Source organism: Pontibacter silvestris (assembly GCF_020907275.1).
GTDB classification, from domain to species: domain Bacteria; phylum Bacteroidota; class Bacteroidia; order Cytophagales; family Hymenobacteraceae; genus Pontibacter; species Pontibacter silvestris.
Map to the genome: position 1 here is coordinate 1 of NZ_JAJJWI010000011.1, position 57,671 is coordinate 57,671.

Annotated in this window: 49 protein-coding genes (1 of these 49 running past the window's edge); 18 read left to right on the plus strand and 31 right to left on the minus strand. The window is 42.6% G+C overall.

The genetic code is table 11. From position 1 onward, the window contains the following. The 15 genes from LN995_RS11350 to LN995_RS11420 form a co-directional block, all read right to left on the minus strand. A partial coding sequence (locus LN995_RS11350; RefSeq protein ID WP_229961189.1) for a hypothetical protein occupies positions 1–512 on the minus strand: 512 nt, incomplete at its 3' end. 1,234 nt (positions 513–1,746) lie between these two features. Next, entirely contained in the window at positions 1,747–2,286 is a 540-nt protein-coding gene (locus LN995_RS11355) for a GNAT family N-acetyltransferase (RefSeq protein ID WP_229961190.1), read from the minus strand. Positions 2,287–2,409: 123 nt separating this feature from the next. Then, positions 2,410–4,071, minus strand: a complete 1,662-nt coding sequence (locus tag LN995_RS11360) for a M28 family metallopeptidase (RefSeq protein ID WP_229961191.1) — start codon at positions 4,069–4,071, stop codon at positions 2,410–2,412. Between the two features lie 80 nt (positions 4,072–4,151). Next, entirely contained in the window at positions 4,152–4,583 is a 432-nt protein-coding gene (locus tag LN995_RS11365; RefSeq protein WP_229961192.1) for a DUF1569 domain-containing protein, read from the minus strand. A gap of 188 nt (positions 4,584–4,771) precedes the next feature. Next, positions 4,772–6,799 carry an excinuclease ABC subunit UvrB gene (gene uvrB, locus LN995_RS11370; RefSeq protein ID WP_229961193.1) on the minus strand — a complete coding sequence of 676 codons (2,028 nt, stop codon included), beginning with the start codon at positions 6,797–6,799 and terminating at the stop codon, positions 4,772–4,774. Between the two features lie 173 nt (positions 6,800–6,972). Beyond that, positions 6,973–7,353 carry a hypothetical protein gene (locus LN995_RS11375; protein ID WP_229961194.1) on the minus strand — a complete coding sequence of 127 codons (381 nt, stop codon included), beginning with the start codon at positions 7,351–7,353 and terminating at the stop codon, positions 6,973–6,975. Between the two features lie 503 nt (positions 7,354–7,856). Then, entirely contained in the window at positions 7,857–9,596 is a 1,740-nt protein-coding gene (locus LN995_RS11380; RefSeq protein WP_229961195.1) for a PorT family protein, read from the minus strand. Next, complete coding sequence (locus LN995_RS11385) at positions 9,580–10,158, minus strand: RNA polymerase sigma factor (protein WP_229961196.1); 579 nt, start codon at positions 10,156–10,158, stop codon at positions 9,580–9,582. Before LN995_RS11385 ends, LN995_RS11380 begins: the two co-directional genes overlap by 17 nt. A gap of 370 nt (positions 10,159–10,528) precedes the next feature. Further along, complete coding sequence (locus tag LN995_RS11390) at positions 10,529–10,930, minus strand: YkvA family protein (RefSeq protein ID WP_229961197.1); 402 nt, start codon at positions 10,928–10,930, stop codon at positions 10,529–10,531. A gap of 155 nt (positions 10,931–11,085) precedes the next feature. Next, positions 11,086–11,844, minus strand: a complete 759-nt coding sequence (locus LN995_RS11395; protein WP_229961198.1) for a shikimate dehydrogenase family protein — start codon at positions 11,842–11,844, stop codon at positions 11,086–11,088. A gap of 102 nt (positions 11,845–11,946) precedes the next feature. Next, a complete protein-coding gene (locus LN995_RS11400) occupies positions 11,947–12,891 on the minus strand; it encodes a DUF368 domain-containing protein (protein ID WP_229961199.1) in 945 nt (314 codons plus the stop codon). A 118-nt stretch (positions 12,892–13,009) separates the two neighbouring features. Continuing rightward, complete coding sequence (locus LN995_RS11405) at positions 13,010–13,783, minus strand: phosphosulfolactate synthase (RefSeq protein WP_229961200.1); 774 nt, start codon at positions 13,781–13,783, stop codon at positions 13,010–13,012. Positions 13,784–13,789: 6 nt separating this feature from the next. Continuing rightward, complete coding sequence (locus tag LN995_RS11410; protein WP_229961201.1) at positions 13,790–15,187, minus strand: tetratricopeptide repeat protein; 1,398 nt, start codon at positions 15,185–15,187, stop codon at positions 13,790–13,792. Between the two features lie 78 nt (positions 15,188–15,265). Further along, positions 15,266–16,255, minus strand: coding sequence for an NAD-dependent epimerase/dehydratase family protein (locus tag LN995_RS11415; protein ID WP_229961202.1), 990 nt, complete (start codon positions 16,253–16,255; stop codon positions 15,266–15,268). A gap of 31 nt (positions 16,256–16,286) precedes the next feature. Continuing rightward, complete coding sequence (locus tag LN995_RS11420; protein WP_229961203.1) at positions 16,287–17,033, minus strand: tyrosine-protein phosphatase; 747 nt, start codon at positions 17,031–17,033, stop codon at positions 16,287–16,289. 276 nt (positions 17,034–17,309) lie between these two features. On the opposite strand from LN995_RS11420, the gene LN995_RS11425 reads away from it, so the two are divergent. The 4 genes from LN995_RS11425 to hpf all read left to right on the plus strand — a co-directional run bounded on the left by LN995_RS11425 (position 17,310) and on the right by hpf (position 20,077). Continuing rightward, complete coding sequence (locus tag LN995_RS11425; protein WP_229961204.1) at positions 17,310–18,449, plus strand: acyl-CoA dehydrogenase family protein; 1,140 nt, start codon at positions 17,310–17,312, stop codon at positions 18,447–18,449. A 160-nt stretch (positions 18,450–18,609) separates the two neighbouring features. Further along, positions 18,610–18,804, plus strand: coding sequence for a 30S ribosomal protein S21 (gene rpsU / locus LN995_RS11430; protein ID WP_229961205.1), 195 nt, complete (start codon positions 18,610–18,612; stop codon positions 18,802–18,804). A gap of 70 nt (positions 18,805–18,874) precedes the next feature. Continuing rightward, on the plus strand, positions 18,875–19,753 hold the full coding sequence (locus tag LN995_RS11435; protein ID WP_229961206.1) for a tyrosine-type recombinase/integrase: 879 nt from the start codon (positions 18,875–18,877) through the stop codon (positions 19,751–19,753). Positions 19,754–19,777: 24 nt separating this feature from the next. Continuing rightward, a complete protein-coding gene (gene hpf, locus LN995_RS11440; RefSeq protein ID WP_229961207.1) occupies positions 19,778–20,077 on the plus strand; it encodes a ribosome hibernation-promoting factor, HPF/YfiA family in 300 nt (99 codons plus the stop codon). Between the two features lie 96 nt (positions 20,078–20,173). On the opposite strand, the gene metK is transcribed toward hpf, so the two are convergent. Beyond that, a complete protein-coding gene (gene metK, locus LN995_RS11445; RefSeq protein WP_229961208.1) occupies positions 20,174–21,478 on the minus strand; it encodes a methionine adenosyltransferase in 1,305 nt (434 codons plus the stop codon). A gap of 289 nt (positions 21,479–21,767) precedes the next feature. Between metK and LN995_RS11450 the strand changes: the two genes are divergently transcribed. After that, positions 21,768–22,571, plus strand: a complete 804-nt coding sequence (locus LN995_RS11450) for a phosphatase PAP2 family protein (RefSeq protein WP_229961209.1) — start codon at positions 21,768–21,770, stop codon at positions 22,569–22,571. Positions 22,572–22,576: 5 nt separating this feature from the next. Further along, on the plus strand, positions 22,577–23,380 hold the full coding sequence (locus LN995_RS11455) for a phosphatase PAP2 family protein (RefSeq protein WP_229961210.1): 804 nt from the start codon (positions 22,577–22,579) through the stop codon (positions 23,378–23,380). Positions 23,381–23,441: 61 nt separating this feature from the next. Here the strand turns inward: LN995_RS11455 and LN995_RS11460 are convergent, their stop codons facing one another. The 6 genes from LN995_RS11460 to LN995_RS11485 all read right to left on the minus strand — a co-directional run bounded on the left by LN995_RS11460 (position 23,442) and on the right by LN995_RS11485 (position 34,498). Then, on the minus strand, positions 23,442–25,841 hold the full coding sequence (locus LN995_RS11460; RefSeq protein ID WP_229961211.1) for a prolyl oligopeptidase family serine peptidase: 2,400 nt from the start codon (positions 25,839–25,841) through the stop codon (positions 23,442–23,444). A 119-nt stretch (positions 25,842–25,960) separates the two neighbouring features. Then, positions 25,961–27,634, minus strand: a complete 1,674-nt coding sequence (locus LN995_RS11465; protein ID WP_229961212.1) for an amidase — start codon at positions 27,632–27,634, stop codon at positions 25,961–25,963. Between the two features lie 217 nt (positions 27,635–27,851). Then, complete coding sequence (locus tag LN995_RS11470) at positions 27,852–28,391, minus strand: hypothetical protein (RefSeq protein WP_229961213.1); 540 nt, start codon at positions 28,389–28,391, stop codon at positions 27,852–27,854. Positions 28,392–28,415: 24 nt separating this feature from the next. Then, a complete protein-coding gene (locus LN995_RS11475; RefSeq protein ID WP_229961214.1) occupies positions 28,416–29,885 on the minus strand; it encodes a SusD/RagB family nutrient-binding outer membrane lipoprotein in 1,470 nt (489 codons plus the stop codon). An 11-nt stretch (positions 29,886–29,896) separates the two neighbouring features. Continuing rightward, the gene (locus LN995_RS11480) at positions 29,897–33,007 is read right to left on the minus strand and encodes a SusC/RagA family TonB-linked outer membrane protein (RefSeq protein WP_229961340.1); all 3,111 of its coding nucleotides are present in this window, start codon (positions 33,005–33,007) and stop codon (positions 29,897–29,899) included. 678 nt (positions 33,008–33,685) lie between these two features. Beyond that, the gene (locus tag LN995_RS11485) at positions 33,686–34,498 is read right to left on the minus strand and encodes an MOSC domain-containing protein (RefSeq protein ID WP_229961215.1); all 813 of its coding nucleotides are present in this window, start codon (positions 34,496–34,498) and stop codon (positions 33,686–33,688) included. A gap of 108 nt (positions 34,499–34,606) precedes the next feature. Here LN995_RS11485 and LN995_RS11490 point away from each other — a divergent pair, with 108 nt between their 5' ends. Then, a complete protein-coding gene (locus LN995_RS11490) occupies positions 34,607–35,503 on the plus strand; it encodes a TraB/GumN family protein (RefSeq protein WP_229961216.1) in 897 nt (298 codons plus the stop codon). A gap of 136 nt (positions 35,504–35,639) precedes the next feature. On the opposite strand, the gene LN995_RS21910 is transcribed toward LN995_RS11490, so the two are convergent. Then, a complete protein-coding gene (locus LN995_RS21910) occupies positions 35,640–35,774 on the minus strand; it encodes a hypothetical protein (RefSeq protein WP_262910470.1) in 135 nt (44 codons plus the stop codon). Between the two features lie 18 nt (positions 35,775–35,792). On the opposite strand from LN995_RS21910, the gene LN995_RS11495 reads away from it, so the two are divergent. Then, a complete protein-coding gene (locus LN995_RS11495; RefSeq protein ID WP_229961217.1) occupies positions 35,793–36,326 on the plus strand; it encodes a dihydrofolate reductase family protein in 534 nt (177 codons plus the stop codon). A gap of 190 nt (positions 36,327–36,516) precedes the next feature. Next, entirely contained in the window at positions 36,517–36,999 is a 483-nt protein-coding gene (locus LN995_RS11500) for a hypothetical protein (protein WP_229961218.1), read from the plus strand. A 114-nt stretch (positions 37,000–37,113) separates the two neighbouring features. On the opposite strand, the gene LN995_RS11505 is transcribed toward LN995_RS11500, so the two are convergent. Both LN995_RS11505 and LN995_RS11510 read right to left on the minus strand, forming a co-directional pair. Beyond that, on the minus strand, positions 37,114–38,067 hold the full coding sequence (locus LN995_RS11505; protein WP_229961219.1) for an SMP-30/gluconolactonase/LRE family protein: 954 nt from the start codon (positions 38,065–38,067) through the stop codon (positions 37,114–37,116). A gap of 161 nt (positions 38,068–38,228) precedes the next feature. Next, complete coding sequence (locus LN995_RS11510; RefSeq protein ID WP_229961220.1) at positions 38,229–39,470, minus strand: DEAD/DEAH box helicase; 1,242 nt, start codon at positions 39,468–39,470, stop codon at positions 38,229–38,231. 312 nt (positions 39,471–39,782) lie between these two features. Between LN995_RS11510 and LN995_RS11515 the strand changes: the two genes are divergently transcribed. The 4 genes from LN995_RS11515 to LN995_RS11530 are packed head-to-tail and all read left to right on the plus strand — an operon-like array spanning position 39,783 to position 45,046. Then, on the plus strand, positions 39,783–40,481 hold the full coding sequence (locus LN995_RS11515) for a TetR/AcrR family transcriptional regulator (protein WP_229961221.1): 699 nt from the start codon (positions 39,783–39,785) through the stop codon (positions 40,479–40,481). Positions 40,482–40,488: 7 nt separating this feature from the next. Next, positions 40,489–42,228: a peptidase domain-containing ABC transporter gene (locus LN995_RS11520; RefSeq protein WP_229961222.1), complete on the plus strand. Its 1,740-nt coding sequence runs from the start codon at positions 40,489–40,491 to the stop codon at positions 42,226–42,228. Between the two features lie 6 nt (positions 42,229–42,234). Beyond that, positions 42,235–43,593: an HlyD family secretion protein gene (locus LN995_RS11525; protein WP_229961223.1), complete on the plus strand. Its 1,359-nt coding sequence runs from the start codon at positions 42,235–42,237 to the stop codon at positions 43,591–43,593. Between the two features lie 13 nt (positions 43,594–43,606). Further along, entirely contained in the window at positions 43,607–45,046 is a 1,440-nt protein-coding gene (locus LN995_RS11530; RefSeq protein WP_229961224.1) for a TolC family protein, read from the plus strand. A 108-nt stretch (positions 45,047–45,154) separates the two neighbouring features. Here the strand turns inward: LN995_RS11530 and LN995_RS11535 are convergent, their stop codons facing one another. Beyond that, a complete protein-coding gene (locus LN995_RS11535; protein WP_229961225.1) occupies positions 45,155–45,973 on the minus strand; it encodes a sulfite exporter TauE/SafE family protein in 819 nt (272 codons plus the stop codon). 214 nt (positions 45,974–46,187) lie between these two features. Here LN995_RS11535 and LN995_RS11540 point away from each other — a divergent pair, with 214 nt between their 5' ends. After that, positions 46,188–47,408: an alpha/beta fold hydrolase gene (locus LN995_RS11540; RefSeq protein ID WP_229961226.1), complete on the plus strand. Its 1,221-nt coding sequence runs from the start codon at positions 46,188–46,190 to the stop codon at positions 47,406–47,408. A gap of 20 nt (positions 47,409–47,428) precedes the next feature. Here LN995_RS11540 and LN995_RS11545 read toward each other — a convergent pair whose 3' ends face one another. Beyond that, positions 47,429–50,011, minus strand: a complete 2,583-nt coding sequence (locus tag LN995_RS11545; RefSeq protein WP_229961227.1) for a lamin tail domain-containing protein — start codon at positions 50,009–50,011, stop codon at positions 47,429–47,431. A gap of 367 nt (positions 50,012–50,378) precedes the next feature. Here LN995_RS11545 and LN995_RS11550 point away from each other — a divergent pair, with 367 nt between their 5' ends. Beyond that, positions 50,379–51,371, plus strand: coding sequence for an aspartate-semialdehyde dehydrogenase (locus LN995_RS11550; RefSeq protein ID WP_229961228.1), 993 nt, complete (start codon positions 50,379–50,381; stop codon positions 51,369–51,371). Between the two features lie 272 nt (positions 51,372–51,643). Beyond that, positions 51,644–51,931 (plus strand): GIY-YIG nuclease family protein, encoded by a 288-nt coding sequence (locus LN995_RS11555; protein ID WP_229961229.1) that lies wholly within the window; start codon positions 51,644–51,646, stop codon positions 51,929–51,931. A gap of 8 nt (positions 51,932–51,939) precedes the next feature. On the opposite strand, the gene LN995_RS11560 is transcribed toward LN995_RS11555, so the two are convergent. Then, complete coding sequence (locus LN995_RS11560; RefSeq protein ID WP_229961230.1) at positions 51,940–52,458, minus strand: hypothetical protein; 519 nt, start codon at positions 52,456–52,458, stop codon at positions 51,940–51,942. Between the two features lie 290 nt (positions 52,459–52,748). Between LN995_RS11560 and LN995_RS11565 the strand changes: the two genes are divergently transcribed. Continuing rightward, on the plus strand, positions 52,749–53,177 hold the full coding sequence (locus LN995_RS11565; protein ID WP_229961231.1) for a nuclear transport factor 2 family protein: 429 nt from the start codon (positions 52,749–52,751) through the stop codon (positions 53,175–53,177). A gap of 90 nt (positions 53,178–53,267) precedes the next feature. Here LN995_RS11565 and LN995_RS11570 read toward each other — a convergent pair whose 3' ends face one another. The 3 genes from LN995_RS11570 to LN995_RS11580 all read right to left on the minus strand — a co-directional run bounded on the left by LN995_RS11570 (position 53,268) and on the right by LN995_RS11580 (position 56,514). Next, positions 53,268–54,410: an FAD-dependent monooxygenase gene (locus tag LN995_RS11570; RefSeq protein ID WP_229961232.1), complete on the minus strand. Its 1,143-nt coding sequence runs from the start codon at positions 54,408–54,410 to the stop codon at positions 53,268–53,270. Positions 54,411–54,568: 158 nt separating this feature from the next. Further along, positions 54,569–55,630, minus strand: a complete 1,062-nt coding sequence (locus LN995_RS11575; RefSeq protein ID WP_229961233.1) for a lysylphosphatidylglycerol synthase transmembrane domain-containing protein — start codon at positions 55,628–55,630, stop codon at positions 54,569–54,571. 113 nt (positions 55,631–55,743) lie between these two features. Beyond that, positions 55,744–56,514: a segregation and condensation protein A gene (locus tag LN995_RS11580; RefSeq protein ID WP_229961234.1), complete on the minus strand. Its 771-nt coding sequence runs from the start codon at positions 56,512–56,514 to the stop codon at positions 55,744–55,746. 346 nt (positions 56,515–56,860) lie between these two features. Between LN995_RS11580 and dxs the strand changes: the two genes are divergently transcribed. Beyond that, on the plus strand, positions 56,861–57,671 hold the beginning of the coding sequence (gene dxs, locus LN995_RS11585) for a 1-deoxy-D-xylulose-5-phosphate synthase (RefSeq protein WP_229961235.1). It continues 1,106 nt past the right edge of the window; only the first 811 of its 1,917 coding nucleotides appear in the window; the start codon lies at positions 56,861–56,863; its stop codon lies beyond the right edge, outside the window.

Sequence of the window (57,671 nt, forward strand, 5' to 3'; positions counted from 1 at the left end):
GTCTCAAGCCATAAACTCCCAGCACTAAGCACGGGCTCACTTGGTTTAAGAGACGAATTAGCAAGCTTATTGAATTCTAACTTATTAACACTTTGCCCTTCAGCTCTTTGCTCTTTCTCAGTCTTAACTAGCTTTAGGCTTCCGTTATCGGACTCGCTCTCTTTTAAGCTATATAGCGGAAACCCATCATAAAATTGCATACCAGACTCCTTTACTGAAAAGTTGTTCTTTCTAAAATATTTAACTTCTGAAGCACCTTCAACAACCTGTTCTCTTTCCAAAACTGTTTCACCGTTAGCAGGTGCTTCTCCAGAAACATTTTTTGATCTTGTATCTACTTTAGTTTTAAACCACTCAACTATAGTTGTAAACAAAAAAGGACCACTGGAAAGGTGAGCAGCAAACCTCACAACGATGTCAAAAAAAGTTACACGACCAGAGTCCGATGTTTGATATGGAAGCAGTCCTTTAAGACGTTCTGATTTATTGGAAGGTGCAGGAACATACTTCATAAACAAAAAATTAGTCTCTAAAAATTGTAGCTTCCATATCGTTACAGAGAATTAAAAACAGACTTAACTAAAGCACCTTACTTTCTACAACAATGTCTGTCGCAGAAAAAAGTGTCTTTTGGTTAAGTGAATTAAACTTATATCTTTTATGACACTAAACTACGCAAAAATTGGATTATAAGTTTACAAGACTAAAGAAATACGTTATATATTTCAAATAATATTTCCCGGTCCATAAATACTATTTAGTTAAAAAATTACAATAATATTAACATACTATTAATAAAAATTAACAAAAACACAAATTCGTATCATTACCTATCTACAATACTGAAATACAGGCATCTTAGTAAGGCAAATAAAAATTGCAATTTCCTAACAAACGATTGTGTAACAACCATTGAATTAAAAGTAAATTTAATATCAATTTCTTACAATTACTAATACCTATCTCAACTAGGTCTACACTATACTATGTTCGCTCAATATTAGTTACCTTTAATATTCAATTCCTCTATAACCAGAAGTAGAGCTACTTAATTTTATTGTTAAGAGCTTAATTATCTGGATCAATCATCAGCAGCAATTCCGCTATAACGTCTGTATTTTACCAAAGGATCAGTAACTAATTCAGGCAGTGATATTTTATCCTTTTGTTAATTATGTTTGTAAAACTGCCATCATAAAGAAACAAACCTATTAGCAGGCTCTTAGGACCAATGAGAAAAAGCTTATTACTGCTTTTAGCAAAAAGAAAAAAGACTTACCCATGCAACCTTTTGCTGGTAAGGAGGCTCTTATATTCACAAAGCAGCAAGACTGCTTCCGCTACAACTCCTTATCTACCTATATAGAACTATGAAAAAGCATTAAAACCTGTCCTTGCTCCATTCCGAGAGTGAGGCAGGTTTAGTGCCCATTGTCTAAAAAGCTACTCTTCTTACTAAATCACTACATCACCAGAAAAGTCACTTAAGGAGATAATGAAAGGGATCAATTAGTTAACATTAGCATCATTTAAGGCAATGAATGTTGAGACTTTCTCTAGAAAATTGAATGCTAAAACTCGAGTACTTTCTAAGAGGTGCATAAGCCTGCACTGAAACAATTTTTGCTGATGTTTTCTTTTGCTTACCTACGCCAGAATGTGTAGAAGCTCAAATAAAATGCTAGATATTAGAAGCAGGTTATAGAAAGATAAAAATTGAAAGAAATCTATAAACAAGCGTAATGCTTATTTATAGATTTCCCGCTGCATATATAGGTCTCGCTGCACATCCTGACCAAGAATAAACTCCAGTTCTCCTACCTCTCTGAAACCATATTTTTGATAGAAGCGGTAAGCCCGGGTATTGTGCTCCCACACAGTTAGCCACACGACATCATGGTTATGCTGCTGTGCTATATTCAGGCTTAGCTGCATTAGCATATCGCCTAAACCTTTGCCTGTCCACTGCTGTAATAGGTAAAGACGACTAATCTGAAGCGGATTCTTCGCTGTAATGGTTTCCGGAGCATTACCTGCAGTAAGCTTAATATAAGCTACTGCTTTCCCCTCAACTTCTGCTATGATGAATTCTGTTTCAGGATCAGCTAATTCAGCGGCTTGTAGTTCAGCGCTGTACATGGTAGGCCGGAAAGCTGCCATGTCTTCCGGTTTATTATATGCAGCAAAGGTTTCGTCGAATGTCACCCAGCCCAGGTCGGTCAGTAGCTCAGCATCCACAGGTGTACCATTTCGAAAGCGGAAGGTATCAGAAAAAGGAAAAGCCATACATCACACTTTAAGATTGCGAATATAGGATGCAATATTTATTCTCAGGCATTTTATCTACAAAAGAAAAGCTGCTCCTATATAAGAACAGGAGCAGCTTTGAGAATGAGCCCAACTTAAGGCTTACTTTTTATAAGCCTCTCTTACTGATTTGAATTCTGAGCCCGACTTCCAGCTTGGCCACTCTTCTGAGAAAGCAAGGCGTTTGCCCACGTTGAACAAAAGCTTGATGTCTTCTACGGCACCCTCCGTTTTCCAGTCAGCTGTTACCTCGTCAGTTGGTTTGTGGTAGTAATTAGCCACATAATCTTCCTGCAGCTTTTTGCCGTATTCTTTCCCTTTTTCTGTATCGTCTATTCCTGCGGCAGTGAACATTGCCGGAACTCCAATCTTAGCAAAGTTGAAGTGATCTGAACGGTAATACAGGCCGGCTTCCGGTGTAGCCTCAGCAGCTATATAGCGGCCTACTTTGGAAGCCTCTTCTGCTAATATGTCTTCCAGTTCCGACTGTCCCATTCCTACCAGCACAATGTCTTTCGTCTTGCCAGATGGGATAAACATATCCATGTTGATGTCTGCCACTATTTTTTCTTTCGGAAAAACCGGATTTTCCGCATAGTAAGCAGAGCCCCATAAACCTTGCTCTTCGGCTGTAACAGAAAGAAACACTACGCTTCTCTCCGGTTGCTGAGGCTGCGCTTTAAAAGCTTTAGCCAACTCTAACAGAGCCGCTACACCACTGGCATTATCTACGGCACCGTTATAAATACTGTCTCCTTTTTCGTCTGCTTTGCCAATGCCAAGGTGGTCCCAATGGGCAGAATAAATAATAGCTTCATCTGGCCTTTCTGAGCCTGTGATTTTAGCAATTGCATTATAAGACCTATCATACTTTATAGCGGCCGTCATGCTGGTGCTAACTTTCAGGTTTATGGATTTTGACTGAAAGCCTGGTTTTGTAGCGTTATTAAGCGCTGTCTGATAATCTATTCCTGCAGCGGCAAACAGTTTCTCAGCCACAGGCTTCGTTACCCAACCTTCCATAGCACATCTATAAGTTTCGTTCCCTCTAGTATCAAGGTACAGCTTAGAAGCGTTCCAATTGTTCTGTACCACATCAAACCCATAGCCAGCCGGAGCTGTATCGTGCACAATAAGGCAGCCTTTTGCTCCTCGCCTTGCTGCTTCCTCATATTTATAAGTCCAACGACCATAGTAGGTCATGGTTTTACCTTTGAAGAAAGTAGAATCTTCTGCATAAAATCCGGGATCGCTGACCAGCACCACCACTACCTTATCTTTCACATTAAGGCCAGCGTAGTCGTTCCAATTATATTCTGGTGCTACAATACCAAAGCCTGCAAATACTAGCTCATCCTGCGAAATGGACACTGTTTCATCTGTACGTCTTGCCCAGATAACATAATCTTCCAGACCTTTTAGTTCGAAGTTTTCAGCTCCGGTAACAGTCATGGATGGAGCAGGCGAAGTAGTAATTTCCACCATCGGCACCTCCTGTAAATAGCTATCGCCATTGCCTGGCTCTAGGCCCAACGCTCTAAACTCTTGCTCCAGGTAAGCCAGTGTTTTCTTTTCGCCATTTGTGAATGGCTTTCTTCCTTCCAGCTCATCAGAAGCCAGTTCCGATACATATTCCCTGTAACTTTCTGATGTAATAGGGCTTGCCTCTCCCTCAGTTGAGGTACTTTCTGTGTTGGAAGATTGACAAGCCGAAAACAGACCAATGATAGCTGGAATGGCAAAAGGGATAAACTTTTTAAACATGTTAGATTGTATTGATGAATAGTTTAGGTTGATGTTAGGCTATGATTTTAGCAGGTTTGAACTTGAACGCATCAGATTCTTTAAACACCAAACTGCTTTAGATGATGGTTAAGATGGTAAGTTACCATATTATTCCAGTTCTTTTTATCCAGTTGTCCCAAGTAAGGATGAGGTGCATACTCAAAATTATCTTTAAGTTCTGAAAAAGCTGTGATATGTTCTTTTAATAGCCACACATCATGGTCGAAATCAGTTGGGTTTGTGCCATCTCCTTCCAATTGTCCGAAGCCTTCAGGAGTTGGAATTGCCTTTCCTGCTTTGGCTAACAATAAAATTTCTTCAGGGTTTACTTTTTCACTCACCTTTGCTTTCTTAGCCCCAAGGGCCATCCTTATTTGGTCTGTACAATGGCAAACCATCTGGTTGGCATTCATTCTCCCAAACAATGCTTTTGTAGTAGGTTGCAAATTATCAATCCGCTGAAAAAATTGCTGTATTTGCTCTTCTGTCATTGTTAGTGTTAACTTACAAATGTTTACCATACATATAGCCAAATATAGCAGATTTCTTTAAACCACCTAAACATAAGTAGGTTAGTGCTAACACATCAAACAATTAAGAATTGACTCCGCTAAAAACACAGGAGCCGCAACTGCGAACAGCTGCGGCTCTTTATTCATCTATAAGTAACTTGTAAATACTAATCCCGCTTCGCCTTCAGTATTTTTCTGAGATCAGCTAATTCATCACGGTATTTGGCGGCTTGCAGAAAGTCTAAGTCTTTGGCGGCTGCTTCCATCTGCTTTTCTGTTTTCTTGATCAGTTTTTCTAATTCTTCCCTCTTCATGATCTGCACAACAGGCTCTGCTGCAATGGAGATATCTTCCGGGCCAGTATACATTTTTACCTCTTTCTTCTTAGCATCAGCCACAGAGGTTTGCTCAAATATCTCGCCTGTTGACTTAAGCACCGTACGAGGCGTAATACCATGTTCTTCGTTGTAAGCCATCTGAGTGGCACGGCGGCGATTTGTTTCATCTATGGCACGCTGCATAGAACCCGTCATGCGGTCGGCATACATAATAACCTTACCCCGCTCGTTACGAGCAGCACGTCCCATAGTCTGTATCAGGGAGCGCTGGTCGCGCAAAAAACCTTCTTTATCGGCATCCAGAATAGCCACTAAGCTTACTTCCGGCAGATCAAGCCCTTCACGCAGCAGGTTTACCCCTATCAGCACATCAATCAGCCCAAGGCGCAGTTCCCGTAATATTTCTACACGGTCAAGTGACTTTACTTCGGAGTGCAGGTATTTAACTTTAATATTGAGCCTTTCGAGGTACTTGGCAAGCTCTTCAGACATACGCTTTGTTAGCGTAGTCACCAGCACTCTGTCACCAGATTTTATACGCTCATCAATCTCATCCAGTAAATCATCTACCTGATTTGTACTTGGGCGAATCTCAATTTCCGGATCAAGCAAGCCAGTTGGCCTGATAATCTGCTCTACAATAACTCCCTCTGATTTCTGAATCTCATAATCTCCGGGTGTGGCACTTACAAATACTACCTGGTGCATCAGGCTTTCAAACTCGTTAAAAGTAAGCGGTCGGTTATCCATGGCCGCCGGCAAACGGAAACCATACTCTACCAGCGATACCTTCCGTGAGCGGTCTCCGCCCCACATAGCGCGCACCTGCGGTATAGTCACGTGGCTTTCGTCTATTACCATCATAAAATCATCAGGAAAATAGTCGAGCAGGCAGAACGGTCTAGACCCAGGGGAACGACGGTCGAAATAGCGGGAATAGTTTTCAATGCCAGAGCAATAACCCAGTTCCCGGATCATTTCCAGGTCAAACTCTGTACGCTCTTTGATACGTTTTGCCTCAGTCGGCCTGTCCTCTTTCAGGAAGTACTCGTGCTGTGCTACCATGTCATACTGTATCTCATGTATGGCTTGGTTAAGGGTCTCTTTGCCAGTCACGAACAGGTTAGCCGGGTAAAGAGTAACAGCTTTCTCATCTGAAAGTTTCTTACCGGAAGCCGGATCTATGCGATGTATCGCCTCCAGTTCATCACCAAAGAAGTAAAGGCGGTAAGCAAAGTCAGCATAGGCCGGATAGATGTCCACGGTATCGCCTTTCACACGAAAAGTACCTCGCGTAAACTCTGCTTCGGTGCGGCTATACAGTATCTGTACAAACGCGTACAGCAGGTTGTTTCGGCTATAACGCTGCCCCGGTGCCAGGTGCAGTACATTCTTGCCAAACTCTTCCGGGTTACCAATACCATAAATACAAGAGACAGAAGCTACCACAACCACATCGCGCCTGCCAGAAAGCAAAGCAGATGTAGTATGCAAACGCAGCTTCTCTATCTCTTCGTTAATAGCTAAGTCCTTCTCAATAAAAACATCGGAAGAAGCAATATATGCTTCCGGCTGATAGTAATCGTAGTAAGAGATAAAGTACTCTACGGCATTGTTTGGAAAAAACTGTTTAAACTCTCCGTACAGCTGTGCGGCAAGTGTTTTATTATGGCAAAGCACCAGCGTAGGCTTACCTACGTTTTTGATAACGTTGGCCATAGTAAAGGTTTTACCTGTACCTGTTGCCCCTAAAAGCACCTGCGCCGGCTCACCATTGACAATGCCCTCAGTAAGTTGCGTTATAGCCTTTGGCTGGTCGCCTGTTGGTTGAAATTCTGATGTTAGCTGAAAATCCATTCGATAATTTTACAAAAAGTAAAGATAAACTATAACATCGAAAAGCTCCTGTAAGTTTAGCTTTTGTCAATTTATGGCTTTGTACCCACCAAAAGTAGAGCCTGCTGATGTGCAGCAGGCTCTACGGCATTCAACCTAAAACAACAAATTACGAACTGATTATATTAAGCCTGTTAATCTTGTAGAACCGGCGCATAGTTAATATGCTTAACGACAACAGCAGGATGCATCATATGCACTGTTACACAGCTAGGGCTTTCATTTTCATTTAACTCCAGAGCAACTTCTATCTGTAAGCCAGCTTGGCGGTAAGCTGCAGGCAGGCTGTTGGTAGTTACGTACCCTGACCGGATCTGCCCCAGGTAACGCCCTCTACTTTGTTCAGCATCCTCATCATTCTTATTAATAACATTTAGTATGTACCAACCGCTTTCACAATCAGGGCCTACCACCTCTGCCTTTATATAAGAAGGTTGCGGTTCATCCTCTACACAGCCCACAAACAACAGCGCAAGGCACACGTAAAAACATACAGCATAAAGGAAGCTCTTCATAATATCTTTTAACTGTCAGCATTAAATCAGCGTGTAACACCGCTATATAAATTCAGGATTTAAATATTACCTATATGGTAGTTATTAACACTTATGATATGCTAAGCTAATACCATCTCTACTTATGTAAAGTAATATGTATCTGTAAGCACTGCTTTAACGCCCAAGCCTACAAAGAATTTCTAATCTAAGTAAGAGCCAACATTACTACCAGAATTACAGGAGAATTTCTTCATAGCCTGAAAAGAAACAGCCTGGTTATTGCTTTAATATTTATAAGATATATCACTAAGAAAGCAATACAGACAAAAATAGAAAGGCCAATAACACATACCAGCCCGATAGGTTTAGCTTAGCAAGCTCCGCATACGCGGCTAGAGAATCAAGCATCGTTTTCATTGCTTTTAGTTAATGCATGAGCATATTGGCCTTTTTTTATTTTAATGATTCACTTCCTGCTCCTATGGTTGCATACACCAGTAAATAATGTACTACTAGTTTACCTATCGTTGCAGCATATAGTTTACTGCCATGTTCAAACCTATCGTGTACGGCCTGCCTTGTGGAGCCAGCGCCTTATCCGGATCAGCGAGAAGTGAATTAAGGTATCCTCTGTACTCTGGCCCTACCATTACCGAAACGGAGTTAGTAATTTTCTTACCAACACCGGCTGTAACGTTACCTGAAAACTGCACTTTACGGAATGGTGACTCATCTTCGAAATCGTAAGACACGTTTTTTACTTCGTTTGTTGATGCCAGAATTGAAGTTTCTATCAGAAAATTAGCAGACATACCTCCGGCAGCGTACCAATACCAGTCTTTTGATATTTTGCCTTCATACTGCAACCCAACAGGCACAGTAAGGTGGCGGTAACGGTAACGCACTTCAAAGTCATCTGTCTTGGCTACATTTACTGAGTCTGAAGAAAAGTTATTATTGAGCGATGGCAGGAAAACTGTAGACGGATTTAACGCGACGCGCTCATTGGTGCTTGGTTTAACAGAGAACTGCTCTAAAATATAACTTGACTTTGAGCGGGAGGAGTTTTGGGTAAAGCCAAGGCCCGCCAGTAACTTCACTTTCTTAAACAGGTTGAAACCAGTCTTAAATTCAACCCCAAAAGAGAACGCAGGATCAGTGTTCTGCTCAAACTCCTCCTGTGCTTCGCTCATGTTTCTGGCAGACTCTACATCAGCCATAGAAAGAGCAGGAGCTGCAAGGCTATACTTGCTTAAATCAGCTACTATACTTCCTGCTGACTGGCTACCAACCCCAATGTTCTGGTTAAAAAAAGATGGAGCATATGCCAACCCCAAGCTCCAGCGGCTTTTTTCCTTACTGGATTCTTGCTGTTGCTTGTTTTCTTTGTCTTGCAGATCAGAATTAAAAGCCAGTGCCAACGCTTCTATTTGTTTTTGTTGGTTCTCTGAGGGGGTATTACCCTGCTCTTTTAGCTCATGGCGCTGCTTTGGCATCATATCTAAAACAGAAGGGTTAATCACCAGCGATTGCACAGATTTAGTGCTACCTGCTACATTCTTATACGGCACAGATACGGAAACCATAGCCTGGCGCGCTGTCTGGTAGAAAGGCTGTAGCGATTTAAATACTGTACCTGCCTTTAGCGCAACATCTTCCACATCTGCACCTACACTACCTGATTTTGCCAATGCAGAAGCCCTTCTTAAAACAGCTTCCCTGTCGTTATCTGCCTCAGCTACTGTTGCTATGTCAAACTTGCTTTTGTGCTTCTTATCGAAAGCAGTATGCGCCATTAAGCTCTCTGCTGCCTCGGTAGCTTCAGGCACTACAGAGGCATGTGTAACGCTTGCTGTTTTATTTACCTCTATCCCTTGCGCCGCTAAAGCTTTTTCTATAACATCTGGCTCTATGGAAACTATGGATGTTGTGTTCTCAGCCTTTCTGTCCGTGGCCAAAGCATCTGATTGTGGCGACTGTATGGTTGCATTTTTAACTGAGGCTACTGTTTCATCAATAATGTTCTCGTTATTAAAGTTAAATGTAAACAGCGCGCCAGCCAGTATAAAAAGGACAAAACAGGCTGCGGCTAATTGCCTGTACAACACCATACGCCCTTTGTAATGTTTACTCTCCTGTACGGTAAGTTCATGATCAATCCGTGCCCAGAGATCCGGAGAAGGTTTGGCCTCAGCGTCGTGCATGCGGCGCTGGAATTCTTCCTCACTTGGCCCGCGCTTATCGTTAGCTGCTGATGACATGCTCGTTATATGTTTTATCTTGCCGTGTAAGCATACCTTGTAGTATGGCTCTGGCTCGTGAATACTGCGATTTGGATGTTCCCTCAGAAATACCCAGCATTTCGCCTATTTCTTTGTGGTTATAGCCCTCAATGGCATATAAATTAAAAACCATCTGGTATCGTGGTGCCAGGCTTTGAATCATGCTAAGAAGCTCATCTAAACTGTAGCCCGTCAGGTTCACATCGTTTGAGCTAATATTTGTCACTTCTTCCGTTTCGTGCGAAACAGTAAGCAACTGCTTGCTCCTTAAGTGTTTTAATGCCGTGTTAACCACTATTCTTCGTATCCAAAATTCCAACGGGCAGTCCCGTTTAAAGTTTTGAATATTGGAGAACACCTTCACAAAAGCATCTTGCATAATATCTTCAGCCTCAAAAGTAGTGGGGGCATAGCGTAGGCAGACTAGCATCATCTTTTTACTGTGGAGGTCATAGAGAAGCCGTTGCATCTCACGCTTACCTGCGATGCACCCTTCTATGAGTTTCTCCTCGTCTGACTTTGGTTTAGTAAAAAGCTTCAAGCGCTGCCTATTAATGCCTTACACACCACTATGATTCCTTTTTAGATACAATGGTTGCAAGCGATTTAAAAAATTCAGACTTTTTATACTTCTCTAATGAATGCAAAAAGCCATATCTAATTTATGAAAATACTATGAATGTTTTAGATCAACGTCCTCTAAAAACTAAAATATTATCAGGCTACTTTTCTGTTAATAAAACAGTTACATAAAGAGATAAGCTTATGAGGCAACAGAACAAGTTCCAGATATTTAATATGCTATAAGATTTTGGCACATATTTCTACAGGCATAAAACGTGAAAGCCTCTCAAATGAGAGGCTTTCACGTTTTCCTTTAAACTTTAATACTATGTATGATAAGTTTTAGATTAGAACATACTCATGTGCAAAAACTTATATAACACCAGTGCCAGCACAGCAAAAGCAATTGCCCAAACATAACCTATAATCTTATACGCATCAGCAATGTGCTCACCAGAGGCACTCATTTCTTCAAAGGCTTGCAGCCGTGCATGCCCCAGCACATTTTTTGAAAGCAACTGGTACGAAATGTTTAAACCTAAAGCGACCACTACAATGTCATCTAAAAAACCAAATACGGCCGTTAAATCCGGAATAAAATCTATAGGGCTAACAGCATAGCTGATAGCAACAGCCAATAGCAGCCGCACATACCATTTCACACGACTATCACGGTACGCCAGGTAAAGTGCATATACTTCAGTATTTAATTCGTGCGTTTTCTGTTTTATTGAGTTTAGCTGTGCCATAATAAACTTGTACTAATTTTTCGTCTTTTACGGAAACAGCACAGTAAAAAGTTGCACAAGGCTAAGCTGTATAAAAACTATATTTCTGATTATAAAGCCATTTCACTAGCTTACTATAGCAAGAACACCTTATGTACTAACTTAAAATATTTTCCTTATGGCAATGCATTAGCTTGTTCTGATGAGTTCCAGATGTCCCAGGCAGCTATAGCTTGGCGGTAAAGCATTGGCAATCCGTTCACTGTTTTTGCTCCTACTTCTACACCTTTTTTAAGGAACAGAGTTTCCTCAGGATTATATACCAGGTCATACAGGTAATGCTTAGCAGTAAGCGCATGATAAGGCAGAGGAGGCGCGGTATCTACATTAGGCAACATACCCAGTGGAGTAGTATTAACAATCAGATTATAATCCTGTAACAGTTCTGCGGTTAGAGTCTCGTAAGAAAGTTCATTCTCAGCTGGGCTGCGAGATACACAGGTAAAGCTTATGTCCAGAGCTTTGAGCGCAGCCCAAACAGCTTTCGCAGCACCTCCGGTTCCTAAAACCAACGCTTTAATTCTTTCTTCCAGCGGATAAAACTCTTCCAGGCTTTCTTTAAAACCTATATAGTCTGTGTTGTACCCTTTGGTTCTGCCATTGCTGATCCTGATGGTATTCACGGCTCCAACACTTGCTGCAGCCTCATCCAATTCATTTAACAGTGGTATTACCTGCTCTTTGTAAGGCACCGTTACATTAAGCCCCATTAGTTCCGGCTCCTGTGCCAGCAGTTCTTTAAGTGCATCTATTTCTGCTAACTCATATAGTTCATACTGTGCATCGGTTATATCTTCCTTTGCAAACTTTTCTGTAAAGAACTTTTTAGAGAATGAATGACCAAGTTTCTTTCCTATGAGTCCGAACTTCCGCATTGGCTTTAATTAATTTTAATGATTACTTAAGCCCCTATTAAGCTTAACTTCTTGCTTTCAAGATATAAATAGCCTATAGGTTTACTATTATGCTACCACTCTTTAAACTTTTGCTGTATTGTCGCTTGTAAAGCGGTCTACCAGGTAAACCAGCAGAAAGCCTAGTACAGCCAGAATAATGGCATAGGTTAAGTAAGACTCTTGCCCCGTAAGCGCTGTATAATCACCAGGCAATATATTGTCTTGCAACAGGGGTTTTGCCACACCATGGCTATCGGTGTATGTTTCTGTTGTCTTCTTCCAAGGCCACACCTTATTTAACGACCCCACCATAAAGCCTGTCAGCAAGGCGACAGTAAGGTTATGATACCTCTGTAACATCCAGTTAAGTACATGCGAGAAAATAAGGATACCTGTTATGCAGCCCACACCGAACACAGCTATTACCTCAGCTCTCAGGTCTCTAACTGCGCCAAGTATATATTCATATTTGCCTAACAACACCAGGATAAAGCTACCCGATATGCCTGGCAAGATCATGGCGCAGATAGCTATGGCACCCGATAAAAATATAAACCGAAGTGCTTCCGGTGTCTGTGCAGGAGTTGCCACTGTTATATAATAAGCCAGGGCAACTCCTATTAAGCCGGCCACCACTACACCAGCAGTCCAGCGGGTTATGTTTTTACCTACAACCAGTGCAGAGGCTACTATCAGTCCGAAAAAGAACGACCACAGCATCTCCGGGTAATTCTCCAGAAGGTATAGAATAACCCTTGCCAGCGATGCAACAGAAAACCCAATGCCAGCCAACAGTACTACTAAAAAATTCCCGTTGATATGGCGCCAGAAACCTGCCAGGTTAAAGCGCAACAACAGCTTTATAGCCTCACCATTAACGGAGCGTATAGACCCAAGCAATTCTTCGTAAATACCAGTAATAAAGGCAATTGTACCTCCTGATACACCCGGCACTACATCGGCAGCTCCCATGGCCGCACCTTTAGCAAATAGCAATAGGTTTTCTCTAAGCGATCTGTTTTTCATGTACTATAACAATGGTTTACACTTCTTCTGCGATACTCACAATGAAAATTGCCCGTTTGGGTACACCAACGGGCAATTTATAGTTTTATATTGATATCTATTAATATTTAACCAATTCCTAACATGGTTTTTCCATATTAAGGAAGTGTGTAAAGGTATCACCACGCAAGCCTAAACGGATTGTTTCCAAAGGAATAACCTCACTCGGCGCAATATTACCAAGGTTAACATTTGCTCCCAATAGTTTAATAAACCACACCTGCTGTTCTTTCTGTGGAGCCTCCCAAATAATTTTTTCAAAAGGAATTTTAGTCAGAATCTCCTCTACCAGACCGCTTCTGACCTCTCCGGTTGATCTGAACAACCCAACGTTACCTCCTTCACGGGCCTCCCCAATCACTTTCCAAGCACCGGCATCTAATTCTTCCTGCATAAGCTTAATCCACTTATAAGGAGGAATTATTTTTTCGGCATCTTTAGATCCAACTTCTGAAAGCACTGTTACCTGTTCGGCAAGTTTTTGGATGTATTCGCATTTCTGATCATGATCCAGTTCGATAGAACCATCTGATACTTCTGCAAATGTCATCTCGTACTTATCCAGCACACGACGATAATCATCAAACTGATCACGCACAATAAAAGCCTCGAACAGCGTACCGCCAAAATAAACAGGTATGCCGGCACTTCTGTAAGCATCCAGCTTTCCTTTTAGGTTAGGCACCACATATGAGGTCGACCAGCCTAGCTTTACAATGTCTATATACTCTCCGGCAACTTCTAGTAAGTCTTCTACCTCTCTTATGCTCAGGCCCTTGTCCATGGCCATAGTATAACCTTTATCACGTGGTTTAGCGTCGCGTTCCGGGAGGTTGTTAAGCGTGTAGTTCATTTAAATTTACTTACGATACTGATCAATTAATCTGGATAAAGCACGTTGTGACTCCAGTTCTGGAAAGAACTCAAACAGCAACTTGTGCTTGTCGAAGTCCAAAATTAATGCATTTTCCAGATAATTGTATGCTTCTCTATATTTTCCTGCCGAAAGCATATAGGCACACGCCCTGTAATACAGCTCTGCTTCTTTAGGCTGAAGCTCTATTGCATTCAGTATGATATCGATAGCCTCCTCAAAATTACCTTGTTCGTAAAGTATAATGGACCAGTTAAGATAAATATTTTTATCGCCAGGCTGAATTTCCGCGGCACGCTCATAGCTTTCCAGTGCCGACACCACATGACCTACATGATATTCTGCTGCGGCCAGGGCTATCCAGTATTCAGGGCTATCGTCGTACAGGTTAACAGCTTTCTTAAAAAAATGTACCGCCTCATACCATTTGCCCTGCGCATCCAGAATAACGCCTATACCAAACCAAGCCTCATCCATTTCCGGATCAAGGTCTATGGACTTTTGGTAATAGCGCCTGGCAAGGTCCCAGTGCTGTAACTTTTCATAGCATTCGCCTATGTTGCAGTAAACTTCTGCCGAGGGAGTGTCATGCTCTATCATAGCATTGAAAGCCTCGATAGCTTTACTGTACTCGCCTATAAAAACATAAGCATTAGCCATGTTATTGTAAGCTGTAACAAAGCTTGGCTTTATAATGGTTGCATAGTCGTAAGCAGCAATAGCCTTATCGTAAGCACCTATTTTATTATATACATTCCCCAGGTTAAACCATGCTACATCTGAATAAGGATCATTATCCACAAACTCCTGGAAAAAAGAAAGATGCTCTTTCATACTTCCGGTAATATCCATACAGTAGATAATTTCCTGCATGGCTGCTTCGTTTTCCAGATTCAGCGCTATACACTTTTTATAGTACTTAATAGCTGAGCTTAACTTACCCCAGCTTTGGTAAGCTAAACCAATGTTGAAGAAAATGTCATCCCGATCTTCCGCAAAAGCCAAGGCTTTTTTAAAATAACCGATAGCATCCCGATACTCACCGCGCTGCGTGAAAATGATACCTCTGGTCAGCATTACATCCGGATTCTCCGGCTCCACATCAGCTACCTGGTTTATTAACATAAGCGCATCATCAAAGCTGCCGGACATAGCCAGCAACTGCGCTTTATCAATTAAAAGCTCTGTAGAAAAAGGGTATTGGGCAATGGCTGAGTCGCATGCGGCTAAAGCCTTTTTATATTCAAAATTAGCGGTATAATGGTCTATTATAAACTCAAAATCATTAAGATCGAAAAATACGGTCTCGTTACTTCCGAGCATCTGCTCGAAACGCTGTATCAGTTCCAGCTCTTCGCTGTGTTCTTCAAAGTTTTCTTTCATCTCCAATATCCAACCAGCTGCTATAAACAGCCTTTGTCATACTACATTTTAACCGTGCAAATAGTTTAGTCACAGGCACTATACAGCCGGTTTTGAGGCACCTTTGTTTGCCTCCTGAAGCTGTCTGCAGCTCCAGGAAATTGTATCAGAAAGCGCCCTGAATTGTAAACCAATGGCTTCCTGCACTTTATCACTTTGAAACAAATGGCTCTTTCCTGCTACTCGTGCTGTATCTTTTGTAATGAGCGGCCGGCCACCTGTAAACCAGGCACGCATATGCTCCAGGCGCCACACCACCTCCGCTATTACCGGAGGCACTTTAACAGCGGGTGCTTTTTTCCCAAAGCAGGCAGCAGCCTCCTCAAAGAACTCTTTGTAAGAAAGCTGTCCGGCATTTAATATAAATCTTTCTCCAGAGATATCCGAAAAAGTTAAGCGCAACATTGCTTCCACTACATCCCGGACATCTACAAAGTTTGCGCTACCGACTGTGTAAAAAGAGTTTTCATTAAAAACGTATTTAAACAACTGTGTACTGCTCCGGCTCCAGTCAGCAGGCCCTAACACTACAGACGGATTTACGATTACAGCGCTGAGCCCTTCTGCCACACCCCGCCACACTTCCAGCTCTCCCCAATATTTTGAGCTGGCATAGGCCGAGTGATCTTCAGCTGCATCCCATTTATTCTTCTCGGTGAGCAAGTTTTCTCCTTTAGAGCGGCCTATTGCTGCAATAGAGCTTACATGGCACAGTTTAATGTCTCCAGCCTCTATACAGGCATCTACGATATTGGCTGTACCCTCTATGTTTATCTGCTTCAGCAATGCTTCATCTTGTGGTGCATAAGAAACAAGCCCTGCGCAATGGAACACATAGCGCACTTCCTGTAAAGCTTTTCTCAGCAAAACAGGGTCCAGAACATCGCCTTCCAGCCACTCTACCTGATCGCCCCCAGGCAAAACAGGCACCTGCTCCCGGTAGAGTGCCCTTACACAATGCCCCTGCTGCACAAGCCCTTCAATCAAAAAGCTGCCGATCAGGCCACTGCCGCCTGTTACAAATATCATATTATAAGAGGAGTTTAAACTTAGGAGGATTTTAAAGTTTACTATTAAGCACTGGCAACGCTAATGCCTTAGACAGATACTTACACTTTAGCACTTTCTTTAGTGAATCAGTATGTTTGAGGCCATGGGCATCAGAACCCAGGAAATCAACCAACCCTTCATCCACAAGCCGCTCTGCCATATCTTTTGCACCTGCTGAATAATAACCGACTAAAGAGTTTAGATTGGGTTGAAAAAGAACACCAAGCTCCTTTAACGCTACCAATTCATTGAACTTACCATAAAAGTAAGTATAACGCTCCGGATGAGCCAGCACAGGAGTATACCCTCTGGCACGCATCCTGAAGATGGCTTCTTTCAGGTTGAGAGGCTCATTCATGAAAGAGGTTTCGAAAAGCAGGTAGTTGTCTCCGAAGGTTAGTAGTTCTTCCCCATTATTCAGTTTTTGCAGCAAACCCTCATCCAGGTAATTTTCAGCAGCACAAGCAAGCTCTATTTTTATGCCTGTTCCGTCTACTGCGGTACGTAACAGTTCCAGTCGCTCCCGTATTCCATCGGGAGTGTTCTGGTAAAAATCACTCATAATGTGTGGCGTCATGATGAGTTTACGGTAGCCCAGTTCTTTCATGGCTAACACCAGCTCCAGCGAACGTTCCAGGCTATCTGCACCATCATCTAAGCCAGGAAGTATATGTGAATGCATATCAACCTCCAATGCGCTGAAAGAATCTTCTACAGTATTACTTCCTCTAAACAAGTTCTTAAAAAACTCCATCATGATGTGCAAAATAAAGATTTGCTGATCGTAATTAACCACGGCCAGCTTAGTAGTGCATTTACATTCAAAATAACACAATTAATACACTCCATCAAAATACGTGCCCAGGCAAGAACAGGCATTATAATATGTATTCATGCATACGAAATATTAAACTGCACAGATCAATATAGATTTAACAATATACAAAAAACAACTGTTAGGCTGAGTTCGTAGTTGATCCTACATAATCATACTACCACAACCTTCAGATGTAGCAAAAGCTTCAGAACTACCATGGAATTCAAAACAACAGAAAACCAACGCTTAATTGCAGATATGGTCCGTGATTTTGGTGCAAAGCATATTAAGCCTTACATGCGCGACTGGGACGAGAGCCAGGAGTTTCCGGTGGAAGTTTTTAAGCAACTCGGCGAGTCAGGTCTGATGGGCGTACTGGTACCGTCACAATACGGTGGCTCTGGCTTTGGCTATATTGAATACGTTACCGCCATTGCAGAGCTAGCCAAAACAGATGCCTCTATCGGACTTTCCATGGCAGCTCACAACTCTCTCTGTACCGGGCATATCTTACAGTTCGGAAATGAAGAACAAAAGCAGCAGTATTTACCTAAGCTAGCGACAGCAGAATGGATTGGAGCCTGGGGTTTGACCGAACCAAACACCGGGTCTGATGCAGGCAACATGCGCACTGTTGCAGTACAAGATGGAGACTTCTGGATTATAAATGGTGCTAAAAATTTTATAACTCATGGCAAGTCCGGCAATGTGGCAGTGGTTATTGTAAGAACAGGTGAAGCAGGCGATGCCCATAGTATGACAGCCTTTATAATAGAGAAAGGCACTTCTGGTTTTAGCGCTGGCCGTAAAGAAGACAAACTTGGCATGCGAGCCTCTGAAACAACTGAGCTTGTTTTTGAGGATTGCCGCATTCATAAAGACCAGGTAATAGGTAATGTAGGAGAAGGCTTTGTACAAGCTATGAAAGTATTGGACGGTGGCCGTATCTCGATAGCGGCCCTTTCTTTGGGTATAGCACAGGGTGCTTTTGAGGCAGCTTTAGCTTACTCAAAAGAACGTCACCAGTTTAACCAACCTATCTCCGGTTTTCAGGGTATTGCTTTTAAACTGGCAGACATGGCAACAGAAATAGAAGCAGCTTCTTTATTAACTTACCAGGCAGCAGATATGAAAAACCGCGGCTTAGATGTAAACAAAGAATCGGCTATGGCAAAGTATTATGCCTCAGAGATATCGGTAAGAGTAGCAAACGAGGCTGTACAGATTTTTGGTGGTTACGGGTTCACAAAAGACTATCCTGCAGAGAAATATTACCGCGACGCAAAGCTTTGCACCATTGGCGAGGGAACAAGTGAGATACAAAAGCTTGTTATATCCAGAGCAATACTTAAATAAAAGTCTGCCTAATGTGTAAACAAGGCTACAATAGTTCGTATATTCGTGTATACATGGGTACTTAAGCAAACAGATTTTATATTTTTTTGCCCAAACTATTGATTTTTAAGTAAAAGCTTGTGTAAATTTGCAACCCTAATTCTAAGAGAAGAGAGAAAAAATGATTATTGTAAACGTAAAGGATAACGAGTCTGTAGACCGAGCTTTAAAGAGATTTAAGAAGAAATTCGAAAGAACAGGTGTTCTGAAAGAATTAAGATCTAGAACCTATTTCGAAAAACCATCTGTATCTAAAAGAAAGCAAAAAGAAAGAGCTAGATACAAGCAACACCTGTTTGCTGAGCAAAACTACTAGTCTTTCTACTAAAGATATTTATTTTTCCATAACTTAGTGTACCTGATCTACTCATCAGGTACACTAAGTTATGGATTTATTTTTCAAGTACCTACAGTACGAAAAGCGGTACAGCCCGCATACTCTTACCTCCTACTATACAGATCTGGGACAATTTTCTCAGTATCTGAATGAAGTATACCAAATTACTGATCCTGCCGAAGCAGATCATACTATTATCCGTTCCTGGTTACTGACACTGGTTCAGAACAATATCAAACCACGGTCCATTAATCGTAAAATTGCCTGTCTGCGTTCTTACTATAGGTTTCTGCTGGCACAGCAGCGTGTGCAGACAAACCCAATGTTGCGCATAAAAGCACCTAAGGCAACTAAAAAGCTACCTGCTTTTGTACACGAAGAGCCTTTCAACCACCTACTTGATACCTTTGAATTCGAAGAAAATTTTGAGGGTCAGCGCGACCGCCTGATTCTGGAGTTTTTGTATGGCACAGGTATAAGACTTGCAGAACTTACAGGCATAGAACACACTGATATTGAACTGCGTGCAAAAACTGTAAGGGTGTTAGGCAAGGGAAACAAAGAGCGTATCGTGCCCCTAAACGACTCTTTACTCCATAGCATCGAAACTTATCTGGAGTACAAGAAAAGCCAGTTTGACAATAACAATTCAGGAAATCTGCTCGTTACCAATAAGGCGCGACCGCTTTATCCGAAGTTTGTTTATCGCGTTGTAAAAAAGTATATAAACATGATCACGACCTCTGAACATAGCAGCCCGCATACGTTACGACATTCTTTCGCTACGCACTTGCTTAATAAGGGGGCAGATCTTAATGCGATAAAAGATTTGCTGGGACACGCCAGCTTAGCGGCAACGCAGGTTTATACACACAATTCTATTGATAAGCTTAAGTCGATTTTCGAGAAAGCTCATCCAAAAGCATAACTTTAACCATTAAATGTAACGACTATGAAGCTACAGATGAATTCAGTTCACTATGAGGCTAGTAAGGAGCTTACTGATTTTATAACACAGAAAGTAAATAAACTAGATACGTTCTACGACAACATATTAGACGGAGAAGTCTTTCTTAAACCTAACAATACCGAGGGTACTGACACAAGAACAGTTGAAATCAGGCTGTTTGTACCAGGTACTACCCTTTTCTCTCAAGCAGATGCCCCATCTTTTGAAGCTGCTGCTGATGCTGCAGTGGAGGCAATGCGACGCCAACTAAAAAAGCACAAAGAAAAACAATCGGCGCACTAAAACTTTATAACATACTAAAAAGAGAATGGCCTGCTAAGTTTTAGCAGGCCATTCTCTTTTTAGTATAAAATAGAAAAGCTTATTATCTGAATATTACTACAGGTTAAATTCAGCTTTTATTTTATCAACATAGTCTAGTTTTTCCCAGGTAAACGTCTCGAATTCTTTTACCTCTTTCTGGCCATTTCTAGATATCTCTACTTGCTTTATACCCGGTGTTCTACCCATATGACCATAGGCAGCTGTTTCAGAGAAAATAGGGTTCTGTAAACCATAACGCTGTACAATGGCATACGGGCGCATATCGAACAGCTTTGCTACTTTTTCCGCAATTTCTCCATCGCTCATTGTGTTTCCGTCAGTAGATTTAACATTAGTAGAGCCATAAGTAGTAACATACAGACCTACAGGTTTAGCCACCCCAATAGCATAAGCTACCTGTACTAGCGCCTGGTCGGCCACTCCTGCAGCTACCAGGTTTTTAGCAATATGGCGTGCTGCATAAGCTGCTGAACGATCTACTTTAGAAGAATCTTTACCAGAGAAAGCCCCTCCACCGTGTGCACCTTTACCACCATATGTATCCACAATAATTTTACGGCCTGTTAAGCCAGTATCACCGTGTGGGCCACCAATTACAAACTTACCTGTTGGGTTAATGTGATAAACGATATCATCATTAAACAGCTTCTGTATACGCTCCGGCAACTGCTTTAGCACACGCGGAATTAAAATGTTAGCAACATCTTCTGATATTTGCTGCACCATTTTCTTCTCTGCTTCATCCTTGGCTTCATTGGTATCGCTTTCAGGCATTATGAACTCATCGTGCTGTGTAGAGATTACAACAGTGTCAATTTTCTCCGGCACATGGTTATCGTTGTAGCGAATAGTTACCTGCGACTTTGCATCAGGGCGCAGGTAAGTCATCTCTTTACCTTCTTTGCGAACAGCAGCCAGCTCCTGCAACAGCAGGTGAGAAATGCTAAGTGCTAATGGCATGTAGTTGTCGGTCTCGTTGGTGGCATAGCCAAACATCATTCCCTGGTCACCTGCCCCCTGATCTTCCGGATTAGCACGCTCCACTCCCTGGTTAATGTCGCTTGACTGCTCATGTATAGCCGAGATAACACCACAGGCATCCGCATCAAATTTATACTCTGATTTGGTATAGCCTATGCGCTTGATCACATCTCGTGCAACTTTTTGCACATCTACATAGGCTTCGGTTTTCACCTCGCCACTTAACACCACTAAGCCAGTGGTTACTAACGTTTCACAAGCTACTTTAGACTGTGGGTCCTGCTTTAAGAATTCATCAAGCAGCGCATCAGAAATCTGGTCTGCAACTTTATCTGGATGTCCTTCTGATACAGACTCAGAAGTAAATAAATATGGCATTTAATAAAGGTTTAGGTACAAAGTATAAACCAGCTACACATTTTGGCAGCGGCTACAAAACTAAAAGAATTCCATCACAACTTAAAACATTATGTAAAACAGAAACCTAAATTGTAGTTTAAATCACTTCTCCCATAATACTTATGGTTAAAACATTTCTTTGTTGCACATTAAATACTTTTACTGGAATTAATTCAACAAGAAAATGCAGTACAGTTTTAGTACAAAACTTTTTAAACATGGCCGCGTTTCATAAACATTAAATTATATTATTTCCTTAACAGAATTTATGAAACAAATTATAGCTCTAATCACTCTATTAACCTTTTTAAGCGGGCGAGCTTATTGTCAGGACAACTCACCTTATAAAATTAATCCTAAAGTTGATATTCCAGTAACTGTTGCTGGTATGGGCCTTAGCTTTTACGGCATGAAAAAGATGCAAGACAAAGAGGGCCTGACGGAACAAGAGGTACTGGAGCTTGACAGAAACGATATTAATAAGTTTGACAGATTCTCTGCTGGCTACGATTCCGAATCTGCCGAAAAAATAAGCGATTTTCCTTTTTATGGTTCTTTTGCAGCCCCCTTTCTGCTGTTGTTAGATGATGAGGTGCGTGGGAATGCGGCCCAAATTGGTTTTTTATATCTGGAAACAATGGCTATTACCGGAGCTCTCTGGACTAATGCCAACGGCCATGTAGAGCGTGTTCGTCCGAACGCTTATAGCCCTGATATTGAGTTATCAGAAAAGATGAGAAGTAACACCAAGAATGCTTTTTATGGCGGACACAACTCTGCAACAGCAGCCGCCACTTTCTTTGCAGCTAAAATCTTCAACGATTTCAATCCAGACTCACCTGCGAGACCTTATGTTTGGGCAGCGGCAGCGACAGTACCTGCAGCCGTTAGTTATTTAAGGGTTAAAGCAGGTAAGCACTTCCTCAGCGATGTTATTCTAGGTTATATAGTAGGTGCCGGTACTGGTATTCTGGTACCTCAATTGCACAAGAAATCAAATAAGACCAACTTAAGTATTGTGCCAGTGTCTTCCCGAAACTACAACGGTGCTATGTTTACCTACAGCTTCTAAATACAATGAAGAAGATACTGACATGCTGGCTCTTACTTTCCTGCTTTTTGCAGCAAGCAGGCTGGTGCCAGGCCCCAGTTTCGTCCTATAAAACCAGTTGGCTTCGCGATGGAGCCATTACAGTAGCAGGTATAAGCGCCGCTGCAGTGGGTAGTAGTATACTTACAAACAAGGAAAAGCTAACGGAGGAGGACCTGGTAGGCCTGAGCAAAAATGATGTAGTCTGGTTTGATCGCTTTTCGGCAGGTAATCACAGTTCAAAGGCAGAACAAGTTAGCGATGTCTTTTTTTATGGCTCTTTTGTAACACCAATGCTGCTCCTATTTGATGATAAGATCAAACAAGATGCTCCACAGGTGTATTTACTTTATGCAGAGGCAATGTCTATCGCCGGAGGAATTTATAGCTTAACAGCCGGCCTCACAAACCGTAAAAGGCCCAATGTATATGCCGTGGATGCGCCTCTGGATGTACGACTACACAAGTACGCCAGAAACTCTTTTTATGGTGGACACACAGCTGCCACAGCTACTGCCACTTTCTTTCTGGCAAAGGTGTTTCATGATTTTAATCCAGGCTCACCAGCTGAGCCCTTTATATGGGCTGCAGCAGCCGCTGTACCTGTTACTGTTGGCTACCTGCGCATGAGAGCCGGCAAGCACTTCCTGAGCGATAACCTTGTTGGTTATGCTATTGGTGCTTCTATCGGTATTCTGGTACCTGAGCTGCATAAACGAAGCTCTAAGGTTTCACTTACGCCCGCCAGTACGGGTATGTACAATGGCATGGCGATCACATACAAATTTTAAATTTTCCAGAAGAACAGCAAAGCAAAAGAGGCTCCTTTATGAGAGCCTCTTTTGCTTTAACCTACTCCTTTAGATTTTCCTCAAAAAGTTTAAAGATTCGCTTGTACTCATCCGTCCAGCTGGATGGCTGCTCAAAACCATGATTCTCTACCGGGTATACGGCTAATTCCCAGTTGTCTTTCCCTAATTCAATCAGGCGCTGCGACAGTCTTACTATATCCTGGAAGTGTACGTTTGTATCCACCATGCCATGGCACATTAAAAGAGCGCCTTTTAAACCATCAGCATAATAAATAGGTGAACTTTTAGCATAGGCCAGGCTATCGGTTTGTGGTGTGTTTAAAATGTTAGACGTGTAGCCATGGTTATAGTGTGCCCAATCTGTAACAGAACGCAAGGCAGCTCCTGCAGCAAATATATCTGGTTCTGTAAACATGGCCATTAAAGTTATAAAGCCCCCGTAAGAGCCACCATAAATGCCTATACGCTTCGGGTCAACCTGGTATTTATCCACCAGCAGCCGGGCTCCATCTACCTGGTCGCTTAAATCCTTACCGCCCATGAATCGATAGATTCCAGTACGAACATCACGTCCGTAACCTGCGCTTCCTCTGTAGTCTACATCCAGCACCGTGTAACCATTATCTACTAAAAAATTATGAAACATGTACTCCCTGAAATAACTGCTCCACCATTTATGTGCATTCTGCAAATACCCCGCACCATGCACAAAAATAACAGCCGGCCCATTGGCCTGTGCATTTTCAGGGCGATAAAGCCGAGCATACACCTCCTGCCCATCTTTGGCATTGAAAGAAATTACCTCTGGGTCTCGCCAGTCATAAGACTTAAATTCTTCTGTAAGAGAATGCGTAACTTGTACAGGCTTCGCGTCCCTCTTATTATCCATCACAAAAAGCTCCCAAGGTTTATTACTGTAAGAGTAACGGATAGCCAGCTTTTTCTCATCAGGAGACAACTGTACTTCATGGGCGCCAGTCATTGAGGTTAGCTGCACCATTTCTCCGCCCTGCAACGGCATACGGTAAAAGTGCTGCTCCCCTGGGTGTACTTTGTTGGCTGTAAAATACCAGTTCTTCTTGTCGTCAGACATACGTACATCAGAAACTTCAAACTTGCCGCTTGTCAGGGCTTTTTTCTTTCCGCTGTTAATGTTTACTGCATACAGGTGCGAATAGCCACTTTCTTCTGATTGGAACCACACATGCTCATTGTCTGGCATCCAGCCAACGCTACCGGCACCATAAGCTATACCAGGTCCATTTATCCAGGCGTCATCATGCTGACGGTCTAATACCGTTAGCTTGCCTGTTGCAGGCTCCAGCCTCATGATCCAACGGTCTTTATTATCAGCAGAGCGCGCCACTACAACTGCACTTTTACCATTGTCTGACCAGTAAGGCCCAAAAATTGTTGTGGCACGCGCTGTCTTTTTAGCAGCCTTACTTGTTGTTCCATTGGCTGTACTAGTCTCAGCTTTTGTTTCCTGCAGATAAGCTGGCTGGTCATATATACCTTCTACATCTTTCATTGAGACAGCATAGGTCGTGTCGTGCTTTGTGTCATACACAAAGAACTCATACGATGCCTGCTCATCTCCTACTTTTGTGCGTGTATCAATGTCTTCTGTATATCCAGAGGCCGTAACAAACTCAGGCACAACAGCAATTTTCGCACTTTTAGGACGCTCAACTAAATAATACGTCACAAAACGCTCATCCGGACTTAGTACAACATTGCTTACAGATTTATCACCTGTATAAATTTCCTTTGGTCGTGCAGGTGCACCCGCTTTCTGCTGCTTTTTCTGTGCCTTCTCCTCTGTCTCACGCTCACGCACTATTTCCAGCAATGCCAGTTGTTGCTCTTCCAGCCATTTTTTCTGCAGGCTTTTAGTATCACCTTCCGCTGACTTTTTACCTTTCCTGAAATCTGTAAGCTGTGTTGTCTGTCCGTTACTGACGCTCCAGGCAAACATATTGTTGTCTTTCAGGAAAACCACTTCCTGCTCATCAAAGCTGAAAGAAGGACTACTTTCACGCTCAACCGTGTTGGTTATCTGTTGTGTTCTGCCTGACTTAATATCAAGTAAGAAGATATCGCCGTTCTTTTCATACACTTTTTGGGTTTCTTTTTTGTTGTAGCGGCCATAAGGTGATGGCAGATTACGGCGTTCCAGCGCACTTACTTTTTGGATGTTCTTACCGCCTGCTGACACACTATAAAGGGAGTCACTGCGGTTTCCATCCTGGTTCCAGTTAAAGTAAATCTTTTTGCCGTCTTCAGACCAGAAGACATTGCTGGGTGAGGTGCCAATCCATTTCGGATCGCGCATGATTTTCTCAACGCTAAGCACCATCTTTTGGTCCTGCGCCTGCAGTGCACTGCTGCAAAGCATTAGCCAACCCATGAGTGCTACAGCTCTTTTCTTGAATAACATTATTTTAGGTTTTGTAGATTAGGTAGTCACTAGTTCAGCTTCCAAATTAATCAAAAAGATAAAGGCAGCCAACTCTCTAGTAGTTGTGGCTGCCTTTACTCTCATGTTATTACTTAAGCTTATTTTTTTACAGAAAAATCCAGTGATGGATGCTGTTCCTCGTGGTTTGTCAGATCCTGGTAAAACTTTGCAAAAGCTATCAGTTGTGCCTCTCCAAAAAGTTTACCCATAAAAGTTATGGTTGTCGGCATGCCATTTTTCTGAAATCCATTTGGCACAACCACACAAGGATGCCCGGTAAGATTTGTTACCACCAGGTTGTCGCTGGCAAACGAAGGGCTAATATATACATCTACATCTTTCAGCTTTTCCTGCATTTGCTGTACTAACAGTGATCTTACACGCTGCGCTTGCAGATATTCTACGGCAGGCACAAACCTTGCTGCTCTAAACGTGTTTGGCCAAGCATTTTTATGCTGCTGCACCAGCAGGGTGTCTCGTCCACTGCGGGTTAGCTCATCAAAAGCTGCCGCTCCTTCTACAGATATAGTTAAGGTTAAATCACGCACAGGCAGATCAGGCAGTTCAACAGGCACCATCTCTATACCTGCCTTTTGTAAGGCATCAAGTGTAGCCTGATCATTTTCTTTAAAACCATAATCCCTTGCAAAATCGTTTTTCAGATAACCAACCCGTAATTTCTTTGGATTGATGTTCTGGTTGTAGTTAAATGGCGCATCGTACAGAGACAAGTCTTTGCCGTCAGGTCCATAAATGGCATTGAATACAATAGCACAATCCTCAGCAGAACGTGCAATCGGACCTATTTTATCCATAGACCAGCTCAACGCCATCGCACCATAACGACTTACTCTACCAAATGTTGGCCTTAGCCCTGTTGTACCGCAAGCTGTAGACGGAGACACAATAGAGCCTAATGTTTCTGTACCAATAGCATAAGGCAACAAGCCTGCTGCTACTGCAGAAGCAGACCCTGCAGATGAACCGCTGGATCCCTTATTGATGTCCCAAGGGGAGCGCGTTTTACCACCGTACCATACATCGCCCATAGCCAAAGCACCAAGCGTTGTTTTAGCGACCAACACACCTCCGGCATCCTGCAAACGCTGCACTACTGTAGCATCCTCATCTATTACCTGATCTTTATAGGGCATAGCTCCCCAAGTAGTTTTGTACTTTCGGGTGGATAGCAGGTCTTTTACACCAAAGGGTATACCGTGCAGCATACCTTTATACTTCCCTGCTTTTATCTCCTTGTCTGCTTGCCGTGCCTGTTGCATCGCCAGCTCTTCTGTTAAGGTTGTCACACATTCCAACGTAGGAGCATATTCTTTCAGGCGGTTCAGGTAAAATGTTGTCAGCTCTTCTGATGAAATCTGTTTTGTACGAATAAGCTCCGCTAGTTGCGGAATGGAGTAAAATGCCAGTTCATCACGATTCTTAGGCAATTTAACCTTTGCCGGACGTGCCACCTCAAAAGGAGTTCTTTCTTGCTCAAAACTATAACCTACCGGAATTGGATTGAACACTAATGCTGGCGCTACATTGTTTGGCAATGGTACTTTACGAATACGCTCATAGCCTTCTCTGACATCTTCCATTTCGGAAGTAGCAGAGTCTAACTGAGCATTAGTGAAGTTTATTCCTATTAGCTTCTGCGCCTCCTGCAGCACGGGCACTGTTATTTTATTATCGGCTATTTTAGAGATAAAGGCACCGGAGAGGAAGCAGGCCGCGCCAATTAAAGATATGTATGCTTTACTTTTTTTCATCTGAAATATAAGGTTATAACAATATTAAAAACATAAGCAATGCATCTAATTAAAAGTACAAACTTTCCAAAATCTTCTACACTACAAGAGCAATTTTGTTTAATAATGGTCACCTTCTTTTGATGCTACTTTTGTGACTTTTACATAATAGAAAAAGTCCTTGCCGGAAGGACCGGCAAGGACTTTTAATAGTAATAACGTTAATAGACTTTAAACATTATTCTGTCAATCTTACTCTTACTTGTACAGGAATAATTGTTTGATCATTATCTAAAGTAATCAAAAACATAAAAGCAATCTCGCCACCGTCTTTAACTAATTTATTATCATCAGTTTTAGCAGCTTCTTCTGTTTTAGATTTAAACTCCTCTAATGTAGTTGTAAATGTTGCAGTAGTACTATTTACTGGAATAGGAGTAGCATTATTATAACTAACAACTGCAACTTTACCAGTTTTATCAGCTACATCAGCACTTGTAACAGTACCAGCATTGATGCTTGTAGAGCCAGCCACAATTTTGGTGATTTCTTTGATAGTTCTTCCACTATTTTCTGGAATAGCAAGTGTAAATTCTATATTTCCTCCACCAGAAATAGAATGGGTTATATATGGATTAAAACCATAAGTCGTCGTTCCAGGAAATGTCACTGGAATTTCAGGTCTGTTATCACTATAAAACTCAGTATATTCATCCTTTTCACAAGATGTAAGAGCTACAGTAAATAAAAGACTAAATAATAATATGATATTTTTCATTTCTTTTAATTATAAGATTATAACTTAATCAACATCCCACCAGACAGGAACATTGGGATATATGTTGTTAGGAAAGTTAGGATTTCTAGCAACTTCCTGATTAATATATTGTGCACGAACTGGTCTCGTTCCATCAATTCCAACTGCATTTTGATGAGGAGCTAAGGTGGGATACCCTGTCCTTCTCCAGTCATTCCATTGCTCTAATCCATTTCCGTACATAGAGATATATTTCTGAGTTATAATCTGCTGTATTTTATTTTCATCAGACCCAGTCAATGTAACTACATTAGGATTATTCGTGAAGTAAATATCTATATCGGCATCAGCAATCCCAGCTGATTTCATAGAAGCACGAATCCCCTCTGCATATAAAGTTTGTGGATCGCCTGTAGTTCCTAAACGCACAGCTGCTTCTGCTAACATAAAGGCACGCTGCCAGTTTGTAATCAAACGTACCGGACCAACACCATTTTCACCTGTTACATAAGTACTAAACATTGATCTATCGGCTGCTTTAGGAGCAGTACCTGCGAACCCATTATCAATGGTAACATACTCACCTGTAGGCTTTGTCACGAATTGTGGTAAACGAGGATCATTCAGGCTTTGTAACAAAGAGACAAAACGGGTACTAATTAACTGATCTGTTGAGAATGATGAGTTATAAGTATAAGTATAAATTGGGCTTTGACTACCAACTTGACCACCAAACTTAACAGATAAATTTTGGTCATTGTTCACAATATAGCTTCCTCCTTGCACTACTTCCTCTATAACACTTCTGGCAACCTCTGGCTCCACAACACTTATCTGAGTAGCTAGTTTTAATAGCAAAGTGTTACCAGCTCTCTTCCAATCCGAAATGTCACCACCATAAACTAAATCATCATTACCTGGGTTGACAGCACTAGCTCTATCTAAATCTGCAAGGCCTTCTCTAACTAAGTCGAATAAGCTTTGAATACCTTTTTCGCTATTGCCCAAATAGATATCTCTTTGCTCATCTAAACGTGGTTGAGTATTCTCATCACCTTGCAACGCCTCTGAATATGGTACATCACCCCACACATCTGTTGCAAGAGTAAAGGTATAAGCTTTCATGATTTTAGCGATACCAACGTATGAGTACGCATTAATTTCCTCCGCTACAGAAATTAATTGATCATAATTTACCAATGCGCCGCCATAAATCTCAAATCTCCACTGATTTCCAAAATCAGCTCCATCAGTATTGTACCTATCCCATGATGCAGGGCTACCTGCAGCTCCAGCTGTTACGCTCATGATTACACTTGCAAACCTATTAAGATCATTTGCGTTGGCAAATGCTGACCCTGCTAATCCTGTCGGTAATAGAGTAGAAGGAGGAACTTCAGTTGGGTTATTTGGAGTTGCATTGATATCTAAATAATCAGAGCAAGATGTTAATGCTGTTGAAAGAGCAATAGTTACCCCAAAAACAATATTCTTCTTTATTTTTGAAAATTTCATATTTAGCTTAATTAAAAAGTCACACGAAGGTTGACACCATAATTCTTAGTAGCTGGCACACCATTTAGGTCTAAACCTTGGATATTACCGGCTCCTTGCGTATTGATTTCAGGATCGCCAGGAAAGCCTGGAGCATATAAGAACAAGTTTCTTCCGCTTACACTAACAGTAACACCACCGAAAGGAGTTCTATTAAGCATAGCTTTTGGTAAAGAATATGCCAAAGAAACCTCTCTTAATCTATAAGCAGTTGCATCAAATACTGCAGCCTCAGAAGCTAAGCCTCCTAAACCTGACCAATAAGTTTGAGCTGAAACCTGAATATTATTAGGTCTGTATGTTCCATCTCCGTTTGCAATCACTCCTGGTAAAATGCGTGGTTGATCACGATCTACGCCTGTCATTTCAACCTGCCCGCCAGAACGCATATCCACTTGAGAGAAAGAATAAAGCTGGCCACCCTTGTTGATGTCAAACAGAGCAGATAAAGCAAGTCCTTTATAATTAAATGTATTAGTAATACCAGCAATCCAATCTTTTTGTGGATTAGCAATTACTTCTCCTGCAACTCCTGGCATAAATCCACCTGTACTTGGATTAATTAACAATTCTCCTGCTTCATTTCTGGCATTTGCTGTACCAATAATTACACCATAAGGCTGGCCCACCGCTATTGATGGAGCAATTCCAATAAATGAATTACCGGTAATAGTAGAGTTTTCTACATCAGGTGCAATTTCTATAACTTTGTTACGGATTCGGGTAAAGTTTACGAGTACATCCCATGTAAAGTCACCTGTTTTAATAGGAGTACCAGACAATTGAAGCTCAATACCTTTATTCTGCATCTCTCCAACGTTTGTTGTTCTAGTGTCATATCCAGAAGAGTTAGATACTGCTACGTTGAAAATTTGATTGGTGCTTTTTGTATTAAAGTATGTAAAGTCAATTCCTAGACGGTTGTTAAAAAAGCCAAGGTTTACGCCTCCCTCATAAGAAGTAACAAACTCAGGCTTAAGATTCATTGAACCTATACGACTACCAATTTGGAAACCTGGAATACTTGTTCCACCGACAGATAGAGGAAAACTGATACTGGCTACGTTATTACCAAACCCGGCAGTTGTGAAAACTGATTGTAACAAGTATGGATCTGCATCACGACCTACTCGTGCAATGTTACCTCTTACTTTTGCATATGAAAGAATGTCAGACTGGAAGTTAAATGCTTCTGTAGGAACAAAACTTAATGCAACAGAAGGATAAAAATAAGCATTTTCGTTCGCAGGCAACGTTGAAGATTGATCAACACGGCCAGAAAGTTCTAGGAACAAATACGATTTATAATCTAAAGAAAGTTGGCCATAATGCCCAACTAAACGTCTTTGCGTATTCGACTCGTAAGAACCAGTGAATACGGATCCGTTACTAACGTTATCAAAGCCAGGAATAGTTAATGCTTCTGCTACAACTCCTGATTGTCTTGAAGTCCGCTGATTTATGTTCTGACCTAATAATAAACTAGCATTCAGGCCCTCTGTAAAGATATCATTTTTATTAGCACGAATAAGTAAATCTCCATTTAGTTCAGATCTGAAGCGCATATCCTGATCTATTTGACCTTGAGGAGCTCTTGCAGCGCCAATTCTCAATACTTGTCTTCTATTGTCTGTGTAAGTATCAGCTGTTACACGATAGCTTACATTCAACCAGTCAGTAATATCATAACCTATTGATAGGTTACCGAAAACACGGTCTACATTACTCTCGAAAAACTCGTTTTCCAAGCTCCAAAGCGGATGGTTCTGACCTGGTAGGAAGTAAATACTATTACCAGATTCATCTTTGTACGGCATCCCCATTAAATCATAGCTTCTAGGAATACGGGTAATTTGACCAAAGGCACTACCACCGTTACCCATAGTAGTATTGCGCTGAGAGGTTTTCACATACGTAATTGTACCTCCAAGTTTTATACCATTTTTCAGCTTAGAGTTACCACCTACCTGAACATTGTGACGGTTAAAATCACTTTCACGCACTATACCATCTTGTAGGGTACTTGAAATAGCTGCAGCAAAATTATTATCCTGATCTCCTCCTGCAATGTTCAATGAATTCTGCAAGATTCTTCCTGTTTGATAGAAATCTTTTATGTTATCAGGATAAGCTTGATAAGGAACAGTTTCTCCCCAGGATGTGGTAACAGTTTCATATCCTTCTGTACCAAATCTTGGCCCCCAGGAAGAAGTAGTGTTATTAACATAGTTATTTTGAGTTCCTTGTCCATACTCATTCTGGAACTCGGGCAAGTAAGCAGCTTTCTGCCAGTTAACAGAAGAGTTAAAAGTAACTTCTGTTTTACCTTTCAGTCCTTTGCCGCTCTTAGTAGTAATCACAATCACACCAGCTGATGCTCTAGATCCGTACAATACTGATGCTGCCGGGCCTTTCAATACGTTAATGGATTCAATACTTTCAGGGTTGATATCTGAAATACGACCTGATGGTTGAGAACCAAAAAGAGTATTTTGTGAGTTATCAACATCATTACTAAAAATGATACCATCTACCACAATCAGTGGCTGGTTACTACCATTGAAAGAAGTAATACCACGAATGTTGATATTTGTTGATGCACCAGGAGCGCCAGAAGAACTTGTTATGTTAACACCTGACACTTTACCTTGTAGAGCATTTAGCACATTAGGTTCTGAACGCTGAGAAACAGCTTCACCTTGAACGCTCTGAGTAGAGTAACCCAACGAACGAACATCTCTTTCAATACCCTGAGCAGTTACTACAACTTCACTTAGCTGCTTTGAGTCAATTCCTAAGGCCACATTTACTGTACTAGCATTCCCTATAGAGCGCTCAACAGTTGCATAACCAATAAAACGAAAAACTAAAGTGTTCCCGTTACTTGGAACATTAATAGCGTAAGTTCCATCGGTACTAGTAGCAGTACCAACTGAGGTTCCTTTTACTAAGACAGATACTCCAGGTAATCCCTGGCCAGTTTCTTGATCAGTTACCCTTCCGGTAACTGTTTTACTTTGCGCCCAAGTTTGTACGACAAGCGCGAGCACAAAGATGAAACTGAGTAGTAAACTCTTCTTCATATACGACTTTGTTTTGGTTGAATTGTGTAAATTTAGATTAGTTGAATTCTCAAATATAGGCACAATAACACAAATGCAAAATAAACTAAACTAAAAGTTAGTAAAATTTCATCCAATTCATGTTTTATATGGAAACCCATACCAAGAAAGACCCGTATGTTTCTTTTTTTTAATAAAAATTTACTTTTACCCCTGCATTTAAAGGCAGTCATATCAAAATCTACAACAATAATGTTTAAACACTTTACAAGTGACTTTAAATGTACCTGCTATTTTAATCCTATTTTTATTACTTTAAAACAAGGCTGTTCCATTGCATTTAAAGGCGCAAATATGTGATGAGAATAAAAGCAATGGCTACTTTATAGGCAAGATTGCGCAAGCATGATATCAAACTACTTCTTCTATAAACTGCTTCTTATACCAACTTTACATGAAGTTCATTTATGTTTCCTTCACAATTTTGCCAGTAGACCTTTATCAATAACTGATTATAGCATTATTAGATAAGCAGTTATTAACTTACAACTTATGTTATATAACAAACAGTTGTAAGTTAATTAAGCAATACAATAGAATTAAGCTTCATTGTCAGCTTATGAAACATCCATATTGCCTAGCAGTTGTAACTGTGCTTTCTCTTATTACAAAATCATCATACAGATACTGTTACTAAACTTATTTCCAGCTTTGCACTGCCAGTTTATCTCCAACCTTAACAACACCAGCACCAGCATGCACCAGGTTTTGCCCGAACATCACTTTGTTATTTACCCGACGGTAAGAGGACAATGTTTTTAAAGGTTCGGCAGCCTTCTCTCCTGTATTCTGGTTGATGGTAGTAACTACGCAACGGGCACAAGGTTTTGCCACTCTGAAAGCAATTGCACTAATGGTAAAATCAACAAAGGTATCTTCGGTGAAAGCCGTACCTCCACGAAAAACAAAATTAGGCCGGAACCTATTCATAGGCACAGGTTCTTTTAAACGGCTGTTCAAGTCTTCTAAGGAAGCCTGTCCAATCATGAGAAACGGATAGCCATCAGCAAAGCTTACAATCTCGCCTTGCTGTGCGTACTTTTGATCAACGAGGCGCTGTGTAGTAGTGGGCATGAGCACTAATCTTGCGGGCATTTGCAATGCATCAGAAAACCACTTACTGATCTCATTGCTTACTTCCAATGCCGTACATACATCGTCCCATATTGTAACAGCCACCTCTTTATCAGTATGTTCGTTACAAGGAACAAAAATTGGTTCGAGCAGACCTTGCTTGTGTGTAACAGATAAGCCATCCTCCTGCAAAGTCACCTGCAGGAGCGCCATCTGGGAGTGCTGCCGCTGTGTCAGGAAGTTGCCCTCTTTGTCTACTAGCATCCAGCGCCGGTCATAGCGCAAGCCTCTTTCTTCCACCTCTGCCTGTTGCACACTAATTCCGCCTAAGGATTTGATGGGATAAATAAATATTTCTGACAAGTATAGATCTTCCATAATACAGCATGTGTTTACTAAGCCCCAATGAACTTAGTGTTGCAGGCCGCAAATTTATAGTTAAATTGCATAGTTACAAGAACTTAAGCATAATCCTTTAAAAAGCAAATGCAAAGATTTCACACACTGTACCTGAAGTCACTCCTTCTGTTGCTGTTTTTGCTAACCAGTTTTGCCACAATCAAAGCCGGAGCAAATAATAACGAAAAAGCATTGTTATGGGAGATTTCGGGTAAAGGATTAAAACAGCCATCCTACATATTCGGCACCATACATGCCATTTGTCAGGATGAATTCACAATGCCCGAAGCTGTAAAAGCACGACTACAGCAAACAGAGCAGCTTTCTTTAGAAGTAGACATGGATGCGCCCAGTTTCATGACAGAGATGCAGCAAAGCCTGATCTTACAAAACGGCGGCAGTTTAAAAAGCTTTTTTACAGAAGAAGAGTATAAAACTCTGTCAGAATACTTTGCCAGTAACTTAGGCATCCCATTGCAGCAGGTAGATATGCTGAAGCCACTGACATTGTACTCCATGTTGTTATCGCAGCTAACAGATTGCCAGACGGTGATGCTGGAGCAGCAATTAATGGAAATGGCACATGCTCAGGGTAAAGAAATAATTGGAGTTGAAACAGTAAAAGAACAGATAGCCGCTATGGAACAAATACCAGTGCAGATACAGGTAAACATGCTCATGGAAACTGTTCGGGAAATGGATAAAGCCAAAGCAGACTATCGGGAAATGGTAGCGCTCTATCTAAATAAGGATGTGCAGGGCTTGTTTGAGGTTTCCAGGAAAGACTTTACAGCAGAAGAGTATAAAGCGTATGAAGAAGCTTTCCTGACAAGCCGAAACAAGCGCTGGATACCTGTTATAGAACGAGAAGTAAAGAGCAGGCCCACCTTTTTTGCAGTTGGTACCGGCCATTTAGCTGGTCAAAACGGATTGCTAGAATTATTGCGCAAGCAAGGTTATACAATAAAACCGGTATTGGAGTAAAAGAGGCTCTTTATCTGTAAAGAACAAAGTTGTTAGACTGGCTGCGGCTCTTTTGTTGATACTTTCTCACCTAAATTTAAAGAAGTTGGTTCTAGCCTTTTGTGCCTAATGGGCACAATTTATCAGCTTCTGATTCTCATTTAACTGTGTAAACTTTCTCAACGGCTGTAACCTCTGCCATCTGAATCCCGATAAGCTTCATCAAAAGACGCATAACTACAATAACTGTCACAGCTTCATCAGATGCGGCTTTAAGCTTAAGCTTTTTCACCAGCACTTGTATCACACTATGAGAAAAATCGTACTTTATATTGCCGCCAGCTTAGACGGTTACATCGCTCGGTCCAATGGGAACATCGATTGGCTTCATGATGAAAAATATACAATACCAGACGAGGACTTTGGCTACAGCGCCTTTATGAAAACCATTGACACAACGCTGATGGGGCATAGCACCTACAAAGAAATATTAAGCTTCGACGCTCCTTTTCCTTACCTAGACACGAAAAACTTTGTTTTCTCCAGATCGCTTAAGCAGAACACAGAAGATGTAGAGTTTATAAACAATGATGCAGCTGAATTTATAAAGCAGTTAAAGCAGCAACCTGGCAAAGATATCTGGTTAATTGGCGGCGGACAATTGAATACACTTGTACTAAACACAGGACTACTCGACAAAATTATTCTAACCTATATTCCCATTGTTCTTGGAGAGGGCATTCCAATTTTCACCAAAGGCACTAAAGAGCAAAAGCTAAAACTGAAGCAATTGGAAAGCAAGCAGTACAGCAATGGCTTTGTACAGGCTGTTTATAACATTTAGTTACTTTATTAGCCCTCTTTTCTACTCCGATATTATTCAGAAGCACGATGTGGCTTTACATTTTTTATCAAATTACATGAAAAACAGCTGACATAAGGTTTTTCCTTACCTTTGCCCACAGTAAACATGTAATTACAGCTATGCCAGCAGGTAGCAGGTATAGTTTTCATGCAATTGATTTTATTTCACATTGGATACACAGATAAAAAAACAGATTAAGGTACTGGCTATTTACCAGATTATAGGCGGCCTTTTAGGTATCGGAATCACTATTTGGGTAATGTTCCGCGGAGAAAGTATCTTAACACAACAGGTCTTACGCATTTCTCTGTTTGCAGCAGGACTATATGTGTTTTCTATCCTTTGCGGTAGAATGCTGTTCCGAAATGTACAGCGTGGCCTTATGCTTTCTATTATTAACCAGGTGCTACAGGTTGTCTATTTCACGTTCGGAGCTTACGGCTTCCAGTATGTATCCGGCCTCCGAATTGGGCTTGGCTTCGATATGATCGGCTCCTGGACTTTTAAATTCCGTATAGCTCTCTCTTCTTTTCAGTTCGACTTAGGTGCCGATACAGGTCAAAAGTTCATTGGGGTTAACCTGATAGCACTGTTCCTTATTTTCTGGATAGAAAAGATGCAGGAGAAGGTAAGGCAAAAAGCCATAAGGTAACTGTAGAAAAAGCAACAAGCCGTCACAAGTGAAGGAAGCAAGGCTTTACTTGCAGCGGTTTGATAACATTTTAGATGGTACACATAAGTTTTCCAATCAAAACCTTTGATACATCTATAACTCCCCTCTATATAACTCTGCTGGCACACCACGTACGCCAGGTTTAACGGCAAAAAGGCCTCCGCTTAAAGGATATTTTTCTAGTTGCTCTGGTGTTAGCCATTCCCGGACAGTGGTAATGTAAAGAATATCCAGGTTCTCTCCACCAAAAGCAACAGAGGTAGCTTGTAAAGCAGGTACCTCTATACGCTGCAGAATTTCTCCAGTGGCAGGATCACAACGTATAACAGCTGCGGCTCCCCATAGTGCAACCCAAAGCTTACCTTCAGCATCTATGGTCATACCATCAGGAGAACCATTTAAAGACTCTGGCACACGAACTACTACTCTCCCATTACTAAGGTCCCCTGTTTTATCATCATAATCAAATGCTTGCACAGTTAAGGTAGGCGTATCGACATAATACATTGTTTTCTTATCTGCCGACCACACAATACCATTCGAGATAGTGACCTTATCCAGTACCTGGTGAAAGCCTTTATCTTTATCCATCCGATATAGAGCTGCAGCACCCTCTTTAATGTCGTGGGCCATGGTGCCAACCCAAAACCTGCCAGCCGGATCAGCTTTACCATCGTTAAAGCGTACCATGGAATCATTTAAGGGCTGTGTAACAAGTGTAACGTCTCCTGTACTGGTGTCCATTTTACGGATGCTGTTTTGCATGGCTAGCAAAACACCACCTCCTTGTATAGGTACAATTGTACCAGCCTTCTCACCTGTTGAAAATTGGATATCTTCTTTAGTAGCAGGGTCATAAATGTGCAGCGCAGCTGCTTCTATATCTAGCCAATACAGCTTCTTTTCAGTCGGGTGCCAGATAGCGCCTTCGCCTAATCTTGCTTTAGCGTCCAAAACCAATTCGGCAGTTGTATTTTGATGTATTTTAAACGATTCCATCATAAGCAGGCACAGCAGCATGCTAAGCAGCAACACGTATTTTTTCATGATAAACAGATAAGTTTTGATGAACGGATAAAAGCATATTCTGTTTACCTCTGCATAAATAAAGCCTGCTGCACTGCCACATTTCAGCGTTCTTTAAATCTTAATACTAGCAGAAAACTGAAAAGACACTAAGCACACGTGTCTCTGTAAATTATGGCGCTTTACTTTTTCTTTTTCTTCTTCTTACGGGCCATTCCTTCTGACTCTTCTGCCTCTTTTATCAGTGCTCTCCAGTCATACTTGGCATCGGCACTGAAGTCAATAGTAGCTTCGTAGTCTTCTTTGTCCACTTCCAGAACTTTTATGTCTTTGGTCAGGTAAGTTTGTATCTCGTCCAGGATTGATTTCTCTTCAGGGCTGCAAAACGATACGGCAACACCTTTTTCAGTGCCACGGCCTGTGCGGCCTACACGGTGCACATAATTCTCAGGTTGCTCCGGCAGGTCATAGTTCACCACATACTCTACATTCGGTATATCAATACCACGTGCGCTCACATCCGTCGCAATCAACAGCTTCACTTCTCCTTTCTTGAACTTACGCATCACATCGGTCCGATCCTTCTGCTCTTTACCTCCATGAATACTCAAAGCTTGTATGCCTACCCGCTCCATAGCCTTTACTACCCGCTCGGCTCGCACCTGAGTGCGCACAAAGGCCAGTATCTTCTGGTCTAGGTGCTCCTTTACGATACGCTCCAGAAAGAAACGTTTATCATCCATGTCTATATACATTACGGAGTGATCTACGTTCTTCGAAACCGGGTCTTTTGGCGATATCTGTATGCGAACGGGCTTATTAACAAGCGAGTAAGCAAGGTCCTTGATCGTCTCATTTATGGTAGCTGAAAAGAACAGCGTCTGGCGCTGGCGCGGAAGTTTAGCAATCAACTGCCTGATATCATGTATAAAGCCCAGGTCCAGCATGTGGTCAGCCTCATCCAGCACCAGCACCTCTACACGATGCAGTTGAATGTAGCCCTGGCTTACCAGGTCAAAAAGACGTCCCGGCGTAGCTACCAGTATATCAATACCATCTTCTAACTTGGCAATTTGTGGGCCCTGCTCTACACCACCAAATACACAGAAGGTCTTTACACGGGTGTGGCGACCGATCTGCTCAAAGACCTCAGTTATCTGCAATGCCAATTCACGCGTCGGAACCATTACTACGCATTTAATGCCATCTTCACGCTTCCGGTTCTTACGGAACTGCAACATGTCCAATATCGGAATAGCGAAAGCTGCTGTCTTACCTGTACCTGTCTGTGCAATAGCCAATACATCCTCCCCTTTCAGTATGGGTGGTATAGCTTTATATTGGATATCAGTTGGTTTTATAAAACCCAGCTTGCTTAAGCTTTTCTTTATTTCGTCGGAAATGCGGTAATCTTCAAACTTCATGGTGATGTGAATTATGCTATGCTCCTGTCTCTTAATACGTACGGCAAAAGCGAATTGCAAAGGTAGGGTTAATTGTTTAATCTCTTTCAGATTAATCCCATTCAGCTATATCAACAGAACACCTGTTTTTTAAGTTGATGCTGAAGCTTTCTGCTGCTTTATGTTACCTAGCCTTTCTTATTCTTTATAAAAAAATAATAGCTTTAGAAACTTTTTTAATAGTATTACTATTATAGTCAAAAGTTACAATATCTTTGCTGCAATCAAGCAGCTAAAGAGAACGTAATCAAAATAAAAGAACTTTATATATAAATGGCCACAAGCATATACATTAGCCTGCACCATAAATCATACTTACGTGAGCCAGAGAGCACAGAGCTAGGCAGAAAAATCATTACAGAAAGTATCATTATGATTGATGCACTAGGGTTTGAACAGTTTACCTTTAAGAAGTTGGCAGCTGAAATAGGCTCTACAGAAGCCTCCATCTATCGTTACTTCGAAAATAAGCACAAGCTGCTGGTATACCTGGTATCCTGGTACTGGGCCTGGGTCGACTATACTGTTACTTATCAGACACACAATATTCCAGACCCACGCCAGCGCCTGTGCAAGGCTATAGAGGTGCTGACCAAAGCAGGTCAGGATGATGACCCCAATGTGGCTTATATAGATGAGCGTATCCTGTACCGCGTTGTTGTGGCGGAGTCAGCAAAAGTCTACCACACCAAAGAAGTGGATACAGAAAACAAGGAAGGTTATTTTCTGGAGATCAAGCGACTTTGCCATCATCTGGCACAGATGATACTGGAAATAAATCCAGCATATCCTTACCCACATGCACTCATCAGCACGGTAATGGATGCAGCGCACCAGCAACTATACTTTGCCAAGCACCTGCCATCACTTACAGAAATAAAAAGCACGACACGTACAGCAGAGGAGACTACTCAGTTCCTAAAGCACCTGCTCTTCTCTGCCATCGACAGTAAAGAACAATATAGCAAGTAGAGTTACTATGGCTAATACTAACACACAAAAACATGCAACTCCCATGCAACGCTTCCTGAGCCTGCTGGCCCTGGAGAAAAGGGAAATAGCTTATCTTTATATTTATGCAATAGCTGCTGGCCTTATTATCCTGGCACTGCCATTGGGTATACAAAGCATTATTGGGTTTGTGTCCAGCGGGCAAATTCCGGTGTCGGTGGTGGTGCTGATAGGGCTGATCATACTGGCCCTGCTGATAGTAGGCGGACTGCAGGTAATGCAACTGTGGCTGGTAGAATACCTACAGCAACGCATTTTTGCCCGAACAGCTTTTGATTTCACTCACCGCATACCGCGCTTGCAGGCAGAAAGCCTGAACAAGCACTACCCGCCAGAGCTGATGAACCGCTTCTTCGATGTGGTGTCGCTGCAAAAAGGGCTCGCCGGTATATTACTGGATTTCTCTACTGCCGTTATCCAGATCATATTCGGTTTAATACTACTGTCGCTTTACCATTATTATTTTATCTTTTTGGGAATAATTCTGGTGGTGGTGCTGATTTCCATTATTCGGTGGACTGGCAAAAAAGGCATAGACACAAGCCTGACAGAGTCGAAATATAAATATAAGCTGGTAGCATGGCTGGAAGAAATGGCCCGCTCCCTGAGCACTTTTAAACTGGTAGGCCACACGAACCTTCCTATGGAACGCACCGCTGGTTATGTAAATAATTACCTGAAAGTGCGAAAAGAACACTTCAGCGTTCTGATGACCCAGTACCTGAGTTTTATAGGATTCAAAACCATTATCACCGGCAGTTTACTTGTGTTAGGTTGTATTCTGGTGGTACAACGGGAGATCAACATCGGGCAATTCGTTGCTTCTGAAATCATTATTATCCTGATTATGAATGCGGTTGAAAAAGTTATTTTAAAACTGGATACGGTGTATGATGTGCTAACTAGCCTGGACAAGCTGGGGCATGTAACAGACTTGCCAACCGAAGAAGTAAAGGGCATTAAACTGGAGGAACTGTCTCTTGACAGCGGGTTGGGCTTACAGGTAAAAAATCTTAGTTACCACTATCCTGATGCTCTTAAGTCAACTCTCGAAAACATCAGCTTCAACATAAAGCCATCGGAGCGCATTTGCCTGGCAGGCTACAACAACTCAGGCAAAAGCACACTTATTAGCTTGTTGCTGGGTCTTTATCCATCATACGAAGGCAGTATTGTTTACAGTGGTGTGTCACTTCGTGACCTGCACATTGGGAACCTGCGCAGCCTTATTGGTGATAATATGTCGAAGGAACAGGTTTTTGACGGAACACTTTTAGAAAACATTACCCTGGGCCAGAACCTGCCCCTACAGGATGTACTGTGGGCAGCAGACCTTGTAGGCCTCAATGACTTTGTACACGAACTTCCGGAAGGGTTACAGTCTTACCTTGTAGGGGGAAGTCAGCGTTTACCAGGCAGTATTGCCCGCAAAATAGTGATGGCACGCGGCTTGGTGCGACGCCCTAAGCTGCTCATTATTGATGATTTCTGGGTAGGCATGAGTAAAAGAGAAAAAATGCAGCTGATGCGCGTGCTCACCAGCCAGCAGTTTAACTGGACCATGATTATTGTATCGAACGACCTGGATGTAATGGAGCTTTGCGATCACACTCTGTTACTGCAAAACGGGAAGCTTGTGGCCTCCGGCAGTTATGAGCAGATCACTCAGCACGAGCTATTAAAAGAACTAACAGAAGTAACAGCATAAGAAGCGATGGCTAAGATAGTAGAAGAAACAGGTTATACTGACCACATACAGTCAGAGGCCATGAAGCAGGTACAGACACCTCGTCAGGGCCGCATCCTCACTTACTGGATCGGGGGTATCTTTCTGATAATAGTGCTGTGCCTTTTTTTACCCTGGACTCAGAATATCAGTTCCATGGGTACACTTACTGCACTTACTCCACAAGACAGGCCACAGACAATTGAAGCTATTATACCAGGCCGTATTGAGCAGTGGTATATTATGGAAGGAACTTTTGTAAACAAAGGCGATACCATTGCCAGCCTATCAGAGATAAAAGAAAAATACATGGACCCCAACCTGCTTACTAATCTTAACGAGCAGCTGGAGGCGAAGCAGGGCTCTGCCGTGGCAACAGGAGCTAAAGCTTTAGCTATGCAGGAACAAATAAAAGCATTACGTGAGGGCCTTAGGTTCAGCTTACAGAAAGCCCGTAATAAGGTAGAGCAAACACGTCTTAAAATGCAGAGTGACAGTATGGATGTGGTAGCGCAACGAACAAACCTTGCTATTGCCGAAGCGCAGTTTACCCGCCAGGAGAATCTGTACAATCAGGGGCTGAAGTCGTTAACTGAGCTAGAGGCCCGCCGCCTGAAGTTACAGGAAGCACAGGCAAAGCTATTATCTGTGATAAATAAATATGATGCCTCTCGCGCAGAACTGCAGAATGCCCGAACCGAACTTAACTCTCTGCAGGCAGAGTATGCTGATAAAATTGCAAAGGCAGAGGCAGAGCTTAGCTCTACCAGGTCCTACATATTAGGTACTCAGGCAGAGGTGGCGAAACTACAAAGCGAATATAACAGCACACAGGTCAGAAGCCGATACTATTATGTAGTAGCACCTCAGGACGGTTACTTGGTAAGAACATTAAAGGCAGGTATAGGCGAAACAGTAAAAGAAAGCGAGGCACTGGCGACTATTATGCCACACGACCCGCAGCTGGCAGCCGAGCTGTATGTAGATGCCCTGGACCTTCCACTAATAAAGCCCGGGGATGATATACGTCTGCAGTTTGAGGGCTGGCCTGCCCTGGTATTTTCAGGTTGGCCGGGTGCCAGCTTTGGTACCTTTGGCGGCACTGTAGCTGTAATTGATAACACGGGCACCAACGGACAGTACCGCCTGCTGGTAGTGCAGGACCCAGAGCACGAGGAATGGCCGGGTGCATTGCGTGTCGGTTCAGGTGTGCAGGGCTGGGCCATGTTGAACACTGTGCCGATCTGGTACGAGATATGGCGCCAGTTAAACAACTTCCCGGCTGACTATACAGGAGATGCACAGGCAGGGGAAAAACAAAATAAAAAGACAGCAAAGGCTAAATAATACAAGCTGAAGCATGACACTTAAAAACATATACAGTAAACTGTTAATGGTATTGATGCTGATGGTATTTGGCATACCTGCTACAAAGGCACAGGTACAGGATTCAGCACAGGTGCTTACGTTACATGACTTTCACCAACTCATACTCCAGTACCACCCGGTTGCATCTCAGGCAGCTTTGCTTACCGAACAGGCACGCCAGGAGCTACGGATGGCACGCGGCACACTCGATCCTGTTATCAGCAGTAAGCTATATCGCAAAGAGTATAACGGCAAAGAATATTATACCCTTTGGAATAACACCCTACGCATCCCTACCTGGTTCGGACCAGAACTGATAGCCGGTTACGACCAGACACAGGGGCAGTATCTGAACCCGGAAGCCACCACGCCTGACAAAGGTTTGAGCTATGCCGGTATTTCTGTGCCACTAGGTCAGGGATTGTTTATAGATGAGCGGCGTGCAACTATACGGCAGGCAAATCTTATGCAGGGTATAGCCGAAGCAGAGCGTGTAAAACTCATCAACAAATTGCTCCTGCAGGCCACCAAGGATTACTGGGACTGGTTGCTGTACTACCGCGAAATGCAACTGTACCAGGAATCACTGGAGCTGGCTGATTTCAGGCTGAAGGCAGTAAAGGCACGTGTACAGGAAGGAGACCTGGCTGCCATTGACACTGTAGAGGCACTCATAGCAGTACAGGACAGGCAGGTAATGTTACAGCAAGCTCAGCTGGCTTATAATAATGCCAGGTTAATGGTGGCTACGCACCTTTGGGCAGAGGATCAGGTACCATTGGAATTAAAGGAACAAACTGTACCAGCTTTGATCGGCAGCGAACTTACTTCACTACCACAGGACTCGGTACAACAACTTTTAGCAATAGCCAAAGCAAACCACCCTGACCTGCGTAAACTGAACCTAAAAGGACAACAGCTAGAGGTAGAGCAGCGTTACGCAGCCGATAAGCTAAAACCAAAACTAAATGTAGAGTATAATGTGCTGCAAAGTGATTTTTACCTAGATACCGATATACTGGAACGTCAGCATCTGGGCGCTAACTACAAGCTAGGTGTAAGCTTTAGCCTGCCTTTGTTTTTACGGGAGGAGCGGGGAAAACTACAGCTGACTAAAGCCAAGCGACAAGTAAACAACCTGGAACAGAAACAAGCTGTCCGCGAAATAGAGAATAACCTTTTAGCTGCCTTTAACGAGTGGCAGGCACTGGAAGAACAGATCAGGCTACAGGAGAAGATGGTAAAAAACGCTGATATACTCCGAAATGGAGAAGTTATTCGTTTTCAAAACGGGGAAAGTTCTCTGTTCCTGGTAAACTCCCGGGAGGTAAAACTGATGGAGTCACAGCTGAAGCTATATGCGCTCAAGGCGAAGTATGCTAAAGCTAAAACCCTCCTTTATTGGTCGGCAGGAAGAATTGAAGTAAATTAAAGAAACAAAGTTTAAAGAGCCGTTGTGATTAGTACAGCGGCTCTTCCTCTTTACTATTCCTGAAACAATAGCTCTAGCTTTAAAACCATTTTCTTATAGGAAGAGTAACTAACTATTTCTCCTAAACCACTGCTGCATCACGGTACTCAGCTTTACCAACTCCTGCCCTCCTGTTCCAAAGCTATCGTAAGCAAACTTCACAATTATGCCAGATACTACTATCAGGAACAACACCCTAACAAAGGCTGTACCACGCTTAAGGGCTGTTCGTGTACCAACTTGTGAACCAATAATACTACAAATAGCCATCGGGATAGCTACCTCATACAGAATATAGCCTTTCCATCCAAAATAAAGCAAAGCAGAAAGGTTTGTAGCAAAATTCACCACTTTTGCCGCCGCAGAGGCAGCCAGAAAGTTAAACCCGAAAATGCCGATAAAGATAAAAATCAGAAAACTGCCTGTACCTGGGCCAAAAAAACCATCGTAAAACCCGATAGCCATACCAACCAGCACACCGTACAGCTTCTCTTTCTCATCGGAAAGTTTAGGTGCATGCAGCGCCCCAAAATCTTTTTTCTTGAAAGTATATACAGCCACTAAAATCAGCAGTAAGAAAATGAGCGGTTTCAGCAATCCGCTGTTAATGTGCGCTACTGCTCTTGCTCCCAAAAAAGAAAAAACAAAAGCTACAGCCGCCGCAGGAAGAATAGCCAAGTAACTAATTTTTACGCTACGCACATAGCGGATCATGGCAGCTGTGGTGCCCGCCATAGATGACACCTTACCTGTGCCCAAAACAGTAGGCACCGGCACTCCAGACAAGAACACGAGCAGGGCAGGCAGCTGAATCAGACCTCCACCCCCTACCACCGAGTCTATAAAGCCTGCTAAAAACGCAAACAGGCACAGGTAAAATACTTCCATTATCTGACTATGATAATCAATGAATTGCTCCTCTGTTGTAAAGGCCGCACAAGATAAGACATTGCCGGTAAAATTTAACAGGGGCTGTATCTATTATTAGTCCAATAAACTATAGAGGTACAGTACCCGTCTATTATCTCCATAGCCGCACTTAAATGGCACTTCTTATTCCTGAATGATGTTTATAGACCACATAAAACTATATCTCATCAGCGTGATAAAGTCATTTTTAATAAAAAGCATTTTACTAGGCTTCCTTTTTCTGAACCTTAGCTGCCAGACTGACGCAGTCAGTCCGATTGTACAGCCGGAAGTGGTAGAGGGGAACGAGCATTTTGTATCGTCGGAGCTTCTGACAACAGTGCCACAAAATATACTGGAATCTTATGCTTCATCGAAGGGCTATGCCTCGTATGCCAGCCAGGTAAAGTACGATGTGTCAGTTTATAAAATGATTTATAATACCACATATCAGGGTAAACAGATAAAAGCTTCTGGTCTGGTATGCGTACCAGTAGGCATGAACGCGCCTGCCTCTGTCATCAGCGCACAACATGGCACAATCTTTCGTGATAGTGACGCGCCCACTGGTTTTGCAGAACTTTCAGGTTTTGAAGCTTTTGCTGCAGCTGGCTATGTCACGCTTATTCCAGACTACATAGGCTTCGGTGAATCAAAAGACATTTTCCACCCTTACTACGACTGGAAACATGCTGCTTTAACCGTGGTAGATATGATAAAGGCAGGAAAATACTTCTATCAAAAAGAAGCTATTCCAGTAAATAACAAGCTATTTTTGGTGGGTTATTCTGAAGGTGGCTTTGTAACTTTAGCGGCGCAGAAAGAAATTGAGAAAAACCCAGGGCATGGCCTTAAAGTAACGGCCTCCGCTGCCGGAGCAGGTGGTTACGATTTAGTTTCTATGCTAGGAAATGTGAAAGCAGGGCAAGCCTATCCTTACCCAGCCTACCTGGCTTATGTGCTACAGTCTTACCTTTACACCAACAGCTGGCAAAGGCCTCTTACTGATTTCTTTCAGGAACCGTACGCCTCCAAGCTGCCTCAGCTTTTTGATGGCACAAAAGGTGGCAGCGCCATTAACAGAGAGCTTATCACAGACCCAGCAGCACTGTTTGCGCCGGATTTTTTTAAAGCTCTGCAGGACGATAGCCAAGAGCAGGCCCTGAAACAGGCGCTGTATGAAAATAGCTTGGCTACAGACTGGGCGCCACAAAGCCCTACACGCCTTTACCATGGCACAGCAGACGTTATTGTACCTTTTGAAAATTCGCAGCGCACTTACAACACATTTGTGGCACAGGGTGCAAAGCAACTGGAGTTTTTCCCTATAGAGGGTAAATCACATAGCACAGCTTTTGTACCTATGTTAGACTCCGTAGTGCCCTGGGTTCAATTGTTCGAAAAAGTTGATTAGGCTTGTTTGAAGGGAGGAATTCACAACCTACCTCCCACTACCACCTTCTCCTTATACACACTCATCTGCCCATTTAAATCGAACAACTCAATGTATAGCAGGTAGTAACCTATGGCTGCTTTGGTTCCATCCTGCCGTAAGCCATCCCACTGAAAGAAGCCATCGGAAGCTAATAATTCATTTCGGGCCAGCTTCCGTACCTCTCGTCCCTGTGTATCGAAAATAGTGATGTTGGCAACGAGGCCTGCCTGGCTGCTACTGTAGTTAATCGTGGTAAAATCTTCATAACCATCAGCATCAGGTGAGAAAACTTTAGGCGCCACCTGAAACTTCTGCTGTGCCTGAATGTTCTCCTGAGACTGAGAGTTACGATAGCCGGGTGTAGCGTAGCCAACCGTACTGGCCGCTGAGTGAAAATTACTGGCTGTTGTCGCTCCTTCTGGTCTTATCCGCTCCAGCGATACACCATTCACATCATCAATTAACTCAAAATGCATATCCTCATCATAGCTGAAACGGTCGGCAGCAAGGCCATCAGGTTGCAAGACTACTACCGCTCCTGCTGCATCAGGGTACGAAGGCAGACTACTCATGCTTAAGAAGACTTCTTTTCTGGCAGCAGGATAGTTCATTTTCACATTTTCAGGACTAGAGGTAAGTAAAACATACTGCCCCGGCTCCAGCACATAATTGGCTGTGGCAACACTGCGCATATCAGCAATGCTATCATTGCTGATGTTAGCCAGTTGCCAGTTCTTCATATCTATGTATTTGTCGCTACGGTTAACCAGTTCAACAAAGTCTGCTCCGTTTGGCCTTGGGTTGAACAGCACTTCATTTATCACCACGTCGCCGGGTTCAGGGGCTGAAGGTAAAGCAAACGTAGCCTCTAAAGCCCCACTTAAATTACCAGTACAATCAGTTAAACCTGTAGCCACCAATGTATACTGTCGCCGTTCCTGCAGTTGCTCAGACAGTTGCAACGTTATCTCTGTAAATAAAGGCGCTTGTACCTCCACATTTATAATACTGACAGCTGGATCAATTTTATAATGAGTGACATTGGCAGCCTGCACGCTATCCAGTGGTTCGTTAAAGTGCAGGAGTAGTCTATCAGGAGCAATGGCAACAGTACTTAGCAGGACAGGAGCTGTGTTATCAGGATTAGAGGTAGCTACAGAATTGGCTTGGGCAGGTGTACCACCACGCGGGTCTACAGAGGCTGCCCAGTTTTCAACACCGGCACAGGGGTTGCTAACATCAATCATTTCCAGGCTCCAGCCGCCGTTGCTTTTACTGTTATTTTTGTACCAGGTGTCGCTATAACTGACAGCGTAAATAAGGCTTCCATTTGGCTGGCGCAGTTGTAGTAGTTCTCTGCTGTTATTCAGGCTCGGGAAGTTGCTGATGCCGATCACTCTGCCAAACTGACTAAAGTCTGCCACCTGGCTGTTAGGAACAACCACGGCATACTCTCCAGGCTGCAATTGCACATTGGGTAAGGTGGTAGTAGCCGTAGCATCGGAGTAATGGATTCCCTGCAAGGTAAGCACTTTGTTTGTTGGGTTGTATAACTCGATGTACTCCTGTGGTGGCAATCCTACAGCAGGGGCTTCACGAGCCATAATTTCTGTTACCAGCAACTCATTATAACCTGGCAAAACAGCAGGTGGCGAAAAGGTAAAAGCTACTTCAACCGGAAATGGCAAAGCATTCCCGTAAATATCTGACAAACTGGCTATGGTTAATCTGTTATTACCTGTGTTAAAGTTCTGGCTGAATACCAGCCTTACTGTTTCGGGCTCCAACAGTTCTGCTATAACTGGCTTTGCGCCTCCATTAAGTGTGTAATTTGTTTCTTGCTGAGCTGTTTCCTCCTGAAGTGGCCCATGGAAGCGCAAAGTCAGTTCCTGCTGCGAAACAGTTTGAGGCTCTTCTGGTACTGGCGGTTCTGTGTCCGTAATCGTAAAGTCATCGAAGTAAAAGTGCTGGTTGTTGGCTGAAGAATAGTGCAGTAACAAACCGAAATAACCGGAACGTTTATAAGTAGCATCGGTAGTGGCGCCTTGGTTTACAAAGCTGTCTCCTGTTCCGGTCATATCAGTTGCCAACTCCCACACATAATCTTCACTGCGCGTTACTCGCACCCGGACTCCATTGTTACTACTGCCAGTAGTTTGGTCTTCTCCGTTGATGATGTTCACTGCTGTTTTTCCTGCATCTTTTCTGAAGAGGCTAACTTCATCTGCGGTGCCTCCTATTCGAACAAAATAACCACTGGTATTGGTGTTATGAAGATCTTCTGCATCAGAAACAAGAAAGACATCGACGTAGTTTCTGGCGGAGGTCGCCAGCTTTAGGTTTGCCCAGAACTCCCAAGTAGTGCCAGCTACAGCTTGGCAAGGTGTCGCCAGTTGTAAGATAGTACCTGTTACGGCAGGTCCGTTGCTTTGCAGTTGGTTTTGCTGATTTACAATAAAGCCATCGGTATTGCCTACCCAGGAGGGGCTTTGTGTAAAGTTACCGTCGGAAAAGGATTCGTTAAGCTGGGCTTGCGTGAGGAGCGGAAGTAGCAGAAATATAGCGAGTAAAGTTTGTTTCATGTGCAGATTTTTGAATAAAACTTATTTACTTTGCAGTCGCGTGAGGGATAGAGCCGGCACCCCGCAGCCTGTCAGGGCGAGGAGTACAGGCGAAAGCCTGACCTACTTGCGCAGCAAAAGGACACGCCCAAAAGCCTTAAACCCAGTACGCACCACAACTGCCCCTAAGCATCTGTGGAAAATGTGCTGTAGCTCCTGCAATTTTAGTTTAAACACTGATATTGTAGAACTTTACGGAAACTAAGTAACTTTTGGATAAATACTGCAGCTTTACAAGCTGTATTCGTGCGTTGGTAAGTTTATCAGGACCAGTAAAGTACACAAAGAAATTAATAGATTAACCATTTATCAATTTATACCTTTAAACATGAAAGTAGCAGTTGTAGGCGCCACAGGACTGGTTGGCGGCGAAATTTTGAAAGTGCTGGCGGAGCGTGACTTCCCGGTATCAGAATTATTGTTGGTTGCTTCAGAGAAGTCTGTTGGTAAACAGATGGAGTTTAAAGGTAAACAGATAAAGGTTATTGGGGTTGAGGATGCAATTGCAGCCACCCCGCAAATTGCGATATTCTCTGCTGGTGGAAGCACTTCTTTAGAACTGGCTCCAAGGTTCGCAGAAGTTGGCACCGTAGTAGTAGACAACTCATCTGCCTGGCGTATGGACCCAACAAAAAAACTGGTAGTGCCGGAGATTAATGCAAAAGAACTGACAAAAGAGGATAAGATTATAGCTAACCCGAACTGCTCTACCATACAAATGGTGGTGGCATTGAACAAGCTGCACGAAGAGCTGAAAATGAAGCGTGTTGTGGTGAGCACTTACCAGTCTGTAACAGGTACCGGAAAGAAAGCTGTTGACCAGTTGATGAACGAACGTGCTGGTAAAGAAGAAGGCGAAAAAGCTTATCCGTACACAATAGACCTAAACGTATTGCCACACATTGATGTGTTCCAGGATAATGGGTATACCAAAGAGGAGATGAAGATGATCCTGGAGACAAAGAAGATTATGGGCGATGACTCAATTCGGGTTACTGCTACAGCGGTGCGTATACCAGTAATGGGCGGGCACTCTGAGGCTGTAAACGTGGAGTTTGAGAAAGACTTTACACTGGATGATATTTACCGTATTTTAGGCGAAACTGAAGGTGTGGTTGTAGTCGACGATGTAAAGAATCTGCAATACCCAATGCCGAAAGATGCGCATGGCAAAGATGAAGTATTTGTTGGCCGTGTACGTTTAGATGAAACGCAGCCGCGCACCGTGAACATGTGGATTGTAGCAGATAACCTGCGCAAAGGTGCTGCTACTAATGCGGTGCAGATTGCGGAGTACCTGATGAAGAACGAACTAGTATAGTTAGTTTCCAATATAAGCATCAAAATTTTATGAAACATATCCACCGTTGTTGGTCATGAGGTTCAACAACGGTGGTCCGAAAAAACAAAGAAGCTGCTCTGGTAACGGAGCAGCTTCTTTGTTTTTTCGGAGGCTGCATCTTCTGCAAAAAACTAATTTACTATCTTACCTTTAACTTGATATATCTATTAGTTTTGTTACTGAATTTCCAACTGGTGCAAACTAAGCAACAGTAGAAAACAACTCTGTACTACTGAACTAGCTTATCCTACATGAAAGTCATCTACAAGATCACCTATCCTAATGACAAGATCTACATTGGCAAAGATTTGACAGATACTTTAAACTACTTCGGGAGTGCTAATAGTAAACTAATAGAAAAAGATTTCACAAGAGATCAACAACGCAATTTTACCATCAGAAAAGAGATTCTATGGGAGTCAGAAACTGCCTCTGATAAAGAAGTAAATCAAAAAGAGATTGAGTTTATCAACAATTACAAATCTAACAATCCTGCTGTAGGGTACAATCAGTGGCCTAAGTTCAGGCAGCAGCTATAAAAAACTTTTTACTCCTCCGCTACTGCCTCCGGGCAGTCCTGGCCCATCATTCCGCTTAAGTTTTCCACACATGTTACCGGGATAAAAGGGTAAATCACATTATTCTGGTTGCAGTACCTGAACGTGGCAAAGCGGGAGCGACTGCGCGGGTAAACCCACCTGTCTTCGTTGCAGCCATAAACCATCAAAGGGAAATCATCAAACTTATAATCTGTGTACGTTACCACTTGTCCTTCATTCACGAACAGTAGGCGGCGGTGAAGGTCCGGCACAACAGGTCCGTCCCACTTAAAGCCGATCTGGTCGCTGATAGACCTTTTATCTTCTCCGGCATCAAAGAAATAAAGTGTTTCCCACTCAAAATCAGTCAGACTGTCCATGTCAACAACATGAAAATCATTACCTACGGCATTCTCTTCTTCAACAGCAGCCTGCAGCTTTTCTAGCAATTCATTGTTGTTGTCTGAACAGCTTCCTAAAAACAGAAAAATAATTATCAGTAGAAATGGTATTACTAATTTATGCATTACATCTTTATTATTTGGCTGAATTTACACTTTTAAGCAAAGCCCTACAAGCTTCTACCTTTTTGCTTATCAACATTATTGAACTCAAGCAGAGAGGAAAAGTTGTAAACAGCCTGTATAAGTCTGTTTACCCTCATGCTGCCTGATTACGTTTGTAATCCAAACGGTTAAAAATAAAACGAATGTTAGTATTTAAAGCAGCATTTATTCAGCAAAACTCTTAATTTAACAGTTATACAACTTTATAACTATCTAAGGCTTGAACATTATTGATAAACAGATACTTTACTATGAAAAGATTCCTTTGCTTTCTCACTTTATTTATTGCTTTTAATGTAACCCTTAAGGCACAGTCTAAAGATGAAAAAGACGTTGCCTCAGCTGTTGAAAAGCTAAAAGCAGCCATGGTTGATGGCGACAGGCAGGCACTCACAAACATAGCAGCAGCTGAACTGACTTATGGGCACTCCAGCGGAAAAATTGAAGATAAGGCAACATTTGTTGAAAGCATCGTTAGTGGTAAATCAGACTTTGTTACCATCGATTTAACAGATCAAACTATAAAGGTGTCAGGTAACACAGCTATTGTGCGGCACAGCCTTTCTGCAGAAACAAACGACAGCGGTAATCCTGGTTCTGTAAAGCTTGGCGTTTTGTTAGTATGGCAAAAACAGCAGGGCCAATGGAAACTACTTGCCCGGCAGGCTTATAAAATTTAATATAGCTAGCTCTGCACGAATACTATTAGCTAAGAAGCATCCGTACAACCTGTTCTGATGCTTCTTAATAACTATGCAAATTCCAGAAAATTAAAAGTCCACCCGGTACAGGTCTTCCATCTGGCTCTGTGTGATAAATTTTGGCATGAGGCGAAACAGAGCATTACGCACGCTGCCTAACATAGAGCTCTGCCACTGCGACACCTCTCCTAAAAGCCTCGACAGGCGTATAACTTTCGCTGTGCGTGCTATTCTTCGATGTTCGTAATTCGCAAGTGCTACTGCCAAAACAGGTTCCCGCTTCAGGCACTGCCCCAGCACAACGGCATCTTCTATAGCCTGGCAGGCCCCCTGCCCCATATTAGGTGTAGTGGCATGGGCAGCATCGCCGAGCAATACTACCCGCCCAAACACAAATTGCTTCAGCGGCTTAAGATCGGCAATATCATTCCAGATAAGCTGCTCCGGTTTGGCTGCAGCAATTACCTCCTGTACAGGAGGATGCACACTGGCAAAGTGCATAGACAGTTCAGCGGGTGTCATCTGTTGCATTTGCTCGTTACGCTCTGGAGCATTCATGCACACGTACCAGTATATTTTACCATCCTGTAAGGGCGCTATGCCTATGCGCCCCTGTGGTGCCCAGGTTTCTGCAGATATCATGGAATTTATAGCAACACCAGGGTTATCAATCACAGCACGCCAGCAGGTATAGCCGGCATAGCGTGGCTGGCTCTGCGGCAACAACTGTTGGCGTACCACAGAGTTTATACCATCGGCGGCAATAAGCAAGTCAGCTGTAGCATGCGTACCATCGGTGAAGGAAACCTGTACCTGATCTCCCTCCTGGCTTACACCTTGGCAACGTTTGCCCAACACCAGTGAACCAGGCTGCAGGTGGTTGTACAGCACTTCGTGCAGATCTGCTCTATGAATCACAAAGTTATTAATGCCATACTTTTGGCTCAGAGCCTTTGTATCAAAGTTACTGATGACTTTATCTTTTTCATCAAAAGTAACCAATGCTGTTAGTTGCTTCCCTCTGCTTATAACTTCTTCGGCAACTCCTAATCGCTCCAGCCCCTGAATAGCATTAGCCGCGAGGCCTACACCTGCCCCTACAGGTTTCAGTTCTGTTGCTGCCTCATATACAGCAGCTTCTATTCCGATCTCCTGAAGCGCAATGGCAGTACATAAGCCTCCTATTCCTCCACCTACAATAATAACTTTCATAATCTACAGGACACGCTTTTATTGCAACAATGTCGAACATATAAATTTTAGCCCAATCAGCTCTTATGTTAACGAAGTACCAAAGCAAAAAAGCAACCTAAGCCTGAGCTCATGCTGCTTTTTATAATCTCTATATCTTCAATGATAGCTCTTTAAGCTCAAACACTTACTTCGCTTTCTTTATGATGCCGACCGAACACCTTAGCAATCCATTTTGGCAGAAAGACAGAACCCAGCACCAGGTAAGGATAATAAGTTATCAGGCGATACAGCACGACCACAATGGTACTAAAACCTCCCAGAAACAAACCAAAGAAGCTGGGGAAGGCCATTTCTACGATACCGGCACCTCCTGGTGTAACAGCTATCAGCATCACGATCCAGAAAATAAGGTTACGGGAAATAATAAGCATATGCTCACTAAGTGTTACATCTGTAAAAGCTGCTATCAGGCAGTTTAGAAGAAAATAACGGGCACTCCACACAAATATAGTAGACACAACAGCCTTTGCCCAATAGTTAAAATTATTGCCTTTCAGCTGCTGCGATGCCCACATAATTTCATTCCCATGCTGAAAAGCATTTACCCGCCATTTACGCAGAAAACGTATGGATGTAACCTTCAACAACAGCCACTTAAACGCTCTGGGGTTCATAAAGAGCGCATAAATCATGATAAAGGTATAGATAGCAATAAGGCCGTAGCTAATGTAGAAAGCCGTTTGTAGCTTGGAAACATCGGACGGTTCGAGGTTAAAAGTGGGGAACACCTGCCCCTGCGAGACAAGCAGCGCAATAGGTGCAGCCACAATAAAGAACATGTTATCCAGCACTGCCGTGAGCATGACGTAAGCCAGCGACTTGCCTAAAGGCAAACCTTCTTTGTTCAGAATGATAGTAGCTACCGTGGTTCCCCCTACCACAGAGGGTGTAATAGCTGAAGCAAACTCCCATAGCATAATCACATCTATGCTGTTTCGCCAAGTCAGAAACTTGTCCGTCAGGTGACGAATGCGGTACATATAGCCTGCATCTCTTATCACCAGTACGCCCACGGCTGCTATCAACCACCAGACATTGGCATCCACAATGCCTTTTAGCTCTCCAACCTTATCATCCCGGACAAAAAGCCAAGCCGTAGCCGCTAAGCCCAGCAATACCGGAATCAGGATTTTTACCGGACTAAAACTTTTAAGTATGGTCTTTTTATTCTGATCCATTTAAATTTCTTTGGCTATAAATCAGCCTTGCGAAACTACCTCTGTTTATAAAGCCATAGGCTCATGGCAAGAGAACCAGCTTGCTTATTTCTATTTCACAATGGCACAAGAATTTATTCTACGAGCAATTGCGTTACCTGTGCTGCCTGTCCTTCGGCAACTGTAATAAAAAAGTCGTTAAACCCTTCCCCTACTTCCACACCAATCACATTCAGTTGCAACATCTCCAGAATAGCAAGAAAGTTGAAGATCATGCCAATCTTTTCAGGGTAAGCCGTAATAATTTCAGAAAAAGCTACTTTTTCATGGTCCGCTACTATACGTAAGATATACTCTTTCTGCTCTTCAATAGTATAAGGAAAAGTGATAACAGTATGCTTCGGCTTATTCTGCTCCTCTTCATAACGGTTCATCACCTTTTCGAACACCCGCATTATCTTATACAGATTCAGATCCTGCAACTCATATTCAAAATGGTTGGCTTTGGCAATGCGTTGCAACTCTTCGTCTATGTTTCCGCGGCTTTCCTGTGCCAGGCGTAGTTCCTCCATTTCTAAGAGTTCCGGAATCACGCTCTTGTATTTCTTATATTCTAACAAGTGCTGTACCAGTTCTTCCCGCGGGTCAATCTCATTACCTTCTTCATCCTTCTCGGTGCGTGGCAACAGCATTTTAGCCTTAATGCGCATTAGCGTGGCAGCAGTAAGAATAAAATCACTTGCTACTTCCAGGTTCAACTGCTCCATCTGCCGAATGTAATCCATAAACTCATTCGTGATCTGGAAGATCGGAATATCATGAATATCCAGCTCATCACGCTCAATAAAGAAGAGCAACAAGTCGAACGGCCCCTCAAACAACGGTAATTTAATCTCGAAACTCACTTTATTTCTTTATTATATATTATAATGTCTGGCACTAAACTTGGCACAAAAATAAGTATTTTAGAATGATTGAAACGATGCCACATAGCTAACAACTGCGAAGTTACACATGCCAGAGTATGCAACAACTTCTTCGCCTATTTAATTCGGAATTTGCCTTTCTTTCTCAAGAATATAGCTTTTACTATATCTTATTCTGTTGCATTACGTTTTAAGCAAGGAAGAAGTGCCTGAAACAACCGCATGTATTGCTATATTTTAACTAACTTTACATTTGGCCCGGTAACTTATTCCATTTGAAAACTTTTGCCGGAAAAAATTGTTGAAAGTCTATAAAGACAACTCTATGATTATTCAACCTGGAGAGCTGCTTGCCTCCATCAACACACCTGCCGACCTGAGGAAACTGAAAGAGGAGCAACTGCTGCAGGTATGCCAGGAGCTAAGGCAATACATCATCGACATGGTTTCTATCCATGGAGGGCATTTTGGAGCTAGCTTAGGGGTGGTAGAGCTCACTACGGCTTTGCATTATGTCTTTAATACGCCTTATGACCAGTTGGTATGGGACGTAGGCCACCAGGCTTATGGGCACAAGGTACTGACCGGGCGCCGCGATGTGTTCCACACTAACCGTAAATACGGTGGCATTTCCGGCTTTCCAAAAAGAAAAGAAAGCGAATATGATGCCTTTGGTGTAGGCCACTCCAGTACGTCTATTTCAGCGGCACTGGGTATGGCTGTGGCTTCTCAATACAAAAGAGAAGACCAGCGCCAGCATATTGCTGTTATCGGCGATGGCTCCATGACAGGCGGGATGGCTTTTGAGGCATTAAACCATGCAGGCGTAGCCAACGCCAACCTGCTGGTAGTGCTTAACGATAACTGCATGAGCATAGACCCAAATGTGGGGGCTCTTAAAGAATATTTAACCGATATTACTACCTCCCGCACTTACAATAAGGTACGCGACGAGGTTTGGAATATTTTAGGTAAGATCAGCAAGTTTGGTCCTGATGCACGACAGATAGTTTCTAAGATAGAAAGTGGCATAAAAGCTACTTTACTGAAGCAAAGCAACCTGTTCGAAGGCTTGAACTTCCGCTACTTTGGTCCTATCGACGGGCATGATATTCATCACCTGGTATCGGTAATGG

Bases quoted from the DNA above. Each gene is read 5' to 3' on its own strand.
- LN995_RS11355 (WP_229961190.1), bottom strand. From the start codon at position 2,286: ATGGCTTTTCCTTTTTCTGATACCTTCCGCTTTCGAAATGGTACACCT.
- LN995_RS11360 (WP_229961191.1), bottom strand. From the start codon at position 4,071: ATGTTTAAAAAGTTTATCCCTTTTGCCATTCCAGCTATCATTGGTCTG.
- LN995_RS11365 (WP_229961192.1), bottom strand. From the start codon at position 4,583: ATGACAGAAGAGCAAATACAGCAATTTTTTCAGCGGATTGATAATTTG.
- uvrB (WP_229961193.1), bottom strand. From the start codon at position 6,799: ATGGATTTTCAGCTAACATCAGAATTTCAACCAACAGGCGACCAGCCA.
- LN995_RS11375 (WP_229961194.1), bottom strand. From the start codon at position 7,353: ATGAAGAGCTTCCTTTATGCTGTATGTTTTTACGTGTGCCTTGCGCTG.
- LN995_RS11380 (WP_229961195.1), bottom strand. From the start codon at position 9,596: ATGTCATCAGCAGCTAACGATAAGCGCGGGCCAAGTGAGGAAGAATTC.
- LN995_RS11390 (WP_229961197.1), bottom strand. From the start codon at position 10,930: ATGGCACAGCTAAACTCAATAAAACAGAAAACGCACGAATTAAATACT.
- LN995_RS11395 (WP_229961198.1), bottom strand. From the start codon at position 11,844: ATGCGGAAGTTCGGACTCATAGGAAAGAAACTTGGTCATTCATTCTCT.
- LN995_RS11400 (WP_229961199.1), bottom strand. From the start codon at position 12,891: ATGAAAAACAGATCGCTTAGAGAAAACCTATTGCTATTTGCTAAAGGT.
- LN995_RS11405 (WP_229961200.1), bottom strand. From the start codon at position 13,783: ATGAACTACACGCTTAACAACCTCCCGGAACGCGACGCTAAACCACGT.
- LN995_RS11410 (WP_229961201.1), bottom strand. From the start codon at position 15,187: ATGAAAGAAAACTTTGAAGAACACAGCGAAGAGCTGGAACTGATACAG.
- LN995_RS11415 (WP_229961202.1), bottom strand. From the start codon at position 16,255: ATGATATTTGTAACAGGCGGCAGTGGCCTGATCGGCAGCTTTTTGATT.
- LN995_RS11420 (WP_229961203.1), bottom strand. From the start codon at position 17,033: ATGATGGAGTTTTTTAAGAACTTGTTTAGAGGAAGTAATACTGTAGAA.
- LN995_RS11425 (WP_229961204.1), top strand. From the start codon at position 17,310: ATGGAATTCAAAACAACAGAAAACCAACGCTTAATTGCAGATATGGTC.
- rpsU (WP_229961205.1), top strand. From the start codon at position 18,610: ATGATTATTGTAAACGTAAAGGATAACGAGTCTGTAGACCGAGCTTTA.
- LN995_RS11435 (WP_229961206.1), top strand. From the start codon at position 18,875: ATGGATTTATTTTTCAAGTACCTACAGTACGAAAAGCGGTACAGCCCG.
- hpf (WP_229961207.1), top strand. From the start codon at position 19,778: ATGAAGCTACAGATGAATTCAGTTCACTATGAGGCTAGTAAGGAGCTT.
- metK (WP_229961208.1), bottom strand. From the start codon at position 21,478: ATGCCATATTTATTTACTTCTGAGTCTGTATCAGAAGGACATCCAGAT.
- LN995_RS11450 (WP_229961209.1), top strand. From the start codon at position 21,768: ATGAAACAAATTATAGCTCTAATCACTCTATTAACCTTTTTAAGCGGG.
- LN995_RS11455 (WP_229961210.1), top strand. From the start codon at position 22,577: ATGAAGAAGATACTGACATGCTGGCTCTTACTTTCCTGCTTTTTGCAG.
- LN995_RS11460 (WP_229961211.1), bottom strand. From the start codon at position 25,841: ATGTTATTCAAGAAAAGAGCTGTAGCACTCATGGGTTGGCTAATGCTT.
- LN995_RS11465 (WP_229961212.1), bottom strand. From the start codon at position 27,634: ATGAAAAAAAGTAAAGCATACATATCTTTAATTGGCGCGGCCTGCTTC.
- LN995_RS11470 (WP_229961213.1), bottom strand. From the start codon at position 28,391: ATGAAAAATATCATATTATTATTTAGTCTTTTATTTACTGTAGCTCTT.
- LN995_RS11475 (WP_229961214.1), bottom strand. From the start codon at position 29,885: ATGAAATTTTCAAAAATAAAGAAGAATATTGTTTTTGGGGTAACTATT.
- LN995_RS11480 (WP_229961340.1), bottom strand. From the start codon at position 33,007: ATGAAGAAGAGTTTACTACTCAGTTTCATCTTTGTGCTCGCGCTTGTC.
- LN995_RS11485 (WP_229961215.1), bottom strand. From the start codon at position 34,498: ATGGAAGATCTATACTTGTCAGAAATATTTATTTATCCCATCAAATCC.
- LN995_RS11490 (WP_229961216.1), top strand. From the start codon at position 34,607: ATGCAAAGATTTCACACACTGTACCTGAAGTCACTCCTTCTGTTGCTG.
- LN995_RS11495 (WP_229961217.1), top strand. From the start codon at position 35,793: ATGAGAAAAATCGTACTTTATATTGCCGCCAGCTTAGACGGTTACATC.
- LN995_RS11505 (WP_229961219.1), bottom strand. From the start codon at position 38,067: ATGAAAAAATACGTGTTGCTGCTTAGCATGCTGCTGTGCCTGCTTATG.
- LN995_RS11510 (WP_229961220.1), bottom strand. From the start codon at position 39,470: ATGAAGTTTGAAGATTACCGCATTTCCGACGAAATAAAGAAAAGCTTA.
- LN995_RS11515 (WP_229961221.1), top strand. From the start codon at position 39,783: ATGGCCACAAGCATATACATTAGCCTGCACCATAAATCATACTTACGT.
- LN995_RS11520 (WP_229961222.1), top strand. From the start codon at position 40,489: ATGGCTAATACTAACACACAAAAACATGCAACTCCCATGCAACGCTTC.
- LN995_RS11525 (WP_229961223.1), top strand. From the start codon at position 42,235: ATGGCTAAGATAGTAGAAGAAACAGGTTATACTGACCACATACAGTCA.
- LN995_RS11530 (WP_229961224.1), top strand. From the start codon at position 43,607: ATGACACTTAAAAACATATACAGTAAACTGTTAATGGTATTGATGCTG.
- LN995_RS11535 (WP_229961225.1), bottom strand. From the start codon at position 45,973: ATGGAAGTATTTTACCTGTGCCTGTTTGCGTTTTTAGCAGGCTTTATA.
- LN995_RS11545 (WP_229961227.1), bottom strand. From the start codon at position 50,011: ATGAAACAAACTTTACTCGCTATATTTCTGCTACTTCCGCTCCTCACG.
- LN995_RS11550 (WP_229961228.1), top strand. From the start codon at position 50,379: ATGAAAGTAGCAGTTGTAGGCGCCACAGGACTGGTTGGCGGCGAAATT.
- LN995_RS11555 (WP_229961229.1), top strand. From the start codon at position 51,644: ATGAAAGTCATCTACAAGATCACCTATCCTAATGACAAGATCTACATT.
- LN995_RS11560 (WP_229961230.1), bottom strand. From the start codon at position 52,458: ATGCATAAATTAGTAATACCATTTCTACTGATAATTATTTTTCTGTTT.
- LN995_RS11565 (WP_229961231.1), top strand. From the start codon at position 52,749: ATGAAAAGATTCCTTTGCTTTCTCACTTTATTTATTGCTTTTAATGTA.
- LN995_RS11570 (WP_229961232.1), bottom strand. From the start codon at position 54,410: ATGAAAGTTATTATTGTAGGTGGAGGAATAGGAGGCTTATGTACTGCC.
- LN995_RS11575 (WP_229961233.1), bottom strand. From the start codon at position 55,630: ATGGATCAGAATAAAAAGACCATACTTAAAAGTTTTAGTCCGGTAAAA.